The 42,048-nt window shown below is 38.5% G+C and carries 47 protein-coding genes and 1 other annotated feature (1 of these 48 only partly in view); of the genes, 41 read left to right on the top strand and 6 right to left on the bottom strand.

The window, feature by feature from the left end:
* The 7 genes from J2S17_RS07010 to J2S17_RS06980 form a co-directional block, all read left to right on the top strand.
* Nucleotides 1-426, top strand: a 426-nt coding sequence (locus tag J2S17_RS07010; protein ID WP_307473237.1) for a hypothetical protein, incomplete at its 5' end; no start/stop codon positions are given.
* A gap of 104 nt (nucleotides 427-530) precedes the next feature.
* Nucleotides 531-1,301 carry a tRNA threonylcarbamoyladenosine dehydratase gene (locus J2S17_RS07005; protein WP_307473235.1) on the top strand — a complete coding sequence of 257 codons (771 nt, stop codon included), beginning with the start codon at nucleotides 531-533 and terminating at the stop codon, nucleotides 1,299-1,301.
* Nucleotides 1,302-1,438: 137 nt separating this feature from the next.
* Nucleotides 1,439-2,224, top strand: a complete 786-nt coding sequence (locus J2S17_RS07000; protein WP_307473234.1) for a hypothetical protein — start codon at nucleotides 1,439-1,441, stop codon at nucleotides 2,222-2,224.
* 2 nt (nucleotides 2,225-2,226) lie between these two features.
* Nucleotides 2,227-2,610, top strand: a complete 384-nt coding sequence (locus tag J2S17_RS06995) for a GntR family transcriptional regulator (RefSeq protein ID WP_307473231.1) — start codon at nucleotides 2,227-2,229, stop codon at nucleotides 2,608-2,610.
* Entirely contained in the window at nucleotides 2,600-3,295 is a 696-nt protein-coding gene (locus J2S17_RS06990) for an ABC transporter ATP-binding protein (RefSeq protein WP_370874969.1), read from the top strand. Before J2S17_RS06995 ends, J2S17_RS06990 begins: the two co-directional genes overlap by 11 nt.
* Nucleotides 3,296-3,306: 11 nt before the next feature.
* On the top strand, nucleotides 3,307-4,233 hold the full coding sequence (locus tag J2S17_RS06985) for an ABC transporter ATP-binding protein (RefSeq protein ID WP_307473228.1): 927 nt from the start codon (nucleotides 3,307-3,309) through the stop codon (nucleotides 4,231-4,233).
* Entirely contained in the window at nucleotides 4,226-5,185 is a 960-nt protein-coding gene (locus tag J2S17_RS06980) for an ABC transporter permease (protein ID WP_307473225.1), read from the top strand. The genes J2S17_RS06985 and J2S17_RS06980 overlap by 8 nt, the downstream gene beginning before the upstream one ends.
* A 436-nt stretch (nucleotides 5,186-5,621) precedes the next feature.
* Here J2S17_RS06980 and J2S17_RS06975 read toward each other — a convergent pair whose 3' ends face one another.
* A complete protein-coding gene (locus J2S17_RS06975; RefSeq protein ID WP_307473271.1) occupies nucleotides 5,622-6,887 on the bottom strand; it encodes a replication-associated recombination protein A in 1,266 nt (421 codons plus the stop codon).
* A gap of 188 nt (nucleotides 6,888-7,075) precedes the next feature.
* Here J2S17_RS06975 and J2S17_RS06970 point away from each other — a divergent pair, with 188 nt between their 5' ends.
* The 16 genes from J2S17_RS06970 (at nucleotide 7,076) to mltG (ending at nucleotide 22,197) form a co-directional block, all read left to right on the top strand.
* On the top strand, nucleotides 7,076-7,732 hold the full coding sequence (locus J2S17_RS06970; protein ID WP_307473223.1) for a YczE/YyaS/YitT family protein: 657 nt from the start codon (nucleotides 7,076-7,078) through the stop codon (nucleotides 7,730-7,732).
* Between the two features lie 99 nt (nucleotides 7,733-7,831).
* On the top strand, nucleotides 7,832-8,251 hold the full coding sequence (gene cymR / locus J2S17_RS06965; protein WP_307473220.1) for a cysteine metabolism transcriptional regulator CymR: 420 nt from the start codon (nucleotides 7,832-7,834) through the stop codon (nucleotides 8,249-8,251).
* 38 nt (nucleotides 8,252-8,289) lie between these two features.
* On the top strand, nucleotides 8,290-9,435 hold the full coding sequence (locus J2S17_RS06960; protein ID WP_307473219.1) for a cysteine desulfurase family protein: 1,146 nt from the start codon (nucleotides 8,290-8,292) through the stop codon (nucleotides 9,433-9,435).
* A gap of 25 nt (nucleotides 9,436-9,460) precedes the next feature.
* On the top strand, nucleotides 9,461-10,576 hold the full coding sequence (gene mnmA, locus J2S17_RS06955) for a tRNA 2-thiouridine(34) synthase MnmA (protein ID WP_307473216.1): 1,116 nt from the start codon (nucleotides 9,461-9,463) through the stop codon (nucleotides 10,574-10,576).
* Nucleotides 10,577-10,736: 160 nt separating this feature from the next.
* The gene (locus tag J2S17_RS06950; protein ID WP_307473215.1) at nucleotides 10,737-11,396 is read left to right on the top strand and encodes a tetratricopeptide repeat protein; all 660 of its coding nucleotides are present in this window, start codon (nucleotides 10,737-10,739) and stop codon (nucleotides 11,394-11,396) included.
* A 44-nt stretch (nucleotides 11,397-11,440) separates the two neighbouring features.
* Nucleotides 11,441-13,858, top strand: coding sequence for an SF1B family DNA helicase RecD2 (gene recD2, locus J2S17_RS06945; RefSeq protein ID WP_307473213.1), 2,418 nt, complete (start codon nucleotides 11,441-11,443; stop codon nucleotides 13,856-13,858).
* A 258-nt stretch (nucleotides 13,859-14,116) separates the two neighbouring features.
* Nucleotides 14,117-14,242, top strand: a complete 126-nt coding sequence (locus tag J2S17_RS06940) for a hypothetical protein (protein ID WP_307473211.1) — start codon at nucleotides 14,117-14,119, stop codon at nucleotides 14,240-14,242.
* 82 nt (nucleotides 14,243-14,324) lie between these two features.
* The gene (locus tag J2S17_RS06935) at nucleotides 14,325-14,795 is read left to right on the top strand and encodes a PRC-barrel domain-containing protein (RefSeq protein ID WP_307473209.1); all 471 of its coding nucleotides are present in this window, start codon (nucleotides 14,325-14,327) and stop codon (nucleotides 14,793-14,795) included.
* Between the two features lie 17 nt (nucleotides 14,796-14,812).
* On the top strand, nucleotides 14,813-15,004 hold the full coding sequence (locus J2S17_RS06930; RefSeq protein ID WP_307473207.1) for a YrzR-like zinc ribbon domain: 192 nt from the start codon (nucleotides 14,813-14,815) through the stop codon (nucleotides 15,002-15,004).
* Nucleotides 15,005-15,042: 38 nt separating this feature from the next.
* Nucleotides 15,043-15,174 (top strand): DUF3918 family protein, encoded by a 132-nt coding sequence (locus tag J2S17_RS06925; RefSeq protein ID WP_307473206.1) that lies wholly within the window; start codon nucleotides 15,043-15,045, stop codon nucleotides 15,172-15,174.
* Between the two features lie 200 nt (nucleotides 15,175-15,374).
* The gene (locus J2S17_RS06920; RefSeq protein ID WP_307473269.1) at nucleotides 15,375-16,457 is read left to right on the top strand and encodes an AI-2E family transporter; all 1,083 of its coding nucleotides are present in this window, start codon (nucleotides 15,375-15,377) and stop codon (nucleotides 16,455-16,457) included.
* Between the two features lie 59 nt (nucleotides 16,458-16,516).
* Nucleotides 16,517-16,769, top strand: a binding site (T-box leader).
* Nucleotides 16,770-16,839: 70 nt separating this feature from the next.
* The gene (alaS, locus tag J2S17_RS06915; RefSeq protein WP_307473204.1) at nucleotides 16,840-19,473 is read left to right on the top strand and encodes an alanine--tRNA ligase; all 2,634 of its coding nucleotides are present in this window, start codon (nucleotides 16,840-16,842) and stop codon (nucleotides 19,471-19,473) included.
* A 239-nt stretch (nucleotides 19,474-19,712) separates the two neighbouring features.
* On the top strand, nucleotides 19,713-19,979 hold the full coding sequence (locus J2S17_RS06910) for an IreB family regulatory phosphoprotein (protein ID WP_307473202.1): 267 nt from the start codon (nucleotides 19,713-19,715) through the stop codon (nucleotides 19,977-19,979).
* A gap of 2 nt (nucleotides 19,980-19,981) precedes the next feature.
* Nucleotides 19,982-20,398, top strand: a complete 417-nt coding sequence (gene ruvX / locus J2S17_RS06905; protein WP_307473200.1) for a Holliday junction resolvase RuvX — start codon at nucleotides 19,982-19,984, stop codon at nucleotides 20,396-20,398.
* A gap of 14 nt (nucleotides 20,399-20,412) precedes the next feature.
* Complete coding sequence (locus J2S17_RS06900) at nucleotides 20,413-20,700, top strand: DUF1292 domain-containing protein (protein WP_307473198.1); 288 nt, start codon at nucleotides 20,413-20,415, stop codon at nucleotides 20,698-20,700.
* A 363-nt stretch (nucleotides 20,701-21,063) separates the two neighbouring features.
* Complete coding sequence (gene mltG / locus J2S17_RS06895; RefSeq protein ID WP_307473196.1) at nucleotides 21,064-22,197, top strand: endolytic transglycosylase MltG; 1,134 nt, start codon at nucleotides 21,064-21,066, stop codon at nucleotides 22,195-22,197.
* 99 nt (nucleotides 22,198-22,296) lie between these two features.
* Here mltG and J2S17_RS06890 read toward each other — a convergent pair whose 3' ends face one another.
* A complete protein-coding gene (locus J2S17_RS06890; RefSeq protein ID WP_503128666.1) occupies nucleotides 22,297-23,343 on the bottom strand; it encodes a serine hydrolase domain-containing protein in 1,047 nt (348 codons plus the stop codon).
* Nucleotides 23,344-23,720: 377 nt separating this feature from the next.
* Between J2S17_RS06890 and J2S17_RS06885 the strand changes: the two genes are divergently transcribed.
* From J2S17_RS06885 to J2S17_RS06865, 5 genes are all read left to right on the top strand, one after another.
* The gene (locus tag J2S17_RS06885) at nucleotides 23,721-24,359 is read left to right on the top strand and encodes an O-methyltransferase (RefSeq protein ID WP_307473193.1); all 639 of its coding nucleotides are present in this window, start codon (nucleotides 23,721-23,723) and stop codon (nucleotides 24,357-24,359) included.
* A 259-nt stretch (nucleotides 24,360-24,618) separates the two neighbouring features.
* Nucleotides 24,619-25,254 carry a uridine kinase gene (gene udk / locus J2S17_RS06880; RefSeq protein WP_307473191.1) on the top strand — a complete coding sequence of 212 codons (636 nt, stop codon included), beginning with the start codon at nucleotides 24,619-24,621 and terminating at the stop codon, nucleotides 25,252-25,254.
* 157 nt (nucleotides 25,255-25,411) lie between these two features.
* Nucleotides 25,412-25,888: a transcription elongation factor GreA gene (gene greA / locus J2S17_RS06875; RefSeq protein WP_307473268.1), complete on the top strand. Its 477-nt coding sequence runs from the start codon at nucleotides 25,412-25,414 to the stop codon at nucleotides 25,886-25,888.
* A 79-nt stretch (nucleotides 25,889-25,967) separates the two neighbouring features.
* Entirely contained in the window at nucleotides 25,968-27,734 is a 1,767-nt protein-coding gene (locus tag J2S17_RS06870) for a peptidoglycan D,D-transpeptidase FtsI family protein (RefSeq protein WP_307473189.1), read from the top strand.
* 133 nt (nucleotides 27,735-27,867) lie between these two features.
* Nucleotides 27,868-28,515, top strand: a complete 648-nt coding sequence (locus J2S17_RS06865; protein ID WP_307473187.1) for a YrrS family protein — start codon at nucleotides 27,868-27,870, stop codon at nucleotides 28,513-28,515.
* A gap of 29 nt (nucleotides 28,516-28,544) precedes the next feature.
* On the opposite strand, the gene J2S17_RS06860 is transcribed toward J2S17_RS06865, so the two are convergent.
* Nucleotides 28,545-28,751 carry a DUF2536 family protein gene (locus J2S17_RS06860; protein ID WP_307473266.1) on the bottom strand — a complete coding sequence of 69 codons (207 nt, stop codon included), beginning with the start codon at nucleotides 28,749-28,751 and terminating at the stop codon, nucleotides 28,545-28,547.
* A 284-nt stretch (nucleotides 28,752-29,035) separates the two neighbouring features.
* Between J2S17_RS06860 and J2S17_RS06855 the strand changes: the two genes are divergently transcribed.
* The 5 genes from J2S17_RS06855 (at nucleotide 29,036) to J2S17_RS06835 (ending at nucleotide 33,138) form a co-directional block, all read left to right on the top strand.
* The gene (locus J2S17_RS06855; protein ID WP_307473186.1) at nucleotides 29,036-29,674 is read left to right on the top strand and encodes a class I SAM-dependent methyltransferase; all 639 of its coding nucleotides are present in this window, start codon (nucleotides 29,036-29,038) and stop codon (nucleotides 29,672-29,674) included.
* 20 nt (nucleotides 29,675-29,694) lie between these two features.
* Nucleotides 29,695-30,396, top strand: a complete 702-nt coding sequence (gene mtnN, locus J2S17_RS06850) for a 5'-methylthioadenosine/S-adenosylhomocysteine nucleosidase (RefSeq protein ID WP_307473185.1) — start codon at nucleotides 29,695-29,697, stop codon at nucleotides 30,394-30,396.
* A 24-nt stretch (nucleotides 30,397-30,420) separates the two neighbouring features.
* Nucleotides 30,421-31,344 (top strand): PLP-dependent cysteine synthase family protein, encoded by a 924-nt coding sequence (locus tag J2S17_RS06845; RefSeq protein ID WP_307473184.1) that lies wholly within the window; start codon nucleotides 30,421-30,423, stop codon nucleotides 31,342-31,344.
* Between the two features lies 1 nt (nucleotide 31,345).
* On the top strand, nucleotides 31,346-32,482 hold the full coding sequence (locus J2S17_RS06840; protein ID WP_307473182.1) for a bifunctional cystathionine gamma-lyase/homocysteine desulfhydrase: 1,137 nt from the start codon (nucleotides 31,346-31,348) through the stop codon (nucleotides 32,480-32,482).
* Between the two features lie 515 nt (nucleotides 32,483-32,997).
* Nucleotides 32,998-33,138, top strand: coding sequence for a YrzI family small protein (locus J2S17_RS06835; protein ID WP_307473180.1), 141 nt, complete (start codon nucleotides 32,998-33,000; stop codon nucleotides 33,136-33,138).
* A 522-nt stretch (nucleotides 33,139-33,660) separates the two neighbouring features.
* Here J2S17_RS06835 and J2S17_RS06830 read toward each other — a convergent pair.
* Nucleotides 33,661-33,825 (bottom strand): hypothetical protein, encoded by a 165-nt coding sequence (locus J2S17_RS06830; RefSeq protein ID WP_307473178.1) that lies wholly within the window; start codon nucleotides 33,823-33,825, stop codon nucleotides 33,661-33,663.
* Between the two features lie 205 nt (nucleotides 33,826-34,030).
* On the opposite strand from J2S17_RS06830, the gene sigK reads away from it, so the two are divergent.
* From sigK to J2S17_RS06815, 3 genes are all read left to right on the top strand, one after another.
* Nucleotides 34,031-34,750, top strand: a complete 720-nt coding sequence (gene sigK, locus J2S17_RS06825) for an RNA polymerase sporulation sigma factor SigK (protein ID WP_307473177.1) — start codon at nucleotides 34,031-34,033, stop codon at nucleotides 34,748-34,750.
* 254 nt (nucleotides 34,751-35,004) lie between these two features.
* Nucleotides 35,005-35,127, top strand: a complete 123-nt coding sequence (locus J2S17_RS06820) for a hypothetical protein (RefSeq protein WP_307473175.1) — start codon at nucleotides 35,005-35,007, stop codon at nucleotides 35,125-35,127.
* A gap of 57 nt (nucleotides 35,128-35,184) precedes the next feature.
* Nucleotides 35,185-35,517: an antibiotic biosynthesis monooxygenase gene (locus J2S17_RS06815; RefSeq protein ID WP_307473173.1), complete on the top strand. Its 333-nt coding sequence runs from the start codon at nucleotides 35,185-35,187 to the stop codon at nucleotides 35,515-35,517.
* Between the two features lie 52 nt (nucleotides 35,518-35,569).
* Here J2S17_RS06815 and J2S17_RS06810 read toward each other — a convergent pair whose 3' ends face one another.
* Complete coding sequence (locus J2S17_RS06810) at nucleotides 35,570-36,535, bottom strand: hypothetical protein (RefSeq protein ID WP_307473172.1); 966 nt, start codon at nucleotides 36,533-36,535, stop codon at nucleotides 35,570-35,572.
* A 204-nt stretch (nucleotides 36,536-36,739) separates the two neighbouring features.
* Here J2S17_RS06810 and J2S17_RS06805 point away from each other — a divergent pair, with 204 nt between their 5' ends.
* Nucleotides 36,740-38,536, top strand: coding sequence for a M3 family oligoendopeptidase (locus tag J2S17_RS06805; RefSeq protein WP_307473170.1), 1,797 nt, complete (start codon nucleotides 36,740-36,742; stop codon nucleotides 38,534-38,536).
* Between the two features lie 375 nt (nucleotides 38,537-38,911).
* Nucleotides 38,912-39,691, top strand: coding sequence for a phosphatidylserine decarboxylase (locus tag J2S17_RS06800; RefSeq protein ID WP_307473168.1), 780 nt, complete (start codon nucleotides 38,912-38,914; stop codon nucleotides 39,689-39,691).
* 47 nt (nucleotides 39,692-39,738) lie between these two features.
* Here the strand turns inward: J2S17_RS06800 and J2S17_RS06795 are convergent, their stop codons facing one another.
* Nucleotides 39,739-39,879 (bottom strand): sporulation histidine kinase inhibitor Sda, encoded by a 141-nt coding sequence (locus J2S17_RS06795; RefSeq protein ID WP_307473166.1) that lies wholly within the window; start codon nucleotides 39,877-39,879, stop codon nucleotides 39,739-39,741.
* A 424-nt stretch (nucleotides 39,880-40,303) separates the two neighbouring features.
* Here J2S17_RS06795 and J2S17_RS06790 point away from each other — a divergent pair, with 424 nt between their 5' ends.
* The 3 genes in view from J2S17_RS06790 to aroE are tightly spaced (at most 24 nt apart) and all read left to right on the top strand, a layout consistent with a single transcriptional unit that may run on beyond the window.
* On the top strand, nucleotides 40,304-40,819 hold the full coding sequence (locus J2S17_RS06790) for a YqeG family HAD IIIA-type phosphatase (RefSeq protein WP_307473164.1): 516 nt from the start codon (nucleotides 40,304-40,306) through the stop codon (nucleotides 40,817-40,819).
* A 4-nt stretch (nucleotides 40,820-40,823) separates the two neighbouring features.
* On the top strand, nucleotides 40,824-41,927 hold the full coding sequence (gene yqeH / locus J2S17_RS06785) for a ribosome biogenesis GTPase YqeH (RefSeq protein WP_307473163.1): 1,104 nt from the start codon (nucleotides 40,824-40,826) through the stop codon (nucleotides 41,925-41,927).
* Nucleotides 41,928-41,951: 24 nt separating this feature from the next.
* On the top strand, nucleotides 41,952-42,048 hold the start of the coding sequence (aroE, locus tag J2S17_RS06780) for a shikimate dehydrogenase (protein ID WP_307473161.1). The gene runs 743 nt beyond the window's last position; only the first 97 of its 840 coding nucleotides appear in the window; its start codon is at nucleotides 41,952-41,954; the stop codon falls past the right edge of the window.

The following is a 42,048-nucleotide window of genomic DNA, read 5'->3' as shown; positions in this document are numbered from 1 at the left end:
GAACAAGAAAAAGCAAGAAACCGAAGAAATCATGTTCTAATCCGATTATTAGAACAAGAAAAAGCAAGAAACCGAAGAAATCATGTTCTAATCCGGTTATTAGAACAAGAAAAAGCAAGAAACCGAAGAAATCATGTTCTAATCCGATTATTAGAACAAGAAAAAGCAAGAAACCGAAGAAATCATGTTCCAATCCGATTATTAGAACAAGAAAAAGCAAGAAACCGAAGAAATCATGTTCTAATCCGATTATTAGAACATGAAAAAGCAAGAAACCGAAGAAATCATGTTCTAATCCGATTATTAGAACATGAAAAAGCATGGATCTATATTCTATTTGGAATCCTAGCAAAAGAAAAATCACAAAAAGGAACAATCCCTCCCATGATCCATACCATCTCTCCTTTCAGCCATGATAAAAGTTGATATTTTTCTATTCCCTATAGATTTACTTGTATTTAGCCGCAAGTATGATATATTCATTATCGGGTAATATCTAAAAGATAGATTTCAATGATGGAGTTGATATAATGCTGCACCAGTTCTCAAGAAATGAGCTTGCTATTGGTAAAGAAGGATTAGACATTATGAAAAACAGCACTGTGGCTGTTTTAGGTATTGGCGGAGTAGGTACCTTTGCTGCTGAAGCGTTAGCACGATCAGGCGTTGGCCGCCTTGTGCTGGTTGATAAAGATGATGTTGATATCACAAACGTTAACCGTCAAATTATTGCAATGCTTTCAACGGTTGGAAGACCAAAAGTTGAAATCATGCAGGAAAGAATTAAGGATATTAATCCTGATTGTGAAGTCATTGCGCTAAAAATGTTCTATACAGAAGAAACGTACGAGCAATTTTTTGACTATGGCTTGGACTTTGTGGTTGATGCTTCTGATACGATTTCTTATAAAATTCATTTGATGAAGGAATGTTTGAATAGAAAAATACCTATTATCTCAAGTATGGGTGCTGCAAATAAGATGGATCCGACACGTTTCCAAATTGCAGATATTTCTAAAACACATACAGATCCAATCGCTAAGGTCATTCGTACTCGCTTAAGAAAAGAAGGAATTAGAAAAGGTATTCCAGTTGTATTTTCTGATGAGAGTCCGATTGTGATTAGAGAAGATGTGCGTAAAACAGTTGGTAAGGACGATGCGGTGATCCGTAAAGCAAAAATGCCTCCTTCCTCAAACGCATTTGTTCCTTCTGTTGCCGGTTTAGTTATGGCAAGTTACGTCGTTAGAGAGCTTTTAAGCGATATTAAGATTAGCCGCGTGAATGACGAGAATAGATAATATTAAGCTAACAGTTTCTAATTTGAGCTGTTAGCTTTTTTTATGAAAAAATATCCAAAAAAATGGTTGACGGATTTATTTGTATTAGTGTACTATCTAACTAATACACTAATGCTTGAATAGAGGAGGTTTTTAGTTTGCAAGCCTTTAAAGGGTTAATTATTAAGGAACAAAAGCTGATGATGAACACCTTTTTGTCGGGAATCGGACTTCTTATATTAGCTGTAATTGGAGGTTTTGGGTTAACAAGGTATTTTAATGAGCCCAATATCTTGGCTGCGGTTATTTTCGGAGTTGTGTTTGCGCATGTTTTTTATTTGCCATTGTATGTTTTAATGTCTTTAAACATTGAAGCAAAAACACAGACATGGCTGCATAACCCCAATAGCGGTTCCTTGCTGTTTCTTGCAAAATTGCTATCAGGGTTAATGAGTTTTTGTGCTTCCATGCTGATTTCAATTGGGATTCTTTCTATCGTAATTAATCAATCCCAGGTGATGGATTTTTTCCAGATGTTTGGAGGATCATTAGTATTCAATCTGATATTAATGCTTGCGGGTATTACATGCCTTGCCGTACATTTGTCCATTTGGGTTCTATTTTATTGGGGATTATTTCATTCTCTTAAGAATGTGCCGGTTATTGGGAAAATCCGCTGGCTGTTCCTTATCGCGTTTTGGATTGTCCAAATGATGGTAGGTAATTATTTCACTCAATTAGGCATTTACCAATCCATTATTGAATTTGGAACAATCGAAGTGCAGTCTAAATGGTTTCAATTTAATACTGATCAGAGTTCATTTGCAGTAGGCCTTTCTGATACAGCGCAGCTATCCATCACAAGTGGAATTATATATTTAGGTTTGTCCGCTTTAGTTTTTTTCCTTGCTTCCTGGCTGCTGGAGAAGAAGGTAGAGGTGTAATGATGGGAGAAGAATTTCAGGCTTCAAAACCGATATATATGCAAATCGTCGATAGGATTGTGCAGCAAATAATCAGAGGGGAATTATTGCCTGAGGAAAAGCTGCCGTCAGTGCGGGAGATGGCAATACAAACAGGAGTCAATCCAAATACGATTCAAAGGACTTACAGTGAATTGGAGAGGATGGAAGTGGTAGAGACAAAGCGCGGGCAAGGGACATTTATAACAGAAGATGAGCAGATGATTAAGCAATTAAAAGTAAATATGCAAATAGGCATTATAGAAGTATTTGTGAAAAATATGAAGGAACTGGGTTTCTCAGATAAAGAGATGGTCACTGGGTTAGAGACATATTTTGAAAGAAAGCGAGGGGAGGATGATGATTGAATTCCAATCGGTCACAAAGAATTATGGAGGCGATGAAGGGCTTTCTAATATAAACATCTCATTAGAAAAAGGAAAGATTTATGGATTGCTTGGACCAAATGGCAGTGGTAAATCTACTACCTTGAAGCTTATTGCTGGTCTTGCTTATCCCTCGAAAGGGAAAGTCATTGTTAATGGAAAAACAGTGAACCGCAAAATAGCAAGTGAAGTGGTTTATTTAACAGAAGTTGATATGTTTTATCCGTCATTTAAAGTGAAGGATATGATCTCTTATTATCAAACACAGTTCAGTGATTTCAGTTTGAACAAGGCAGATGAACTACTCAGCTTCATGAATCTGGAACCCGAACGAAAAATCAAGCATTTATCAAAAGGGAATCGGGGAAGACTGAAGCTCGTGCTGGCCTTATCAAGAACAGCATCGGTTGTGCTATTAGATGAACCTTTCTCCGGTCTTGATCCAATGGTAAGAGATTCAATTGTGAAAAGCTTGCTTTCCTATATTGACTTTAATAACCAAACGGTGATTATTGCGACACATGAAATCGATGAAATTGAACCGTTGCTAGATGAGGTTATCGCTTTGAGGGAAGGTGAATTTATCGGCAAATTCAATGTCGAAGATTTACGTGAGAAAGAAGGCTTATCCATCATTGATTGGATGAAACAAACATTTAAGGAATGAGGGGAAATATAATGGAAACGCTCGTGCAGATAGAAAATGTATCAAAAGTCATTAAAGGCAGAACGATTATAGATTCATTAAGTTTTAAGGTGAACGAAGGGGAGGTATTTGGATTTCTTGGTCCCAATGGGGCAGGGAAGACGACTACGATTCGTATGATGGTTGGATTAATCGGGATTACTTCTGGGGATATAAAGATCCTTGGATCCAGCATTAAAACAGATTTTGAAAAAGCAGTAGGGCATGTTGGCGCAATTGTTGAAAATCCGGAAATGTATAAATTTATGAGCGGATATCAAAACTTGCTTCATTATGCCAGAATGTCACAAGGTATTACTAAAGAGAAGATTGCTGAAACAGTGGGATTTGTAGGTTTAACTGATCGAATCCATGACAAGGTTAAAACATATTCACTCGGGATGAGGCAGAGACTTGGATTGGCGCAATGTCTTTTGCATGATCCGAAAATTCTTATATTGGATGAACCGACCAACGGACTGGATCCTGCAGGAATTAGAGAAATCAGAGATCATGTAAGAAAGCTGGCAAGGGAAAAAGGCATGGCAGTTATCGTATCCAGTCACTTGCTTTCTGAAATGGAAATGATGTGTGATCGTATTGGAATCATCCAAAATGGAAAATTAATTGATGTTCAAAGCATCACAGATTTTGTTCAAGCAGATGGAAGCACTTATGAAATAGAGGTCGATTCACCAGAAAAAGCTGAGGCTGCTCTGAAATCCCTCTATCAGGAAGTTCCTTTCCAGATAAACGGCAATAAAATGATTGTTACTTTAATGAAGGATGATGTGCCCGACCTAGTTAAGGCATTCGTTCACGAGGATATACGAATTTTCAGCATTCAAGAAACGTTAAAAACCTTGGAAGATCGTTTCCTTGAAGTGACAACTAGAAAGGGAGAGAATCTAAATGTTTAATCTGATTCAAAATGAATGGTTGAAAATTTTTAAAAAATCTGGCACATATGTTATGGTTGGCCTCCTGTTACTGATTATTACGATCGCAGGTGCATTCATGAAATACCAGGACACAAGAGCCTCTGTTCCTGATAATGAGTCATGGAAAAAAGGATTGGAAATGCAAAATCAAAGTTATCAAAAAGAGCTTGAAGAGTCTGGAGATATGATGCCAGCAGCAGTGAAGGTAAGCTATGAGGAATCGATAGCAATCAATGAGTACCGAATTGAGAATAATCTATCACCTAATCAGGACTATTCAGGATTAAGCTTCGTATCGGATATGTCTTCACTAATTGATTTTGTTGGACTATTTGTGATTATTATTGCTGGAGGAATCGTAGCGAGTGAGTTTAACTGGGGTACGATAAAGCTTTTACTCATTCGTCCGATAAAAAGAGAAAAAATATTAGCATCAAAATATATTACGGTGCTATTATTTGGCGGATCATTACTCGGTTTACTTTTCCTTTATTCAGGGTTGTTAGGCCTTATACTCTTTGGTACAGCTGACCAGCCTGTTCCCCATCTTAACTACCAGGATGGAATGGTGACAGAGCAAAACTTATTCTTATATCTTATGAAAGGTTATGGACTGTCATCCATTAACATGCTAATGCTTGCTACAATGGCTTTTATGATATCTGCAGCCTTTAGAAGCAATTCCTTAGCAATTGGGTTATCAATTTTCCTTATGTTTGCTGGTGGTCAAATCACTCAATTGGTTGCGATGAAATATGAGTGGGCTAAATTCAGCTTATTTGCTAACACAAACCTATTACAGTATTTTGAAGGAACACCCATGCTGCCTGGTATGACTTTGGGCTTCTCAATTATCATGTTAATCATTTATTTTATCCTGTTTCAAGCGATTGCCTTTTTCGTATTTAAGAAAAGAGATGTCACTGCTTAAGTGGAGAAACGAGTTGGGCACTATTTTAAGCAGATAGCCTAAGATACTCCTAACATAAAAGGACGGTATGCTTATACGTCCTTTTGTGTTAGATTTTTTATTCTGAACTTTAGAAGCTGTTTATTCAAGATAATAATTAAACCAAGTGATGATTTCTTTTTTTAGGATTCATCTAAATGACTTGAAAGAGCATGACCTTCTTCAGGGTCCCCAATATACCTGAAGACCTTATTAAATTCTTCTAACTTCTCTACCACATCCCGTCCCTGGCTTACAGCTATACTCTGATCGATCAACCTTATTTTGCATCATTCGCTCCTTGTCTATAAAGCTTCTAGTTTAAGAGAGGTCGATCTTTTCATTATGGTAATAAACAAATAACGCAGAAAACGGGCTTATAATAGCCGAGCTTTCTGCGTTATATATAAAAGCTAATCTATTCTTGCAACCGCTTATAAACGACGGCAAGTGCTTGTTCAAATTTACCGTTTTTCTTAGGCTGATAATAATCTTTGTTTTTGATTTTATTTGGTAAGTATTGCTGTTTGACCCAGCCACTCTCATAATCATGCGGGTATTTATAGTCGATGCCTCTACCAAGCTCCTTTGCACCCTTATAATGTGCGTCTCTTAAATGGTCGGGTACCTCTCCGCTTTTACCTGCCCTAATATCTGCGAGAGCTGAATCGATGGCAGATATCGCGGAATTTGATTTAGGAGAAAGACAGAGTTCTATCACTGCGTTGGCTAATGGAATCCGAGCTTCAGGAAACCCAATTCGTTCAGCTGTTTCAATTGCAGCTAATGTTCTTGCTCCTGCTTGCGGGGAAGCAAGACCGATATCTTCATATGCGATGACTAGTATTCTTCTGCCGATACTAATTAAATCTCCCGCTTCGATCAGTCTTCCTAAATAATGCAGTGCAGCATTGACATCACTGCCTCGAATTGATTTTTGGAAGGCGGAAAGGACATCATAATGCGCATCGCCATCGCGATCATGGGTGAGGCTCTTTCTTTGCATGCATTCTTCGGCTTCCGTAAGACCGATCTCGATGATACCTTGGTCATTTGGTTCTGTTGAGAGTACTGCAAGTTCAAGTGCATTTAAAGAGCTTCTCACATCCCCGTTTGATGCGGATGCGAGATGACTTAAAGCCTCCTCCGAAAGGTTGATACTCTTTTCACCCAATCCGCGTTCCTTATCATTTACTGCAGTCATTAATGCAGAGATAATTTCTTCTTCTGTTAAAGGCTTCAGCTCAAATATTTGGCATCTACTTCTAATGGCAGGATTAATTGCATGGTAAGGATTGCTTGTTGTTGCACCGATTAAAGTAATCATGCCATTTTCCAAATAAGGAAGTAAAAAGTCTTGTTTCGCTTTATCAAGACGATGCACTTCATCAAGTAATAATATAACTTTACCGGACATTTTGGCTTCAGCAGCGACGACTTCCATATCTTTTTTATTATTTGTTACTGCGTTTAATGTTCGGAAAGCAAAGCTTGTACTGCCTGCAATAGCGCTGGCTATGGAAGTTTTTCCAACACCTGGAGGTCCATATAAAATCATCGATGATAGCTGTTTAGCCTTGACCATTCGACTGATGATTTTCCCTTCGCTCACAAGGTGTTTTTGACCGATGACTTCATCAATGGACCTCGGACGCATACGGAAAGCTAACGGTTTTATATTCAATTTCATCACTCCAAATCTTAAACCGATTTCTTTCTTAAACATACCATACTCTAAAGCAAGCTAAAATGAATAATGCTTTCAAATATGCTATAATGACAAAGTCTATTTAATAGTTAAAAATGTATATATTATGAAGTCGTACTTACTGAAAAACTATATTCTTTGTACTGGCGAAGGGAAAATATAATATGAATCGAATGATGCGGGGGCAAATTGGACCGAGATTTCTTGTATACATCTTAGGCTTATTAATTATGAGTCTTGGGATCGTTTTGTTAATTGTAGCCAATCTGGGTGCGACGCCGTGGGATGTTTTACATGTCGGACTATACTATCAATTAGGTTTGACGATTGGAAGCTGGTCGATCATTGTTGGAATTGTCATTTTAATTGTCTCTTCTCTTATTTCCAAGGAGTTCCCAAAAACAGGTGCATATATTAATATGATTCTTATTGGTGTCTTTATAGATTTATATTTATTATTACCATTTATGCAAACTCCGGATCATCTGTTTGGAAAAATTCTGATGTTTGCCGCAGGTGTCATTATTTATTGTTACGGTATGGGCATTTATATATCAGCACGCTTTGGAACGGGACCAAGAGATAGTCTTATGATGGCACTAACAATGAAAACAGGCTGGAAGGTTGGACCTGTTCGTTCTTGTATGGAAATCATTGTCCTTATTATCGGATGGCAGTTAGGCGGTCCCGTTTTTTGGGGGACGATTGCTTTAAGTCTTTCAATTGGACCGATTGTTGGATTTGCTTTGCCACAATGTCAGGCGCTAACCGATCGGTTTTTAGCTCACCTTAAAAAGGAAAAAGTATTTATCGCACATTAAAGGATAAGCTGAAAAGAAAAGCTTTAATGACTGAAATGACTAAATGAATGCACGGCGCTTCAAATATATAAGAAAGATTGAAATAGGGGTGTCAAGAACATGAAAATTTCTACAAAGGGCCGTTATGGCTTAACTATCATGATTGAATTAGCGAAAAAGTATGGTGAAGGACCAATTTCATTAAAAACGATTGCGCAAGCTAATGACTTATCTGAACATTATTTAGAACAGTTAATTGCACCATTAAGGAATGCAGGATTGGTTAAAAGTATTCGCGGTGCTTATGGTGGTTATATATTAGGAGATATACCTTCAAAGATAACTGCGGGAGATATTATTCGAGTGCTTGAAGGACCAATTAGTCCTGTTGAAGGAATCGAGAATGAGGAACCGGCAAAAAGAGAGCTTTGGATGCGTATCCGTGATGCTGTCAAGGATGTATTGGATAATACAACAGTTGAGGATTTAGCAAACCATACAGATAACGGTGAATCAGACGCTTATATGTTTTATATATAAAAATCCCTTTAGGAAATAAAGCAAGAAGGTGAAAGAAATTGGACCGAATTTATGTGGATCATGCTGCAACTTCGCCGATGCATCCCGATGTGATTGATAAAATGATGAAGCTGATGGGAACTGAATTTGGAAACCCATCAAGCATTCATTATTTCGGCAGAAGTGCGAGAAATATAATTGATGAGGCACGTGCAGAAATGGCAAAAAGCATCGGTGCCGATCCGAATGAAATCATATTTACCAGCGGGGGAACAGAAGCTGATAACCATGCAATTTTTGGTGTGGCAGAAGCCTATCAGCAAAATGGGAAGCACATCATTACAACACAAATCGAGCATCATGCGGTGCTACATGCTTGTGAACAATTAGAGAAACAAGGATATGACGTCACATATTTGCCGGTGAATGAGGACGGATTGATCTCCCTAACTGATCTAAAGCAAGCTTTAAGAGAAGAAACCATTCTTGTATCTATTATGTTTGCTAATAATGAAGTTGGTACGATTCAGCCTATATCAGAAATCGGAAAAATTCTCGCAGATCATCAAGCAATCTTTCATAGTGACGCTGTACAAGCCTATGGCTTAGAAAAAATCAATGTGAGGGAAGAGGGGATTGATTTATTATCAGTATCGGCTCATAAAATCAATGGACCAAAAGGGATTGGTTTTCTTTTTGTTAATAAAGAAATAAAACTCCCTTCCCGATTGTTTGGCGGAGAGCAGGAAAGAAAAAGACGCGCAGGTACTGAAAATGTACCTGCTATCGCTGGATTTTTAGAAGCTGTCAGAGTTTCTCAAAAAGAGAGGGACAGCAAACAGAAAGTATATCAAGAATATAAAACAGCATTTTTATCTGTGCTCGATGAAAATAAAATAGAGTATAGCCAAAACGGTTCACTTGATGAAACATTGCCACATGTATTAAACTTAAGCTTCCCCGGCACAAATGTAGAGGCAATGCTTGTTAATTTAGACTTGGCAGGAATAGCTGCTTCAAGCGGTTCTGCTTGTACAGCAGGATCGATTGACCCGTCACATGTCCTCGTTGCCATGTATGGGAAAGGTGATGAGCGTTTGATCAACTCCATTCGTTTTAGCTTTGGCCTCAACAATACGATGGAGCAAATCAAATATGTCGGACAAGAAACAAGTAAAATCGTTCAACGGTTTACAAATAAATAATTTTGATATAAGAGTGGTGAATAGAATGAAAAAAGCAATAAAGGATACACGTGTTGTCGTCGGGATGTCTGGAGGTGTTGACTCCTCTGTTGCTGCGCTTTTACTAAAAGAGCAAGGCTATGATGTCATCGGCATTTTTATGAAAAACTGGGATGACACAGATGAAAACGGTGTATGTACAGCCACCGAGGACTACGATGATGTGATTCGGGTATGCAATCAAATTGGCATTCCTTATTATGCAGTCAATTTTGAGAAGCAATATTGGGATAAAGTTTTTACTTATTTCCTTGAAGAATATAAAGCAGGTAGAACGCCAAATCCTGATGTTATGTGCAATAAGGAAATTAAATTTAAGGCTTTTCTTGAGCATGCAATGAGTCTGGGTGCAGATTATCTTGCAACTGGTCATTATGCACGCGTTGAGCAGCGTGATGGAGAAGTGAAGATGCTTCGTGGTCTGGATGAAAATAAAGACCAAACGTATTTTCTTAATCAATTAAGCCAGGAACAGTTGGAAAAAGTAATGTTTCCAATTGGTGATATAGAGAAATCAAAAGTAAGGGAAATTGCAGCAAATGCCAATTTAGCCACCGCTACTAAAAAGGATAGTACAGGCATCTGCTTCATTGGTGAAAGAAACTTTAAAGAGTTTCTAGGTAATTATTTACCAGCTCAGCCTGGGAATATGGAAACATTTGATGGTGAAGTGGTCGGTAAGCATGATGGATTAATGTACTATACAATCGGTCAAAGGCACGGACTTGGCATTGGAGGCGCAGGTGAACCTTGGTTTGCTATTGGAAAAGACCTTAAGCGTAACGTCCTCTATGTTGGTCAAGGCTTTCATCATGAAATGCTCTACTCTGATTCCCTTATTGCTGTGAATATTGGTTGGGTTTCTAATAAAGACAAACCGCAAACATTTGAATGTACAGCGAAATTCAGATATCGTCAGCAGGATAGTAAGGTGACAATTGAAATATTTGATGATGGCAGAGCAAAAGTAATCTTTAATGAGCCAGTCAGGGCGATTACTCCTGGACAAGCAGTTGTTTTCTATGATGGAGATGAGTGCTTGGGCGGCGGAACAATTGATGAAGTATATAAAGAAGCTAAACGCCTAACTTATGTGGGATAAAAAAACTGACCTAGGATCATTTAAACATGATTCTAGGTCAGTTTTTGCTTTAGCGAATAGTCATTAGGGCAAATGGATGTTTTTATCATGAAATATGCTATACTTTCAAGAGAATAAATCGTACAGCTTTAATTGATGGAATGAAATGGAGTAGATTGTGATGGAAAAAAACCAATTAGGTATTCAATATATGCAAGAAGGCAAATGGGAAGATGCTGCAAAGGTCTTTATGGAGGCTATCGAGGAAAATCCTGATGACGCCGTTTCCTATATTAATTTCGGGAATGTATTATCTGCGGTCGGAGAAATTGAAAAGGCTCTAAAATTTTATGAAAAGGCGATCGGGCTTGATGAAAATGCAGGTGCGGCTTATTATAGCGCCGGTAACCTATACTATAATCAAGAAAACTTTGACGAAGCCAAGAATATGTTTGAAATGGCAATGCAAAAAGGAATCAATTCAGCCGATAACTTTTTTATGTTGGGAATGTCTTTGATTCAATTGGAGCAGGGAAAACTAGCTCTTCCGTATTTGCAGAGAGGTGCAGAGTTAAATCCAGATGATCCAGAAATTTTATTTCAATATGGCTTATCCCTAGCGCAATTAGAGCTAATTGACGAAGCGATCAATCAACTGGAGAAATGCATCGAGATCGATCCACGCCATGCAGATGCTCATTACAATCTGGGGGTAGCATACGGCTTTAAGGAAAATAGTGAAATGGCACTTAAGCATTTTGAAGAAGCACTTGATATTCAGCCTGACCATCTCCTAGCTGGTTATGGAAAAAAACTCATTGAAAATGACCAAAACGATTAATATAAAATAAGAAGCAAGATGCTTTTTTGAAGGAGGAAGCATAAATGGAGAAGCAGGATTCTCTTGATCTTTTTGCCGGAGAAAAAAAGAAATTTATCAAGGGTAAGCATCTTGTCACGGTTTTTCATAATGAACAAAACTTGTACACGGTTTTACGAATTAGAGTCGAAGAAACCAACCATGATTATGATGATAATGAAGCGGTTGTCACTGGTTATTTTCCCCAAATCCACCCCCAGGAATCCTATATATTCTATGGAGAATTAAAGGACCATCCTAAATTTGGCGTTCAGCTGCATGCAAGTCATTATCAAAAGGATATCCCCCAGACAAAACAAGGGGTGGCAAATTATTTAGCGGGCGAGCTATTTAAAGGAATTGGAAAAAAAACAGCTGAGAGCATTGTTGAAACCTTGGGTGAAAATGCCATTTCCAAAATATTAAATAAGCCTTCTCTTCTTGATCAGGTGCCTAAATTGTCATCAGAAAAAGCGAAATCGCTCTATGATACGCTCATGGAACATCAAGGTTTGGAGCAAACAATGATTGCCCTTAATCAATTCGGCTTTGGTCCACAGCTTTCGATGAAAATTTATCAGCAATACAAAGAAACGACAATTGAAGTCATTCAGAAGAATCCTTATCAGCTTGTCGAGGATATTGAAGGAATCGGCTTTAACCGTGCTGACGAATTGGGCTATCACGTTGGGCTGTTTGGTAGTCATCCAGATAGAATAAGGGCAGCTTGCCTTCATGTATTAGAAGCAGAAAGCACACAAGCTGGTAATGTTTACACAGAAACGAAAATTCTGCTTGAAGGTGTTAAGAAGATCCTTGAAGACAACAAACGGGATGTCATTGAATACGAAGAGATTTCAAAAGAAATCATCACGCTTGGTGAAGAAGGAAAGCTGATCGCTGAGGAGCAAAGAGTTTATTCCCCTTCTCTTTATTTTTCGGAAAAAGGGATTGTGACGAATATAAAGAGAATCGTAAAGCAAACGCAATATGATGAGCAATTTCCAGAGTCAGAGTTTTTAATGGCGCTTGGAAACCTTGAGGAAAGGCTTGGTGTGCAATATGCACCTTCCCAAAAAGAGGCCATCCAAAAAGCGCTCATGTCTCCTATGCTGATTTTAACCGGAGGTCCTGGTACAGGAAAAACAACAGTCATTAAAGGCATTGTTGAGCTCTATGCCGAATTGCATGGCTGCTCTTTGGAACAAAAGGATTATAAAAAAGAAGAGCCTTTCCCTTTCTTGCTAGCTGCGCCAACCGGACGGGCTGCAAAAAGAATGTCTGAGTCGACCGGTTTACCTGCAGTGACAATTCATCGCCTCCTTGGATGGAATGGAAGTGAGGGGTTTGATCGACAGGAAGAAAACCCTTTAGAAGGAAAAATCCTCATTGTAGATGAAACCTCTATGGTAGATGTCTGGCTTGCGAATCAACTATTTAAGGCGATACCTGATGAAATGCAGGTCATTCTAGTTGGAGATGAGGACCAGCTTCCTTCTGTTGGACCAGGACAGGTTTTAAAGGACCTGCTCAAATCAGAGCGTATACCATCCGTGATGTTAACGGATATTTATCGTCAGGCAGAAGGATCCTCCATTATCGAACTTGCCCATGAGATGAAAAGGGGACGTGTACCGGCTAATATCACTTTACAGCAGCCGGATCGATCTTTTATAAGATGCCAGCCTGCCCAGATTGGTACTGTCGTTGAACAAGTGGTATCAAACGCAAAGAAAAAAGGATTTTCCGCAAGGGATATTCAAGTATTGGCACCGATGTACAGAGGTCCAGCCGGTATTGATAAATTAAATGAAATGATTCAAGAAATCTTCAATCCAAACCCAGATGAATCAAAGAAGGAACTAGCTTTTGGCGATGTGAAATATCGAATCGGAGACAAGGTGCTCCAATTGGTGAACCAGCCTGAAAACCATGTGTTTAACGGAGATATGGGTGAGATTGTTTCCATTTTCTTTGCAAAGGAAAATACGGAAAAACAAGATATGGTGATTGTTTCATTTGATGGAACGGAGGCAACTTATACAAGGCAGGATTTAAATCAGATTACCCATGCCTATTGCTGCTCAGTACATAAATCTCAAGGTAGTGAATTTCCAATTGTTATTCTTCCTGTCGTTAAAAGCTATTATCGCATGCTCCGCCGCAATTTGCTTTATACCGCGATTACCCGCAGTAAGCAGTTTTTAATCCTATGCGGGGATGAGGATGCTTTAAAAATGGGAGTGGAAAGAACGGATGGGTCTCGACTCTCGAGCTTGAGAGAAAAACTTCAGGACGCCATCTTGGGAGAAAAGCAAAGTGCAGACTCTCTCCTAGTTGTAACAGATGGAATGACCTATGAAGAAGAAATCATGCAGGCTGATCCAATGATTGGAATGGAAAAAATCACACCGTATGATTTTCTAGAAAAAGAATATAGCTAAGTATAAGCAGTCTAAATTAGACTGCTTTTTTTCATAAGGCCTTTTCTGAAGGATTGTTGTTCTTTCATAGGTTTTGATATGACAACATTGGAACGGGTGTGCGAGACTCCTGCGGAAGCAGCGGTACAGGAGATACCCCGCAGGAGTGAAGCGGACGAGGAGGCTCACCCCGCGGAAAGCAAGCACATTCAACGACTATTATGAAAGGTAACAAAGTATGGGAAAACAATACAAAATGATATTGCAGGATGTGAAAAAATGGGCAGAAAAAAGAAATTAGGAAAAAAGAACATAAAAGAGCATCCATTTTCAGAAGAGATATCTGATGGGGAAGAGAGAAATCAACGTTATCATCAGCCTAGGTACACAATTAAATCGCAATAAAATTTTGACTGGAAACCGTTTTTCGTTATGTAAATTGAACGATTAGCAGAAACTATAAATGTTCGGGAAGGCGGGATAAACTTTGCGGACATTTTCATTATTAAAAGGACTGCCAGTAATTGAAATTAAAAGCGGAACGGTTCTTGGTGAGGTTTGTGATTTAATTATTCTTACAGATGGAACAGTAAAGGGGTTGCTGGTTAAAGTCGGCTCGTTTTTCAAAAAAACATATCTTCTGGATATTAAAGAGGTTTCTTCCTTTGGCTGGGATGGGGTCATGGTCATAGATCGTATGACGTTGATTCCCCTGCATAAACATAAAGAATATACATTTGCAGGAGATAACCGCTTATTGGGAAAAATGATTATGACAAAAGAAGGGGACAGGCTTGGACTGCTTGAGGATGTATATTTTCAAGAGGAAGTGGGCACAATCGTAGGGTATGAATTATCGGATGGCTTCTTTTCAGATATGCTGGAAGGAAAAAAAGTAATAAAAACCGATGAACCCCCTGCGATTGGGAAAGATGCCATCATCGTAAATGTAAAGTAAGGTGAGGTGGCATTTAAATGCTCCAATGTCCAAACTGCCAAAGTAAAGATATAGGAAAGATCGGGATCAGCCAATATTATTGCTGGGGTTGTTTCATAGAACTTTCACTTTCGCAAGGAATCATAAATACCCATCAAGTAGAGGAAGATGGATCATTAAGTTCATTAGATGATTTGTTTGATGAAGACGAGCGCAGATTTTCTTCTTAATCCTTTGTACAAAAATAAGATGTCAGAGGTGAAACATAATGAATAAAATGATTACCTCAGCAGCTGTTATTGGAGCTGGAATTGCAGCTTATGGAATTGCGCAGAAAAACAATCTGATATCGAAAAAGGATATCAAGAAATTTCAAAAAAGAGTAAATAAGTTATTTTAAATGTAAGCAAGCCCATTGATGTGGGCTTGCTTTTTAGTGACTATCTGAAATGGACGTTTCTGGATGTCTGAGATTAGAATCCTGCTTTCTCTTTTCAATTCGCCTTAAGGCTGTCGCTTCCTGAGTAAGCTTATTCCGCTTTTCGATGTATATTTCACTGGTTTGGTTCTCAAAATATACTGAGGGAGGCGGATGGTGTGTTGGATATTCGCTTGAAATGGTTTTATCGGTTAGGTTTTCTGCTTCTTTTGTTTATTGTTTTATTTATTTTCTATAAATTAAAAGAACTATGGCTGCCTATTGTGAAGATTGGTTTGGTCGTGGTGATTCCTTTTATTATAGGTGCGTTTATTACATATTTGCTTCATCCTATTGTTGAGAAGCTTCATTCAACTGGTCTGCACCGGGGGTTGGCGACCTTCATCATATATTTTATCTTTTTCGGTGGAGTGGGCTTAGCTCTATATAAAGGCATTCCAGCGTTCATTCATCAATTAAAGGATCTTGTGGACAATGCCCCACTGTTTGCTAATCAATATCGAGATGCAATTGGGGCAGTGCAAAATAAAACTTCGACATGGCCGGAAATGCTGCAGATGAAGGTTGATGAAGGTATTCAGCAAATGGAAGCGGCGCTAGATCGCCTGCTTTCTAAAGTCATTGATATTTTATTGAATATCTTGAATTATGCTGTAGTGATTGCGGTAATCCCTTTTATTTCCTTTTATTTACTTAAGGATCATAGTCAGGTTAAGAGAGCTGCCTGGTATTTAACACCGAGAAAATGGAGAAAAGAAGGAATCTTGTTTCTGCGGGATATTGATAAGTCGCTCGGTGGCTATATTAGAGGCCAATTATTGGTTTGCTTAGTTATTGGTGTCATATCAGCGTTATTATTTTGGGCATTTGGGTTGAAATATCCATTACTATTAGGATTTATTATTGGAATTACCAATATCATTCCCTATTTTGGTCCAGTAATCGGTGCGATTCCAGCTATAATTATAGCCTTTACAATGTCAATCAAATTGGTGATCATCGTGATTATTATCATGATTGTTTTACAATTCGTTGAAGGAAATATCTTATCCCCATTTATTGTCGGTAAAAGTTTGCACATGCACCCGCTCATCATTATGCTGGCACTATTGGCAGGAGGAGAGGCTGGAGGAATTATTGGCTTGATTATTGCCGTTCCAATTTTAGCCGTTATAAAGGTAAGTATTATCCATGCTAGAAATCATTTTACAAAGAAGCCGGATTCACAAGTGACCAGCCGGTAAATGGAATATTGACAAACATCTTGAAAACTAGCTATAATGCGACTATATAAGATTAATACTTAAACATGTTGAAGGAACAAGTAAGTTATAGTCCATCTGATAGAGAGGGAATTCCTTGGCTGGAAGAATTCCTAGATGAAGGATAACAGAACGCTAATCCGGAGTGCAGTTAATTCCTGCCGTTTATCCGCGTTATGGATCTGAGAGATGAGAAGAAAAGCGGAGAAGGCTCGCTCGGTGGATGCGCAGTTGACACATGCTTTAGTATTCTCATAATCAGGGTGGTACCGCGAGAATGCTCTCGTCCCTGTATAGGGATGAGGGCTTTTTTTGTTGTTTAAAAATATTTATCTTTAAAACTTAAATTATTAGGAGGTACATAATGAAACATTTAACAGGTGCAGAAATTCGCCGCATGTTCTTAGATTTCTTTGAAGAAAAGGGACATTCCATAGAACCGAGTGCTTCTCTTGTTCCGCATGAGGATCCATCTTTGCTTTGGATTAATAGTGGTGTGGCAACATTGAAGAAATATTTTGATGGTCGCGTGATTCCGGAAAACCCAAGAATCGTAAATGCACAAAAATCGATCCGAACAAATGATATTGAAAATGTTGGGAAAACCGCTCGCCACCATACCTTTTTTGAGATGTTGGGTAATTTTTCAATCGGTGATTATTTTAAAGAAGAAGCGATTGAATTCGCATGGGAATTTCTAACTAGTCCAAAATGGATTGGCTTTGAAGCAGAAAAGCTATCTGTAACGATTCACCCTGAGGATGATGAAGCATATAAGCTTTGGGTTGAAAAAGTGGGAGTTCCAGATGAAAGAATTATTCGTTTGGAAGGAAATTTTTGGGATATTGGTGAAGGACCTAGTGGACCAAATACAGAGATTTTTTATGACAGAGGCCCTGAGTATGGAGATGACCTTGAGGATCCGGAATTATACCCTGGTGGAGAAAACGATAGATATTTAGAAGTTTGGAATCTTGTTTTTTCTGAATTTAACCATAATCCTGATGGAACTTATACACCTCTTCCGAAAAAAAATATTGATACGGGTATGGGCTTAGAAAGAATGGCTTCAGTTGTGCAAAATGTTCGTACAAATTTTGATACGGATTTATTCATGCCAATTATCCATGGTACAGAGAAAATTTCTGGAGTGAAGTATGGAGAAAGCAATGATGCCGATGTCGCATTTAAAGTGATTGCCGATCATATTCGTACAGTCGCATTTGCTGTCGGAGATGGTGCATTGCCATCGAATGAAGGAAGAGGCTATGTATTGCGCCGTTTATTACGCAGAGCCGTCCGTTATGCAAAGCAAATTAATATCAACCGTCCATTCATGTTCGAACTAGTGCCAGTTGTAGGAGAAGTGATGAATGATTTCTACCCGCAAGTGGATGAAAAAGCAGAATTTATTCAAAAAGTAATCAAAAATGAAGAAGAACGTTTCCATGAAACCTTAAATGAAGGTTTAGCCATTCTTTCTGAGGTAATCAAAAAGGAAAAAGAAAAAGACAGCAATGTCGTTAATGGAAAGGATGTATTCCGCCTTTATGATACGTATGGCTTCCCTGTAGAATTAACAGAAGAATATGCGGAAGAAGAGGGAATGACCATTGATCATGATGGTTTTGATACAGAAATGGAGCTTCAGCGTGAGCGAGCTCGTGCAGCACGTCAAGATGTAGGCTCTATGCAGGTGCAAGAAGGCGTGCTTGGAGAAATTAAAGCAGAAAGTAAATTTGTAGGCTACGACCAACTTCATGCAGAAGCAAAAGTTATAGCAATTGTGAAGGAAGGTCAGCTAGTTTCAGAAGCAGTTACTGGTGATGAAATTCAATTCGTACTTGACCAAACTCCTTTCTATGCGGAGAGCGGCGGACAAATTGCTGATAAAGGCCTTCTTGAAGCAACTGGTGTCAAAGTAGCAGTGAAAGATGTTCAAAAAGCACCGAATGGTCAAAATTTACATCGTGGAATGGTGCAAAAAGGCAGCTTAACTGTTGACCAACAAGTGTCAGCAACGGTTGATCGAGCGAACCGCGGTAGAATTATTAAAAACCATACAGCGACACATTTACTGCATCAAGCATTAAAAGATGTACTTGGTAACCATGTTAATCAAGCTGGATCATCGGTTGAGCCTGATCGCTTACGCTTTGACTTCTCCCACTTCGGACAAATTACGGTTGAAGAGCTGGAAAAGATCGAAACAATTGTGAATGAGAAAATCTGGAACAGTCTAGATGTAAACATTGAACTTAAAGGAATAGATGAAGCAAAATCAATGGGCGCAATGGCTCTCTTTGGTGAAAAATATGGAAAAATCGTTCGTGTAGTACAAATTGGCGATTATTCTCTTGAATTATGCGGCGGTTGCCATGTACCAAATACATCAGTCATTGGTTTATTTAAGATTCAATCAGAAAGCGGGATTGGAGCGGGCACTCGACGCATCGAAGCTGTCACTGGTGAATCCGCATATAAAATGATGACTGAACAAATAGGTGTATTAAAAGACGCAGCAGTAAGATTAAAAGCGAATCTTAAGGATGTTCCATCTAGAATTGACGGATTACAGGCAGAAATGAAGCAGTTACAAAGAGAAAATGAATCAATCACTGCTAAATTGGGTAATATTGAAGCAGGAAGCCTTGTATCCCATGCAAAAGAAGTCAATGGCATCACGATGCTTGCTGCAAAGGTTCAAGCAACTGATATGAATAACCTCCGTAATATGGCTGATGACCTTAAGAAGAAGCTAGGTTCTGCTGTGGTCGTATTAGGAAGTGCAAATGACGGCAAAGTCAATATTATTGCTGGTGTTACTGATGACTTGATTCAGAAGGGCTATCATGCCGGCAAGGTAATCAAAGAAGTAGCAACCCGCTGTGGCGGAGGTGGTGGAGGCCGACCTGATATGGCGCAAGCAGGCGGAAAAGATCCTGCTAAATTAGATGCTGCACTCCAATTTGTGGAGGAATGGGTAAAATCCGTTTGAATCCCACACGAAGTAGTGTAGAATGTAGGTAACCATTAGCGAATGTTCAAATGCATGAGGGAATGCGGACATGTCTGCCTTTTTCTTTATGCTGAACATAACCAAATGATAAGTGTAACTTTTCAATTGGTTAACAAGCCAGCGTTTCATACGACAACTTGGAGTTTAATGCATCTTTTGAATGAAAGAAGCGCCCTGCGCTTTTCTTATCGCACAGGTCACAAAGTGAGGTGTAAGAATTGAGCTCATTTGATAAAACTATGAGATTTAATTTTCCTGAAGATCCGATTGAACAAGATGTCAATCAAGTGCTCTTTCATGTGTATGAAGCTCTTCAGGAAAAAGGGTATAATCCGATTAATCAAATTGTTGGTTACCTGTTATCTGGGGATCCTGCTTACATTCCCCGTCACAAAGATGCGCGGAATGTCATCAGGAAGCTTGAACGGGATGAAATCATTGAAGAATTAGTGAAATCTTATCTAAAACAGCAGCGTGAGGGATAATAATGCGAACTATGGGATTGGATGTCGGTTCTAAGACAGTCGGCGTCGCGCTAAGTGATGCGCTTGGGTGGACAGCGCAAGGCTTAGAAACCATTAAAATTAATGAAGAGCAAAAACAGTTTGGCTTTGAGCGAATTGGTGAACTTGTAAAAGAGTATGAAGTCAGTAAATTTGTCGTTGGCTTTCCAAAGAATATGAACGGTACGGTCGGTCCACGAGGCGAAGCCAGTAAGTTTTATGGAAAAGAGCTTGAAAAGCGCTTTGGTTATCCTGTAGTCTATTGGGACGAGCGTTTAACGACAATGGCTGCTGAAAGAGTGCTCTTAGAAGCGGATGTCAGCCGCAAAAAAAGAAAAAAAGTCATAGATAAAATGGCGGCTGTCATGATTTTACAAGGCTATTTAGATAGCCAAAATTAATGAGGTGAAAAGAAATGGATCACGGAGAAAACAATATTACAGTAGTAGATGAAGATGGCAACGAGCAGTTATGTGAAGTATTATTCACATTTGATTCAGAGCAATTCGGAAAGTCTTATGTGCTTTACTATCCAATGGGTGCAGATGAGAATGACGCTGAAGATATCGAAATTCATGCATCGGCATTCGTTCCAAGCGAAGATAATGTAGACGGAGAACTTCAACCGATTGAATCTGATGAAGAATGGGATTTAATTGAGGAAATGTTGAATACATTCCTTGAGGAAAATGACGAAGAATAATCTCCTTTTTAAAAAGGGTGCCCTATGGGTGCTCTTTTTTTGTTCATCAAATATCGATTTCTAGAAAAGTAATCGTTTCTATTATCGATGTTAACCACTTCATCTTCGGTGCGGTCATAATTTAAAAAGGACAATTTCTACCTAAATTCAACATTTTTTTGTGGATTTTGCCGTTATTTGCCAATAATCTTTGTTTTTTGTTATATCTTGCGACTTGCAATCGAAAATATAGTATAATAATCCGAGATGTAAACCATGGTGGCTTGGATCATACGGAATAATTCCATATTATGACCAAAGTTATTTTTAGGATCGTTATGAGAATGAGAACAGATATCAAGCCCTAGGATTGGAGGTAAACTGATGTCAAATGAAGAAAAGCATAATAAGAAAGAGTCTATGCGCAATAATTTGATTCAGCGTCAAGGTGAAGCAAAAGTAGTACGGAAAATCGTATCGCTTACAGCCATTATATTAGTTATCACTGTAGGTATCATTGCAGCAGGGGGATATTTTTATTTAAACTCAGCATTAAAGCCAGTTGATCCAAAAGATCAAACAGAAAAATCTGTAGAAATCCCTATAGGTTCATCAGTATCAGGTATTGGACAGGTACTTGAAGACAATGGGATTATAAAGGATGCCAGAGTATTTAAATATTATGTGAAATTGCGTAATGAATCGGGCTTTATGGCCGGCACTTATAATTTGAAACCCTCAATGACAATGGGGGAAATCACTGAATCATTAAAAACTGGAAATATTGAACAGGAAGTTGTGTTTAAAATTACTGTCCCTGAAGGAAAACAGCTTCAACAAATAGCTGGCATTATAGGAGAGAAAACGGGTCAAAGCGGGGAAGAAGTATTTGACCAGCTGAATGATGAAAAATTCATTAAATCAATGATTAAAAAGTATCCGAGTATTTTAACTGAGGAAATTCTAGCTGAGGATATTCTAAATCCGCTAGAAGGGTATCTTTTCCCTGCAACCTATGATTATTTCACGGAAGAACCAACAGTTGAAGAAGTCGTTACACCTATGTTAGATAAAACAAATGCGGTGATAAAGGAATTTTCCGCCGAAATGGAAGCGCAAGATTATACACCTCATACATTGCTGACGATGGCCTCTTTAATTGAAGAGGAAGCAACGGCACAGGTTGACCGAGATCAAATTGCCAGTGTGTTCTTTAATCGATTAGACATCGATATGCCTTTGCAGACAGACCCTACAGTGCTGTATGCACATGGAGAACATAAATCAAGAACGCTATACGAGGATTTGAAAATTGATTCTCCGTATAACACATATAAATATAACGGTCTAACACCAGGCCCAATTGCGAATGCTGGGGTCACATCCATTGAAGCTACGCTCTACCCAGCGGAAACAGAATTTCTTTATTTCTTGGCAACCCCATCTGGAGAAGTATTATTCTCCAAAACTTTGGATGAGCATAATGTGAAAAAGAATGAGCATATCACGAATCAATAATTCAATATGATGGATAAAAGAAACGCCTAGGTTATTTGAAACCTAGGCTTTTTTGCTTATGTCAGTTTAGATGTCTTCTTGTCCGATTACGCTTTGTTTTTATGCATGTTCAAAAGTTAGAGATTGATATATCTCACCAATGATGCCTTTCATCTGATGTACACCTAAATCAGCATTTGTCATTATGACGGCAGCGGTTTTTACATAAGGGTATGAAACGATCATGGATTGAAAGCCTTCTCCCCAGCCAAGCGATGAAAATTCAACGTTGTGACCTTTCCCCTCGATAAACACGCCGAGTCCAGCCCACGGAATATCCCCTTGTGGGCTGATCATTTCTTTTATTGTAGCTTGCGATAAACCGAGTCTGCTTTCATTGTATAGTGAATGAATTATATCATTGACCAATAAAGCTAAGTCTGAAGATGAAGTCCATAGACCAGCTCCAGCTGGATTTGGGTAGAAAGGGTAATTCCCTTCTATTCGCTTTCCGTATCTATTATGTCCGCAGGAGAGGTTTTGTGCTTGTTTCTCTGTGACCTTTAATTCAAATATACTATTTGTCATCTTTAATGGTTCGAATATTCGTTCAAATATCTCTGTATGAAAGGATTGCCCCATAACATCTTCAATTAGCTGCTGAATGATACAATATCCAGCATCAGAGTATTGAAATGTGCTGCCAGGTTCAGCGATGATATTAATTGATTCATTACAATAGGGTGTGTCTCCATTTAAAATTTCCACCATGTCAGGTGTGGAGTCTTTAGGATTCATCCTCATAAAACTGCCTTTTGGGTCAATAATCCCAGATTGATGACTAAGTAAATTTCGCAAAGTAACTTTGTTGTTTATTGTTAAGGTATTATTAGGGACCTTCCATGCTGTAAGCTTCTGATTTACATCCTCATCTAAATCTAGGATACCTTCTTCTGATAGTTTCATAATTAAGACGGAGGTCAGAAATTTACTAATTGAGCAAGCGTTGAAAATGGTTTGATCGTTTACCCTCTGATTACGCCCTGCTTCGAGAACACCGTAGCTTTCAGTCGAACTGATTTGCCCATTTTCAATAATGGCCAAGCTTAGACCAGGTATTTGATAATGCTCCATACGTTCACTAATATTCATATTTTGTCGTTTAATCGAAACCGCCTCCCATTATCATAGTATAACATCAAAGTGGGAATATATGTTCTGTTTTTCTGTGGAAATACACGGTGTTTTAGGCGATTTAAATGAATACGGATTGGTTAATACAGGTCAGCTGCTGAAAAAAATAGCTTTCCCTATTCCTTTATGATAAAATAATTCAAGTATTTTCATAAGAATAATAATAGGTGACAAATCAGCTTTATTTAGGCTGTAGGTCTTTTACTTTTTGATAGCGATAGCGTCAATCACAAAATGTATGAATTGGGCCGGCAAGGTGCATGCATATACAACTGTGAACGCTTTTTTTCTTGTTAAAATCAGAGAGTATGATGAGAAATTTAGAAGTTGAAAAATGAGGTGAACAGCAGTTGCATAACGAAAGGCTGCAAGCATATATAGAAAAAATGATTCCTGATCGCAGCGATTTAATCATGGAGATGGAAGCTTATGCGAAAGAGCATAAAGTACCTATCATGGAAATAGAGGGCATTGAGGCCATGCTGCAGCTTTTGCGGATCCAGCAGCCACAATCCATTTTAGAGGTTGGAACAGCTATTGGCTATTCAGCTCTTAGAATGGCATACGCGCTGCCTGACATCAGGATCGTGACAATTGAAAGAGATGCAGAGCGCTATGAAGAAGCTGAAAAGTTTATTGCCCGCAGTGGAAAGGAAGAGCACATAGCCATTATTAAAGGAGATGCCCTTGAAGTAGAAGATGAGATAAAGGACAAGGGCCCTTATGATAGTATTTTTATTGATGCAGCTAAGGGACAATATAAACGTTTCTTTGAGATTTATAGCAAATATTTAAATGTAGACGGTCTAATTATCACAGACAATGTGCTATTTAAAGGTCTTGTGTATGAAAGTGAGATTGAAAATAAGCGCATTCGCAATCTCGTGAGAAAGATTAATGATTTTAATCAATGGCTTATGAATAATGAAGATTATCATACAGTCATTCTCCCGATCGGAGATGGCGTAGCGATTAGTAAAAGGAAGTAGGATGAAGTGGAATCAACTCGTCCAACGAGGATACTGTACACCTATTTCGTTTTTGTTCGATTGTATAAAGAGCAGATGTTTGGCAATCATAGCAAAAAGGTGTATATTGGACATCAGTAATATCCAATTGGTTCATCTATCCTTCTTTCTATTGTCGACAAATGAGCCTGCGCGTATCCATTAATTGGATGCGAATTCTTTTTTAGCAGGATGAAACAAACGTGCAAATAGATATGTAAAAGTGAGGAGTATGATGAAAATGAGTCAAAAACCAATTGTTATTGGAGTGTCTGGCGGTTCAGGATCTGGTAAGACAAGCGTGACAAGATCTATATATGAACAGTTTAAAGGTCACTCTATTCTGATGATTGAGCAGGATTATTATTATAAAGATCAATCTCACCTTCCTTTTGAGGAAAGACTGAAGACAAATTATGATCACCCGCTCGCATTTGACAATGACTTGCTGATTGAACATATTGAAGCGTTGACAAGATATCAAACGATTGAAAAACCTGTGTATAATTACTCTATGCATACACGGGCTGATGAAGTGATTGTTGTAGAGCCAAAGGACGTTATTATTATTGAAGGTATTTTAGTTCTGGAGGATGAGCGTCTCCGCAATCTGATGGATATGAAGTTATTTGTTGATACAGATGCAGATCTTCGTATTATTCGCCGTTTGTTCAGAGATATTAAGGAACGGGGCAGGACTATGGATACAGTCATCGATCAATATGTGAATGTTGTTCGTCCGATGCATAATCAATTTATTGAGCCAACAAAAAGGTATGCTGATATCATTATTCCTGAAGGCGGTCACAATCATGTGGCGATCGATTTAATGGTAACAAAAATTCAAACAATTCTTGAACAAAAGTCTTTTTTGTGAAACAATAGCATAGAAAATGGTAAAGGCAATAAAATGAGCAATGAAAAAATGCGCGCCCTTCAATAAAAGGACGCGCTCAAATGCATTCATTATGAATGTAAAATACATAAATATTGCCCAAATACTCGGGGCGAATGAAATTGAAGGAGTGAAGGTTTTGGCTATCGAAAAAGTATTCCCAATGACACAAGCTGGGAAAGAGAAGCTTGAGCAAGAATTAGAAAACTTAAAAACAGTAAAAAGAAAAGAAGTTGTTGAACGTATTAAAATTGCCCGCAGTTTCGGTGATTTATCCGAGAACTCAGAATACGATTCTGCTAAGGAAGAACAAGCATTTGTTGAAGGTAGAATTACCACTCTTGAAAACATGATCCGCAATGCAAAAATTATTGCTGAAGATGATATTAGCGGAGATTCAGTCTCATTAGGCCGCTCAGTTACATTTGTGGAGCTTCCTGATGGAGAAGAAGAAACATATACAATTGTCGGAAGCGCGGAAGCGGATCCGTTTGAAGGGAAAATCTCTAATGATTCTCCAATTGCAAAAAGCTTAATTGGCAAAAAAATCGATGATGAAGTAACTGTACAAACACCTGGCGGCGAAATGAATGTCCGCATCGTAACCATTAAATAAGCTATTATTTTTTCAAGTAAACGATTCTTATTGTTTGAAAAGTCTAAACCTCGTCAAAGCTTTTGACGAGGTGTTTTTTATGTGGAGAAAAAGAGCAATCATAATTTTAGCTATTTTTGTATCTGTTCTAATCGTATTAATGGGTAGACTTGTGCAGCTGCAGCTTACAGATACTGAGCACTTTACAACCAGAAATATCAATTTACTTGAAGCGAGTGTACAGCAAAGATCGCAAGAAATGGTGATAGACTCAGGTAGAGGGAGTTTTCTTGATCGCAATGGCAATCCATTGACCGAAGAATATAAGCCTGTGTTGATCTTGTTCCCGTTTCTCTCTCAAATGGATTGGGATATCAAATCTGTTTCTGAGATAACTGGGGCTTCAGAGTATGCCTTGCGAGCAGCGGTAGAGACAGCAAAGGAACCCATTGCATTCGGGACGCCTAAACCCTTGGAGTTAACCGATGAGCAGCTGAAAAAGATCAATGACTTGCAGATACCAGGAGTTTTCGCGGTAGAGAAGAAATACAGCCTTCTAAATAGACCAGCAGAACAGCTTTTAGGAATTACAAGTATGGATGGAAAGTTAAAGAGCCGTTATCCGGATAAAGAACTGCCCAATGAGGCGATGCTCGGAGTGACTGGGATGGAGAAAGGCTTTGATGAATTTCTTTTACCAGAAGGGAAATCAAAGCTTGTCTATCATGTAGATGCCAAAGGCGGGCCATTATTCGGTATAAATGTGAAGTACGTGGATCCGGCGAATCCGTTTTATCCAGTGAATATTAAAACAACTTTGGACTATGATTTACAAAGAATGGCAGAGAAGCTGATGGATGAGCATAAGATTAATAAAGGCGGGCTCGTATTAATGGATATAGAAACGAATTCCGTGTTGGCGATGGTCTCTCGTCCTTCTATGAATAAAGATAATCCTTTTGCTGATGAGGGAACTACGAATCTTATGGTAAAGCAGCAAATAATGGGCTCGATCTTCAAAACTGTTGTTGCAGCCGCGGCCGTTGATTATGAACTAACAGACCCATCCCGATTATTCAATTGCAGTCAAAAAATCAATGGTCAGCCTGATGATAAGTATGATCATGGCATGCAAAATTTTAATAATAGCTTTGCTCTGAGCTGCAACAATACTTTCGGCACTTTAGCAAAGGAGCTTATGGAGATTGATCCGAATATTTTAGAGGATTATGCAGAAAAGCTGTCTTTAATTGGTTCAGTTGGATGGAAAGGCGACATCTATCATTTTGAGGATTTTATACAAATACAGGATGAAGATGGCGGGCGTGTATTTTTAGATGATGCTGCGAGTAAAGATGCCAACTTTGTTGCCATGACAGGAATCGGTCAATATGAGGTGCGGGGGACGCCATTAGCCATTACGAATATGATGGCGACAATTGCAAGAGGGGGAGAGAAAAAAATGGTCCGCACAGCTTCAGTGGTTGAATATAAAAATCATACATCCTTGCTGCAGTTTAAAGAAAAGCCGCTAGAGGGTAGTCATATTAAGCCGTATACAGCAATGAGTATGCAAAAGCTCCTGCGTGAGGTTGTTGTAAATGAAAAGGGTACTGGAAGAGCTCTCAGTGAGTTACCCTATGAGGTTGCAGGAAAGTCAGGTACCGGAGAGACGGGTAAAGAGAAGGATGGTGAAGCTATAGAGAATAAATGGTTTGCAGGCTATTTTCCTTATAAAAATCCAAAGTACGCTCTTGTAACAGTCAGGCTGGATGCATTGGAGCAAAGTGATCCAAGTACAACGGCTTTATTTGCAGACATGGTGACTCAATTATATGAGTATGATCAATCACGTGAAGGAAATTGAAACTTTAATGGAGGAATTCCCGTCACATTCTATGGGTAATTCCTTCATGTTTTTTAAAAGTCATGTTAAAATGTGGACAGCTATTTATCTATTCAGGTTTATGCTTTAGCAAAAAGAGAAGGAGGAGAATCCTTTGAAAGACAAATATAATCAGTCATCAAGATATGATAAGCGTGCCAAAAGAAAGAAAACGAATATTGTTTTAAATGGTTTAATCGGCCTTGTAATTTTATTAATCATAGTGGTGTCTGTCATCATTTTTTCGGGTGGAAATGATAATGAGGCAGGCAGTAAAAATGGAGTAGAAAAAAACGAAGAGCAAAAGGGTACTAATGAGGAGAAGCAACCAGTAGAGGAAGAAGAAACGAAGAACAACGAGGAAGAAGAGAAGGATGACAGTGAAACAACTGATGAGTCCAAAGATGAGGGCAATATCGATGACGAAGAAATTGTCACTGAAGGCGGAAGCGACAGCAATGTCATCAGAACGATTGAAAACCCAGCATGGGAGCCTGTAGGGACGACGCAAACAGGCGAGCACCCTACAGCAGTTTATGATTCAAACTCTGTTGATTGGGATGAGATGTTAAATGCAATTACGCATGCAACAGGTTTAGATAAATCTTCAATGACAGTGAATTTTTTAGGCAATAATGGACCTAATCGCTCAATTGGCACGGTGTTTTCTCCAGGCAAGGAGCAAATGTACCGAGTCTATATAGAATGGGTGGATGGCCAAGGGTGGAAGCCTACTAAGGTCGAAGAGTTAAGCAGTTTATAAACAGTAAAAGGGGTGAATGATTCACCCCTTTATTTTTTTGCTTTAAAATGAACAACTGCAGTATAAAAGATGCGCCTATTCTCATCAACATGCATTTGATGCGATACATTATGTACCGTTAAGAGAATCGATTTGTTCATTTCAATTTGATCATTGATTTTTTTCTCAAGTGTTTTAAGATCGGTCGCCTCAAAAAATTCTACCTTATCTTCAATTATATCGAAGTGAATATTCATTTGATCAGTCGTTCCTTTCATCTTTCTTCTCATCTTCAGTTTAATCGGAAAGTGTTTGATTGACAATGACGGAGCTTGCAAAGTGTATTAGCACATTATCATAACACGGAAATGATTCATTTTCAGATGCCCATCCCTGTGCCTTATTATGAAAAAATTCAGCCTTTCTTTTTCTTGAAACTTTTGGGTGGCTATGGTAAATTGGGAACATGTTTTATCATAAATCATAGTATACTCATAGGAATTATAAGTTATGATTTTTACCTATCAGGAGGTATTGAACAGTGGGGAATGAATTTATTGAATTATTTGAAGAGTGGGCAAAAACTTATGATGACACGGTGACGGGTCATGATGAAGAATATAAAGATGTGTTTTTGTTTTATGATAAATTATTACAAGAGGTGGCTGATCGTGCCAATGGAAATGTTCTTGAATTCGGTCCTGGTACAGGTAACCTCACTGCAAAGCTTATCAATCGCGGTTTGTCTGTAACTGGTGTGGAGCCTTCCTCATCTATGAGAGAGATTGCCATCAAGAAATTACAAGGGAAAGCAGATATTATTGATGGTGATTTTATGCACTTTAAACTTGATCATCAAGTAGAAACAATTGTTAGCTCATATGCCTTCCATCATCTTACTGATAAAGAAAAGGCTGAAGCGATCGAACATTATGGAAAACTACTTACTACAGGTGGTAAAATAGTGTTTGCGGATACTATGTATGAAACAGTTGAAGCCTATAATAAAGCAATAGCTGACGCACAGGAAAAAGGTTACTCGAATCTAGCAGAAGACTTACAGCGAGAATACTATACAACGATCCCTGTTTTAAGTGAGATGATGCAGAAGAATGGTTTTTCTGTAACATTTAATCGCTGCAATGATTTCGTTTGGATAATGGACGGTGTGAAGGGCTAAAGAAAGAGGTTAATTCGTTTATGAAAATCGCAATTATCGGAGCAATGGAAGAAGAAGTTACTTTACTACGTGATCATATAGACGGCAAGAAGCAAGAAATAATTGCCGGATGTGAATTTACAACTGGAACGATGGACGGAGCAGAAGTTATCCTTTTGCGATCGGGGATTGGTAAAGTGAGTGCTGCCATGTCCACAACTATTCTGTTGGAAAAGTTCAAGCCTGATTATGTAATTAACACAGGCTCAGCAGGAGGATTCAATCCGATATTAAATGTTGGGGATGCGGTAATCTCAACAGAAGTAAGACATCATGATGTAGATGCGACTGTATTTGGTTATGAATATGGGCAAGTGCCTCAGCAGCCGCCAGCTTTTACTGCGGATGAGGAGCTTATTCAAATTGCAGAAAAGAGCGCAAGAGAAATCAGTGATATTCAAGTAGTGCGCGGGTTGATTGCAACGGGTGACTCTTTTATGAGCGATCCAGTGAGAGTGGATGCCATTCGTGATAAATTTACTGATTTGCAAGCGGTAGAAATGGAAGCCGCAGCCATTGCACAAGTGGCTTATCAGTTTAAAACCCCTTTTGTGATCATTCGCTCTTTATCTGATATCGCTGGAAAAGAATCGAATGTATCGTTTGATCAATTCCTTGAAAAAGCAGCCCTTCATTCAGCGAATCTTGTGATGAAAATTGTTGCAGGAATTAAAAACAAATAATCACCCAAAAAGGATGGGAGTCTAATGAAAGTATATAAAAATGTACATGAATTAATTGGTCATACGCCAATAGTAGAATTATCTCAGTTCGACCTCCCTGAGGGTGTCCGGTTATTTGCTAAATTAGAGTTTATGAATCCTGGCGGCAGTGTAAAAGATAGACTTGGTCGGGAGCTGCTTAAGGAAGCCTTTGAAAGCGGAAAGCTCAAAAAAGGCGGAACGGTGATTGAACCAACCGCAGGGAATACGGGAATTGGATTAGCTTTGGCTGCAATTAACCAAGATGTGAAGGTTGTTGTGTGTGTACCTGAAAAATTCAGTATAGAAAAACAAGAGCTCATGAAGGCGCTTGGTGCGGATGTTGTACAAACACCAACAGAAAAAGGGATGACAGGAGCAATTGCAAAGGCAAAGCAACTGTTAAACGAAATTCCTAATGCTTATTGTCCACAGCAATTTGCTAATCCGGCAAATCCCCATACTTATTATCAAACACTCGGTCCTGAAATTTGGGATCAGCTTGATGGGAATATCGATGTATTTGTAGCTGGATCAGGAACAGGTGGAACATTCATGGGGACGTCCCGCTACTTAAAAGAACAAGATTATGATATTAAGACCGTCATTGTTGAACCAGAGGGATCGATTTTAAATGGTGGTGAGTCGGGTCCTCATAAAACAGAAGGAATAGGCATGGAATTTCTTCCGGAGTACATGGATCGCGACTATTTTGACAGCATTCATACGATAACAGATAAAGATGCGTTTGATCGTGTCAAAGAGCTGGCAATGAAGGAAGGCATCTTAGCAGGCAGTTCATCAGGGTCAGCTCTGCATGCTGCATTAGAAGAAGCAAAGAGTGCGAAGGAAGGTACAAATATCGTTGTGATTTTCCCGGATGGAAGTGAACGATATTTAAGCAAGAAGATTTATGAAGGAGGCATATAAAATGCGACGAAAAACGAAGCTTATACATGGTGGTATCGTTGGTGATCCAACTACAGGAGCTGTATCTGTACCAATCTATCAAGTGAGCACATATAAACAAGACGGTGTCGGAAACCATAAAGGGTTTGAATACTCACGTACAGGCAATCCTACACGACATGCATTGGAAGAATTAATTAAAGATTTAGAAGGCGGAAAAGCGGGCTTTGCCTTTGGATCTGGTATGGCAGCTATTACAGCGGTAATCATGCTATTTGATAGCGGTGACCATGTGATCTTAACCGATGATGTGTACGGTGGAACTTATCGTGTCATTACAAAGGTACTCAATCGTTTTGGCATTGAAGCAACATTTGTAGATACGAGCGATTTAGACAATATTAAAGACGCTATTCAACCAAATACGAAGGCAGTGTATATTGAAACGCCAACGAACCCATTATTGAAAATCACAGATATTGAGGCTGCTGCCAAATTAGCAAAAGAAAACGGCTTATTGACGATTGTCGATAATACTTTTTCTACTCCTTATTGGCAAACACCAATTTCCTATGGAGCGGATATCGTGCTCCATAGTGCGACAAAATATCTTGGCGGTCATAGTGATGTTGTAGCTGGTCTTGTTGTTGTGAACAGTGATCAGCTTGCTGAAGACTTACATTTTGTGCAAAACTCGACGGGAGGTATTCTTGGACCACAGGACTCCTGGTTGCTCATACGAGGCATAAAAACATTAGGTATCCGTATGGAAGAAACTGAAAGCAATACGAAAGCGATTGTAGAGTTTCTTCAAGGGCATTCCGCAGTGAAAAAGGTATATTATCCGGGAATTGAATCTCATCCAAACCACGATATTGCTAAAAAGCAGGCCCAAGGTTTTGGTGGGATGGTATCCTTCGATGTGGGCAGTGAGGAAAACGCCGACAAGTTATTAGCGAAGCTAAAGTACTTTACTCTTGCAGAAAGCCTAGGTGCTGTGGAAAGCTTAATCTCAGTTCCTGCCAGAATGACTCATGCATCTATACCAAAAGATCGTCGTGATGAGCTTGGAATCACGGATGGATTAGTACGGATCTCTGTAGGGCTGGAAGATGCAGAAGATTTAATAGAAGATTTAATCCAGGCACTAAAGCAATAAATCAAAGGAGGCTGACCATTTGGGTCTGCCTCTTTTTAGTCAGATTAAAAGAAGGATACATGAGAATATATATGAGATGCAAAATATAGCCTGCTTGCCTTAGCTTGTGACGATGGGCAATTCCCATAGCTGTGTAAGAAAATAGAAGGATATGAGAAGGGAAAAAGAATACTTTCTACACAGTATTTTCACCCTTTTTAAAATATTTTTAAAAAAGTGGTTTACAAACTGCGAACTTATGGATATACTTACCAATGTAAGTGATAATTCTAAAAAAGGGAGGTCGAATACAATGATGGAAACATGCATTTTATTAAACAAAGTAAATGAAACTCAATATGTTACGATTTCGACCAATCTGGAATGGATCGCTTAATTTTTTAAAAATAGCCTATCCATGCCGTGGGGAGGAACCGTATCCCTGCGGCTTTTTATGCCCTTTTAGCCGCAGGAGTGTGTTCTCTTGGCGGCTTTTTCGTGCCTAAAAATGGAGAGGAAATGAGGAGGTGCTGCAAATGACATTGAATATACTATTTATAACTATTACTGTAAAAAAGAGAAAGAGAACTACTGAAGATCTAGTTCGTGAAGAGCAAGCATACCAAATGCTTGAAGAAAATAAACAGCGTCAATACAAAATGTATTACCCGTTTTAATTTAAAAGAAATTAACTAGAGAAAGGTGGAGGAGATTTATGTTTTATTTAATGCAAGGTAGGCAGCTATTTTTCTGGGTGGAGAAAGATACCACCTAACGGGATTATGTGAGGAGGATGAGGATGTCACTTCATATCATTTTGTTTTCATTATTATTCATAAAAAGGAAGAAGAAAAAATCCGAATTAACAAAACGTTCGAAATTGCACGCGGAATCTTCCTGAATTATATGGTAAATTCTAAAAGAGACAGCAGGAATATACTGTCTAGCTGCTGACCGCGGAGCTCATGATTAAGAAACCCATAAGAAATGAAGTGTGGGAAGGCCATTTTTCCTTTCTCGTGAGACCTAAGCTCTCAGTATCTAAACAGTCACCTTCATATACTCAGGTTAGGGAGTGAACGTGATGTTTGCAATTGTGATGGGTTTAATTGTTTGCACAGCGATTGGTTGTATTGTTGTAGCTGAGGTAAGTGTAGAATAGAGAAAGGATCAGCCCGTTTATTATGGGCTGATCCTTTTTATGTTTTATTATCATCGCGTTTCCATAAGAATGCAATAATAACCAAACTGGCAAGGAACAATAAAATAGGCTTGATAGTAAAATCGTTAAAAACAATTTCAGCCAATGTAATTAAAGTAATAATGAAAAATACAAATCCCAATATTATGCGGTTTGCAGTCAATTTTTATTTCCCTCTTCCCGTAAACAACTTATACGACTATATTACCCGAAAATCATTTCCCCCGTCCAATAAACGAAAGAAATATGAATAATTTGTGATGAAAAAGCTTGTTTGCAAAAATAAATCATGTGGACAGACAAAAACAACTCCCCGTTTACATAGAAATGTTTTATAAGCGAAAGTCCTATCAAGCGGGGGTGGCTAAATGTCTGGAATTATTACAGCACTCGGATTTTTGGTTAAGGAGATCGTTTTCCTTGTTTCATACGTGAAGAATAATGCCTTTCCTCAGCCTTTATCACCTGCGGATGAAAAAAAGTATTTGCGGCAGATGACTGAAGGAGATCCACATGCCCGCAATATGCTCATTGAACATAATTTGCGGTTAGTCGCACATATTGTGAAGAAATTTGAAAACACAGGTGAGGATGCGGAAGATTTAATTTCAATTGGTACAATCGGTTTAATTAAAGCGATTGAGAGCTATTCTGAGGGGAAAGGAACGAAGCTTGCTACTTATGCAGCCAGATGTATCGAAAATGAAATTCTCATGCATCTCCGAGCGTTAAAGAAGACAAAAAAAGATGTATCCCTTCATGATCCGATTGGCCAAGACAAAGAAGGAAACGAGATCTCTTTAATTGACGTATTAAAATCAGAATCAGAGGATGTAATCAATACAATTCAATTGAATATGGAGCTAGAAAAAGTAAGGGAATACATTGATGTATTAGATGATCGGGAAAAGGAGGTCATTGTTGGTCGCTTTGGATTGGACTTGAAAAAAGAAAAAACACAACGGGAAATTGCAAAAGAACTAGGCATTTCCAGAAGTTATGTTTCTAGAATTGAGAAGCGTGCATTAATGAAAATGTTTCATGAATTTTACCGGGCGGAAAAAGAAAAACGAAAGAATGATGCTTAAAAGCTTAACCATTATGATACAGCGGCGCTTTAGCTACTATTCCATCAGTTGCCTCAAGACAAAAAGATTAATGAAACAAATGGACCCTTTCATATGAAAGTTCAGAGTGTCGACAAAAGTAAAAACAAGCAAACTTCAGTGGATTCGGTGAAGCGTCCGCTCGCCTCGCAGAAAGCGAGGGGGAAGCTTTGGAACATCCCTTACCACTCTTTTTCTAAACATTTAAAACAGTTTGTCTAAGCCAACTCTTTCATATGAAAGAGTTTTTTCTTTGGAAAAGTACAGGTGTACAAGCAGTATGGTTACTATTTACATATTCAAGTAAAGAGGTGATGATTGATGGTGGACATGGCGGAACAGATTTTCCTTTTGTTTGACGTTGAGAATAATTATCATTTATGATTATACTATACATAAAGAATGGAGAGGGTATCATGTTTGTACAAATGAGAAGGCTGACTGTAACCGAAGGGAATGGGGATAAGGTAGTTGAAAGGTTTAGCGGTAAAGGAATCATTGAAGAGCAGGAAGGATTTATTGATTCTACAGTTATGGTCAAGAAAGTCCGTCGCGGTGAGGAAGAAGTAGTTGTGCTCGTACGCTGGGATTCGGAAGATAGTTGGAAAAGATGGGAAAAGAGTGATGCCCATATTGCTGGACATAAAGCGAACTTAGGAAAACCAAAACCAGAGTATATGATTCATTCTGAAGGTGGCGTATATGACGTTAAAGCAGTTAAAATGCCAGCTTCTTCGTCAAAAATATAATGAAGAAAAAAAGCCGGCAAAATTTTGCCGGCTTTTTACCTGAGTTTAATGGCTATTCAATCCGACCATTACTCAATAATAAACTCCAACTTTTACCGCTATTCTTTGTCTCGTATACATCTGATAGGTACGTGGTAAAGGCAACGGTTTGCTCAGTTTTATGATTAACGGAAATGTAAGTAATGGGATTATCGTATTTTAAGAAAGGAATATCCATTTTTTTGCTTTCAAAAGATTCTAAATCGACTTCGTACAATGAAATATTTTCATCTTCAACAGCTGAATAATAGAGACTGTCCTCAGAAAAAGCCAGCGCAGTTACCATAAATGGTTCAGTAATCTTTTCTACATTCTCCCCTTTATCTTTTGAGAAGTAAATTCCGCTTCTGGTTGCCATCGCCATGATGGAACTGTCTGTAGGGTGTGGAGCAATCATTCCGAGTGTATCGGATTCAATGCCCTTTAAGGTGACAGGCTCCCAATTCACACCGTTAGTCGAGTGAAAGACACCTTGGCCAATATCATCTGACTCTTGCACATTGATGATATACATTTCTTCCGTCTCATATCCTACAGATAAGAATTGAAAGGCTATTTGATCTTGAAATGCTACTGATTCAAGGGTGGCACCTTTATCGGTACTCTTAACAATACCTAAAGGTTGTGGCTGATCGGATTCGGCGTTTTTAACACCGCTGATGAAAACCCCGTTATTTATAGCAGAAAGCCCAAAATAATCGTAATTTTGTGTTGAGTTTTCAAGCCACTTATTTTCACGAAACATTTTAATTCCTTCAGGAGTTGCTATGTAAAGACCTTCATCATTGCCAGGATACCCAATGCCTTGTATCTGTTCAAACTGCTTTGCTTTTGCTTCAACGGTTTTGAAATCCACTTTTTCCTCAACCGCCTGCTTTGGTTCAACTGTCTTTTTTTCATTATTATCTTCATTGTTTGAACAGCCAGTAATCAAAATAAGCATAGCGATAAATAGAATAATGGATAAATTCAACTTCATTTCAACAATCACTCCATTAGGATATTATTTCTTCTTTTAAAGGTTCACCCTATTTAAAATTAATGGAGTAATAACTTCGTGTCAAATAGAGTACTCCCAACTATTATTGATAGAAATTTCTGATATAAAAATCTATAATAAATATTATAGAAGAAAAAAGTCAATAAATACGTTATCGATTTTAATTTTGAAAGGAGAAATGGCATGACGACTACTTTTTATTCAGACGTTTGGGATTTAGAAGTTTTTTTTAAAGGGGGAAGCGAGTCAGAGGAATTTGCGTCTCACTTGAAAGCTGTGAAAGAAGGCATAAATCAATTTGATCACACCGTATATAATTGGAAAGTATCAAATACGGATAAAGATCAAAATGCAATTACAGAAATTCTCACTTTATTTCAAGAAGCAGGTATGATGCTTAGACAAGCAGGGGCTTTTGTTAGCTGCTTGGAAGCAGATGATATCGCGGACAAGCATGCTGGGAAATTACGGTCTGCTGTAACAGAATTAAGTGCGGAACTTAATACAGCTTTATCTCAGTTTAATCAAAAGCTGACATTAATTGATGAAACATTATGGATGTCGCATCTAAAGTCGGATGAACTGAAAGAAATATCGTTCATATTAAATGAACGGCGTGAAAGTGCTGCTGAAAAGTTGTCTCAAGAAGAAGAGGCACTAATTAATACTCTTGGGATTGATGGATATCATGGCTGGGGGCAAATGTATGATGTAATTGTAGGAACCATCGCTATTCCTTATAGTGGAGATGGAGAGACCCAAATGCTTTCAGTTGGACAAGCGGCTAATAAATTTTCAAGCCCTGATCGTAATGTTCGCCAAGTCGTTTTTCAAAAATGGGAGGAGGCGTGGGAAGAGAAGGCTCCCTATCTTTCGAAGACGCTTAACCACCTTGCTGGTTTTAGATTAAATGTATATAAAAAGAGAGGCTGGAACGATCCTTTAAAGGAACCTCTGGCGATTAACAGGATGGAGCGTGCTACCCTCGATGCCATGTGGGGTGTGATTGCTAAGCATAAAGAGCCCTTCGTTAAATTTCTTAATCGAAAAGCTAGCCTTCTCGGTTTGGAAAAGCTCAGCTGGTATGACCTAGATGCCCCAATTGGAAAAAGTGATACGAAAATATCTTATCAAGAAGGAGCAGAGTTCATCCTCGACCATTTCAGTCGCTTTGGTAAAGAAATGAAGAGTTTTGCAGAAAAAGCCTTTGAAAATCATTGGATTGAAGCAGAAGATCGTCCGGGGAAAAAACCGGGTGGCTTTCATACGTATTTTCCTGCCAGTCAACAATCGAGAATTTTTATGACTTATTCAGGTACCCCCTCTAATGTCTCGACTTTGGCTCATGAATTAGGCCATGGCTTTCATACCTATGCTATGAAGGATCTGCATTTTTTGAATCGTAGCTACAGCATGAATGTTGCTGAAACGGCCTCAACATTTGCAGAAATGATTGTCGCAGATGCATCAGTAAAAAGTGCACAGACTGAAGTGGAGAAGCTGGCACTTCTTGAAGATAAAATACAGCGGTCAGTTGCACTACTAATGAACATCCATGCGCGCTTTCTATTTGAAACCCGTTTTTACGACGAAAGGGCAAAAGGGGTGGTTTCTGCAGACCGCCTCAATGAAATCATGCTTGAAGCGCAAAAAGAGGCATATGGAGATGCCCTTGCAGAGTACCATCCATCCTTTTGGTCATCTAAACTGCATTTCTATATTACTAATGTTCCTTTTTATAATTTCCCTTACACATTTGGCTATCTCTTTTCATTGGGGATTTATGCATATGCATTAGAGCATGGTGCAGCATATGAAGAAAGTTACATTGCGTTGCTCCAAGATTCGGCTTCAATGAAGGTGGAGGATCTTGCGATGAAGCATTTGCAGGCTGATCTAACTAAGCCTGAGTTTTGGGAAAAAGCGGTTCAATTATGCATAGATGATGTGGAAGAATTTATGCAATTAACAGAAAAATAGTATCCTTGCTGACTCAAATTTATAACTATTTGGGTCAGCTTTTTTTGCTGTAAAGAATTGAGCTGTTTGCAGATAATTATGGAATAATCACAAAAATCTAACTATAGATACTCATCTCCCCCATCATGCTAATATCCCTTCGATTCTCAATTAAATATTACATTCCTTCATAATATAATAGTCCTGCTGCTATCCTAAATGATATAATAGCACTCATGGAATCCTAATGAAGGGCTCCAAAAGCAGTATTTGTATATTTGCTAAGAAGACGAGTAGCGAAAAGAAGCGATTTCACCGCTGTACTTGTGACTTCTATTTCAAGAATGAGATAATGAAATCAATATGAAACGAATGAAATGAAGAAAGGTGTAGAATATGAAGCAATCGATTTACCGAGCAATGATAGAATTAACGAATGGCCGGTTCACATCCAATCTTTTGTACCGGTTTGCCCGGTCAAACGCAAGTAGGTTTGCCATCGCTCCTTTTTCAAAAACATATAGAATCAATGAAGATGAAATAGAGAATGAACTTAAAAGCTATCAAACATTACATGAGTTTTTTATTAGAAAATTAAAGGCGGATGCACGATCAATTGATATGCATGAAGAATCAATTGTCAGCCCAGTAGATGCAGTTATTGAGGATATTGGTTCCATAGACCAAGACCGCCGGATTATGGTTAAGGAGAAAGAGTACTCTATCTCTGAAATGCTAGGCGGTGATGAAGCGGCCAGTAAGTATGCAGGTGGCACATACATGATTTTTTATTTAAGTCCAAGCCATTATCATCGTATTCATAGCCCAGTAACAGGTGAGATTAATAAGCAATGGACGCTAGGAAGGAAATCATTCCCAGTCAATAAATGGGGTCTGGCCTTTGGGAGAGACACACTTTCAAAAAATTACCGCAAGATTTCTGAAGTGGGATATGAAGGCGGCGAATTAGCGATTGTAAAGGTAGGAGCCATGTTTGTTAACTCTATTGAACGAACACATGAAGGGGATAAGTTGGAAAAAGGAAAAGAAATGGCTTATTTCTCATTTGGTTCAACCGTTATTTTATTATTTCAGAAGGATGCATTTCAACTTCTCCCTTCCATCCAAACACCAGCTCATATAAGGGTAGGAGAATGCATCGGTCATATGGTATAGAAATGTAGACAGAAAAAAAGCCCTCAAATGGGGCTTTGTTAACCTCATTATGAAGAGGCTTTTATTCTATTGGATAAAGATCTCCTGTGTATCTCAGTCTCTATGAGCCGGATAAAATCCAGAGAAAGTTGTAGTTTAATGGCCTTATGGTAGGACTCGACTAATAATTCATCCGATAATTTGCGCATGTTGGACTCTCACCTCCGCATTGAAAGTTGATTAGTTCTAACTAATCACTTTATTGCATATGATGTAGGTTATCCTGTTGTATTTATTACTTTATCAGAACTAAGTAGATAGAACAACCGTTCGTTTATCCACAGCCGTTAGTGGATAACCTGTTATTAAAATGTTTATATGTTTATTTATGATATGCTGTCTGCGGTGTATAATGTGTATAAAGTTATCCACAGAATAAGATGCGAGGAATTTGTCGAAAAATATATACATTTTGATTTGTTCAATTAAAATGAACAATTATCAAGATAATGGTTAGAATTCTAAGTAGAAGCTCTTTTATTAGCAGGAGAATGTTGGATATTATTGACCGAGGATTTGGAATGTGACATAGTAGTGCAGAATAAAGAAAAAACGATTGAGGTGTAATAAATAGTGCTAAAGAATTTTTTACCAGATCAGCATGTGAAAACCATTTTTGAAATTACACCAGAGCTATTAAAAGAACAAGGTGTGAAAGGGATTATCACGGATTTGGATAATACACTTGTTGAATGGGACCGTCCCCATGCTACACCACAGCTTATAAAATGGTTTGAAGAATTAAAGATGAGCGATATAAAGGTGACGATTGTTTCTAATAATAATGAAAATAGAGTCAAAGCTTTTTCAGAACCACTTAGTATTCCATTTATCCATCAAGCAAAAAAACCAATGGGACGTGCCTTCAGAAGAGCGTTAAATGAAATGGACCTTCAGCAGCAGGAAACCGTGGTAATTGGCGATCAATTGCTTACTGACGTACTTGGAGGGAATCGTGGCGGTTTTAATACAATTCTTGTGGTCCCTGTTGCACAAACTGATGGATTCATGACAAGATTTAACCGCAAGATTGAAAGACGAATATTAAATTGGTTTAGAAAAAAAGGTATGATTAGCTGGGAGGATTAAGCAATTGACAGAACAATATTCATGTATTGGATGCGGGGTAAGGATTCAAACGGATCATCCAGAAGAAATCGGCTTTGCTCCGCATTCCGCATTAGAGAAAGAGGAAGTTATCTGCCAACGATGTTTTCGTTTAAAGCACTATAATGAGGTGCAGGATGTCAGTTTGACAGATGATGATTTCCTGAAAATATTAAATGGAATCGGCAACAAAGATGCATTAATTGTAAAAATCGTTGACATTTTTGATTTTAATGGCAGCTGGTTACCTGGATTGCATCGATTTGTTGGTAAAAATAAAGTATTGCTTGTAGGAAATAAAGTTGATTTATTGCCTAAATCAGTGAAAAGGAATAAACTAATTGGCTGGATGAAGCATGAATCAAAAGAACTGGGGTTAAAGCCAGAGGACGTTTTCCTAGTGAGTGCTGCACGAGGCCAGCAAATTGCCGAGGTGGCAGCAGCGATAGATGAATATCGCAGAGGAAAAGATGTTTATGTAGTGGGCTGTACCAATGTAGGGAAATCCACTTTCATAAATCGTATCTTAAAAGAAGTAACAGGTGAAGGTGATGTGATTACTACATCTCATTTCCCGGGAACTACTTTAGATATGATTGAAATTCCTCTTTCCGATGGGAAATCATTAATAGACACACCAGGTATTATCAATCACCATCAAATGGCTCATTTTGTTGATAAACGCGACTTAAAGGTCATTACACCTAAAAAAGAAATCAAGCCGAGAGTCTATCAACTCAACGAAGGACAATCACTATTCTTTGGAGGCCTGGCTCGATTTGATTTTATGAGTGGTGGAAAAAAATCATTTGTATGTCATTTCTCTAATGAGATTAATATACACCGTACAAAGACGGAAAAAGCGGACAGCTTATATAAAAACCATGCTGGAGAATTGTTGACTCCACCTAGAAGAGAACAAATGGATACTTTTCCTGAGCTTGTCCGCCACGAATTCACTATCAAGGAAGCGAAAACTGATATCGTATTCTCAGGCTTAGGCTGGATGACGGTGAATGAAGCAGGAGTAAAAGTTGCGGCTTATGTTCCTAAAGGAGTAGGTGTTCAGGTAAGAAAATCCTTGATTTAATGAGGGTGTAAGGGAGAGAGACGTTTGAAAAGATTTTTTGCTGTAATTGGCGATCCCATTGCGCATTCAATGTCTCCAGGCATGCATAATGAGCTTTTTCAGGCGAATCAAATAGAGGCTC

It is taken from the genome of Cytobacillus purgationiresistens (assembly GCF_030813235.1).
GTDB classification, from domain to species: Bacteria; Bacillota; Bacilli; order Bacillales; family Cytobacillaceae; genus Cytobacillus; species Cytobacillus purgationiresistens.
Note: the sequence above shows the minus strand (reverse complement) of the source record. Positions and strands in the feature narration are given on the sequence as shown.

Coding starts and splice junctions, on each gene's coding strand:
- mtnN (WP_307473185.1), top strand. CDS start 29,695: ATGAAAATCGCAATTATCGGAGCAATGGAAGAAGAAGTTACTTTACTA.
- J2S17_RS06845 (WP_307473184.1), top strand. CDS start 30,421: ATGAAAGTATATAAAAATGTACATGAATTAATTGGTCATACGCCAATA.
- J2S17_RS06800 (WP_307473168.1), top strand. CDS start 38,912: ATGAAGCAATCGATTTACCGAGCAATGATAGAATTAACGAATGGCCGG.
- J2S17_RS06940 (WP_307473211.1), top strand. CDS start 14,117: ATGGGCAGAAAAAAGAAATTAGGAAAAAAGAACATAAAAGAGCATCCA.
- J2S17_RS06990 (WP_370874969.1), top strand. CDS start 2,600: ATGATGATTGAATTCCAATCGGTCACAAAGAATTATGGAGGCGATGAA.
- cymR (WP_307473220.1), top strand. CDS start 7,832: ATGAAAATTTCTACAAAGGGCCGTTATGGCTTAACTATCATGATTGAA.
- J2S17_RS06980 (WP_307473225.1), top strand. CDS start 4,226: ATGTTTAATCTGATTCAAAATGAATGGTTGAAAATTTTTAAAAAATCT.
- J2S17_RS06985 (WP_307473228.1), top strand. CDS start 3,307: ATGGAAACGCTCGTGCAGATAGAAAATGTATCAAAAGTCATTAAAGGC.
- J2S17_RS06930 (WP_307473207.1), top strand. CDS start 14,813: ATGCTCCAATGTCCAAACTGCCAAAGTAAAGATATAGGAAAGATCGGG.
- J2S17_RS06970 (WP_307473223.1), top strand. CDS start 7,076: ATGAATCGAATGATGCGGGGGCAAATTGGACCGAGATTTCTTGTATAC.
- J2S17_RS06835 (WP_307473180.1), top strand. CDS start 32,998: ATGACATTGAATATACTATTTATAACTATTACTGTAAAAAAGAGAAAG.
- J2S17_RS06870 (WP_307473189.1), top strand. CDS start 25,968: ATGTGGAGAAAAAGAGCAATCATAATTTTAGCTATTTTTGTATCTGTT.
- J2S17_RS06950 (WP_307473215.1), top strand. CDS start 10,737: ATGGAAAAAAACCAATTAGGTATTCAATATATGCAAGAAGGCAAATGG.
- alaS (WP_307473204.1), top strand. CDS start 16,840: ATGAAACATTTAACAGGTGCAGAAATTCGCCGCATGTTCTTAGATTTC.
- J2S17_RS06820 (WP_307473175.1), top strand. CDS start 35,005: ATGAAAGAGTTTTTTCTTTGGAAAAGTACAGGTGTACAAGCAGTATGG.
- recD2 (WP_307473213.1), top strand. CDS start 11,441: ATGGAGAAGCAGGATTCTCTTGATCTTTTTGCCGGAGAAAAAAAGAAA.
- J2S17_RS06795 (WP_307473166.1), bottom strand. CDS start 39,879: ATGCGCAAATTATCGGATGAATTATTAGTCGAGTCCTACCATAAGGCC.
- udk (WP_307473191.1), top strand. CDS start 24,619: ATGAGTCAAAAACCAATTGTTATTGGAGTGTCTGGCGGTTCAGGATCT.
- J2S17_RS06900 (WP_307473198.1), top strand. CDS start 20,413: ATGGATCACGGAGAAAACAATATTACAGTAGTAGATGAAGATGGCAAC.
- J2S17_RS06925 (WP_307473206.1), top strand. CDS start 15,043: ATGAATAAAATGATTACCTCAGCAGCTGTTATTGGAGCTGGAATTGCA.
- sigK (WP_307473177.1), top strand. CDS start 34,031: ATGTCTGGAATTATTACAGCACTCGGATTTTTGGTTAAGGAGATCGTT.
- J2S17_RS06815 (WP_307473173.1), top strand. CDS start 35,185: ATGTTTGTACAAATGAGAAGGCTGACTGTAACCGAAGGGAATGGGGAT.
- J2S17_RS06805 (WP_307473170.1), top strand. CDS start 36,740: ATGACGACTACTTTTTATTCAGACGTTTGGGATTTAGAAGTTTTTTTT.
- J2S17_RS06810 (WP_307473172.1), bottom strand. CDS start 36,535: ATGAAGTTGAATTTATCCATTATTCTATTTATCGCTATGCTTATTTTG.
- J2S17_RS06860 (WP_307473266.1), bottom strand. CDS start 28,751: ATGAATATTCACTTCGATATAATTGAAGATAAGGTAGAATTTTTTGAG.
- mltG (WP_307473196.1), top strand. CDS start 21,064: ATGTCAAATGAAGAAAAGCATAATAAGAAAGAGTCTATGCGCAATAAT.
- J2S17_RS06840 (WP_307473182.1), top strand. CDS start 31,346: ATGCGACGAAAAACGAAGCTTATACATGGTGGTATCGTTGGTGATCCA.
- ruvX (WP_307473200.1), top strand. CDS start 19,982: ATGCGAACTATGGGATTGGATGTCGGTTCTAAGACAGTCGGCGTCGCG.
- J2S17_RS07005 (WP_307473235.1), top strand. CDS start 531: ATGCTGCACCAGTTCTCAAGAAATGAGCTTGCTATTGGTAAAGAAGGA.
- J2S17_RS06995 (WP_307473231.1), top strand. CDS start 2,227: ATGGGAGAAGAATTTCAGGCTTCAAAACCGATATATATGCAAATCGTC.
- mnmA (WP_307473216.1), top strand. CDS start 9,461: ATGAAAAAAGCAATAAAGGATACACGTGTTGTCGTCGGGATGTCTGGA.